The sequence below is a fragment of the Novosphingobium sp. ST904 genome (assembly GCF_001298105.1).
GTDB lineage: Bacteria > Pseudomonadota > Alphaproteobacteria > Sphingomonadales > Sphingomonadaceae > Novosphingobium.
In genome coordinates this window covers 57,672-114,708 of sequence record NZ_LGJH01000165.1, presented here as the reverse complement: position 1 = coordinate 114,708, position 57,037 = coordinate 57,672, and the positions used below count along the sequence as shown (strand labels likewise).

The window sequence follows — 57,037 nt, the reverse complement described above, 5'->3', positions numbered from 1 at the left end:
AGCGCGTGCGCGGCCTTGAGGAACGGCTGGGCGCGGTCCTGATCGTTCGCGGCCAGCCTTGCGAGCCGACCGAGCTGGGCGCGACCCTGCGGGCCCACTTCGACCGGGTGCAACTGCTAGAAGCCGACCTGCAACCTCATCTCAACCCGCCGGAAGACAGCCGCGCAGCCCCGCTGACCGTGAAGCTGGCCGTCAATTCGGACAGTCTCGCGACATGGTTCCCCGAAGCCGCCGCCGCCTTCGTCCGCGCGACGGGGATGCTGCTGGACCTGACGCTGGACGACGAGGCGCACACCGCGGACCGGCTGCGCTCCGGCGAAGTCCACGCCGTGGTGACGTCGGACCCCGAGCCGGTGCAGGGGTGCCGGACGATCGAACTGGGATCGCTGCGCTACCGCGCCTGCGCCTCGCCCGAATTCATCGCGCGCCACTTCGGGAACGGCATCGATCCCGGTGCACTGGCCAAGGCCCCGCTGCTCCGCTTCGAGCGCCGCGACACGCTGCAGGCGCGCTGGGCCTTCGAGACTCATGGCGTCAAGCTGGCCGCGCCGACGCACTGGGTGCCCTCCACGCAAGGGTTCGTCGATTTCGCGCTCCGGGGGCTGGGCTGGGGAATGCATCCCGCTCCCCTCACCCAAGCGCATATCGCCGCCGGCACCTTGCAGGAACTGCCGCCCGGCCGCCCTTTCGACGTCAAGCTCTACTGGACCGTCACGCGCATTCAGGCCCGCTCGCTCCGCGTGCTGACAGACGCCGTGCGCGACGTGGCGGCCGCCAGCCTGATCACGGATTGAACTGCCACATTGCCTGTCCGCCAAGGTCATGTTTTAGTGGCGCAATTGCGGGGGGATATCGGCGGATGGGTTGCAGGCGCATTGCGAAACTGGTTCTGGGCCTGTTGGCGGCCGGAACGCTGCCGCTTGGCGGTTCGGCCCTGGCAGCGCCGCCCCCAGGGCCGAACACGGGGCCGAACCCGCAGCTCGCCGCATACCAGCGCGGGATAGACGACGGCTCCGGCAGGCACGATGCGCAGGGCCTGAAAATCTCGCGGCTCCATGTCGACGTGCAGGTGCAGGGACGCCTTGCTGACATCGTGATCGAGGCCGATCTCACCGATGCGTCCGGCACGGCGGACGAGGCGCGTTTCCTGCTGGAACTGCCCACCGACGCGGTCGTCACCGGCTATGCGCTGGACGTTGACGGGGCCATGATCGATGGCGAACTGCTGGACCAGCCCAGAGCCCGGAACGTCTACGAGGACGAAGTGCGAAAGGGCATCGATCCCGGTCTGGCGGAGATCACCGCGGCGAACCTTTTCCAGGCCCGCATCTTCCCGATTTCCCGCAACCAGCCCCGGCGCATCCGCATCAGTCTTTCCGCGCCCTTCGACCCGGCGCGGGGGCTCGTCCTCCCGCTCGATCTGCAGGACGCACCGCCCTCCACGTCAGCACGCGGATCTCCGGTTTCCGGGCGGCGCCCGAGGTCAGGATCGGCGGCAAGCCGCTGTCGCTCCTGCACAAGGCGGCCGGCAGCTGGTCCACCGATCTCGAGGAAACCAAGCGGCCGGTCGCGGGCGGCATCGTCATCCTCGGCGGCGATCCCGTTGCCGGGATGCTGGTGTCGCACCACGGCAAGGGCGGCGACTTCTTCCAGATCGGCGATGCGCGCCGGCCCGACGTCCGGGCGCGAAGGATGGCGGCCGCCTGAGGATCTACTGGGATCGTTCGCTGTCACGCCGGGACGACCTGCTCGACCGCGAGAGGGCGCTCCTGCGCGCCTACGTGGAACAGGCCGCGCCCGAGGCGATCGACCTCGTGACCTTTGCGAGCGACGCGCCACGCCTTCAGACCGTTCACAGCGCCGACGAACTGGACAGGGCCGTAGCCGCCGTGACCTACCGGGGCGGCACCAGCTTCGCCGGGCTGGAAAAGCCGGAATTGCCCGCGGCGGATACCTGCCTGCTGTTCTCCGACGGCGTGGCGACGCTGGACAATCAGGCCGCGTTCGAACCGGACTGCCCGCTCTCGATCATCGCCTCGGCGCCGGATGCCAACGGTGCCCGCCTGACCCGCATGGCGCAAGCTGCGGGCGGCCGCTTCCTGCGCCTCACGCAGGAAAACGGGCAGGACGTCGTCCAGACCCTCGGCAAGCCCGGAATCGCCATTCTGGCTGCGCGTGACGATAACGGGCGAAAGCTTCCGTTTCGCACCCTGCCGGCTGCCGACGGCCGCTGGTTCGCGGTCGGCAAGATGCCCGAGACCGGAAAAGTGCATCTGTCTATCGCGGGACTCCGCAAGGGCACGGCCGAACGCGTCTACGAAGCCCCTTCCGGGCCGATCGCCCCGCTCAACGCCGCCGGCGCGCTCTGGGCAAGCCAGGAGGTGGACCGGCTGGGCGACGATCCGCTCGCGCATGATCGCATGGTCCGGCTGGCCCGTTCCTTCAATGTGGCGGGGCCATCGATGGCCTTCCTCGTGCTCGAAAGTCCCGACCAGTACCTGAATGCCGATATTGCTCCATCCGGCGGCTTTTCCCGGCAATGGATGGCCGATTACCGCAGCGCCCGGAAAACCCGCGATCAGGAAACCGCCCACCAGCGGCAGGAACGGCTGGCATTCGTGGTGGAGCAATGGACCGCGCACAAGACGTGGTGGAACAGTCGCTTCAAGCCGCGCCCCCGTGTGAAGGGCCGTTCGGCTGAGGTCCTCGGGGCGGCGCCTCCTCCTCCGCCTCCTCCGGCCCCGCCTGCCATGAACATAGCTCCGCCTCCGCCGGTCTCCGTTATCCTGCCTGCCACGCAGGCCGCTTCGGCGGGCGGCGATGACGCGGCGAACATCGTCGTGTCGGGACAGCGGCGGTCAAGCCCGGTCCAGGGCGCGCCGCTGGCCGTGGATGTCCAATCCCGCGAAACGCTCGCCGGCCGGACCATCGGCCTCGACCTTGAAAGCGCCCTTGCCGAGCGCCCCTACCTCGCCGCGCTTGACGCTGCGAAGCCGGAGAACCGGCTGGCGGTGCTGGCGGCACAGGAAGAGACCTTCGGCACGCTGCCGGCTTTCTATCTGGAAACCTCCGAATGGTTCCGGCGCAAGGGCGATGCCGGGGCCGCCCGCGACCTCCTGTTTTCGGCGCTGGAACTCGCGGTGGTGGATGACGAAACCCGGCAGATCGTCGCGTTCCGGCTGGAACGGGAGGCGATCTCGACCGCGCCGTCGCCCTGTTCGAGACGCTTGCGGCAGGAAGCGATTTCCGGCCCCAGCCCCGCCGCGCGCTGGCGCTGGCGCTTGCCGAACGCGGGCGGGCGCACGGCCCCTCGGGCAAGGACGATCTGGAGCGGGCCTTCGCACTGCTGGCGAAAGTCGTGCTCGATCCCGCGATCCGCGACTTCGACGGGATCGAGACGGTGGCCCTGATGGAAGCCAACGGCCTCATTCCCGCGATCGAGGCGGCAGGCGGAAACTGGAAGCTCGATCCGCGCCTCGTGGCGCTGCTCGATACCGATATCCGGATCGTCATCGAATGGACGAACGACGATGCCGACATCGACCTCTGGGTCATCGAGCCCAACGGCGAGAAGGTGTTCTACAGCTACCAGACCAGTTCCTCCGGCGGCCATATCACCAATGACATGACCGACGGCTACGGTCCCGAGGAATACGCCATCCGCAAGGCCCCCGCCGGGGAGTACACCGTCCGCATCAACGGGTTCGACGCGGACCGCATCAATCCGAACGGCAACGGAAGGGTGATGCTGCGGATGATCCGCGATTTCGGGCGCCCCTCGATGAAGGAAACGCTCGTCGATGCCGATATCGCCTTCGAGAAAGGATCGGATCGGGATGCCGAAGGCGGGCGCCTGATCGGGCGGCTGACCGTGGCGCCGGGCGGGAAATGAACCCCGCCCGGCGTGCCGTTTATGAATTTACGACCTAGGGTCAGGACCCATTAATCACGCCTGCGAGGTTTGAATAAAAATGGCTCAGAGCGAGGAAGGAAGGCGTAGTAATATGTCTATATTTCAAGCCTTTCTGACGCTGCACTAGGCCATTTTGATCAAATCCCTCCGGGACACCGGAATGGCTTCCATCTCGAACCAAAGCGATTTGGACGGGCAACCAGCCCGCCCGGCAGCCGCTTTGGCCCGATATGTTCGCCATTCCGGTGCCTCGCAGGCGTGATTAATGGGTCAGGACCCTAGAAGCCCTTGCCTCCGATCTTCCACGTCATCTCAAGGTAGATGCTGCGGCCCACGCTGTCGAACCAGCTGATGTCGTAATAGGGATAAGCCGCGTAGCTGCGGTCCTTCACGGGGTTGCGATCCAGTACGTTGTTCACCGTCAGCGACCCGCGCAGATGGTCGGTGAAATCGTACTGGATGCTGGTGTTGAACAGGTAGCTCGCCTTGATGTAGGCGTCTTCGTCGTAATTGGGCAGCTTGCCCAGCCGCGTTCCCGAAACGGTCCAGGTAAGCTGTTCGAGGTTCCAGCTTACGCTGGCGGTCGATTTGTCGCGCGGGATGTCATAGCCGCTGTCGTAAGCCAGCTTGTCGATCGAAGCGTCGCCCGGATATTGCCGGAAGCTGTGCTTGAACACGTGGGTGTGCGATCCGGTCAGCGAAAACAGCCCGAAACCGGTGGGCAGGTTCGCGTGGAGTGCCACGTCGATGCCGCTGGTCTTCTCGTGCGCGATGTTGATCGGGTTGATCGAGACGGAATCCAGCTCGCCCTCGTTCACGCCGCTGGCATAGCGCTGCACGCGGGCGATGGCGTCCTGGCAGGTCGGCGAATTGATATCGACCGGGCTGCCCGAATTGGTCTCGCCGATGCGGCAATCGGCCTCGTCGCGCAGGAGCTGGTCGATCGAGAGATCCTGCACCTGGTTCGACAGCGATACGCGGAAATAGTCCACCGAGACGTCGAAACGCGGGCTCGGCTGCCAGACGAAACCGGCGTTGAGCGACTTGCTGGTTTCCGGCTTCAGGCTGCGGTTGCCGTTGCGCTTGGCGACGATGCCTTCGTCCGAGTAGGAGCAATCGCCGATTTCCTCGTCGGGCTCCTCGGTCCGGCAGAGGTAATAGTCGGTCGCTGAAGGGTGGGTATTGCCGGGGCCGGTAAAGACATAGTGCAGGTCCGGCGCGCGGAAGCCCGTACCGTAGGCGGCGCGCAGCAGAAGCGTGCGCATCGGGCGGACTTCCAGCCCGCCGTTGTACGTGAACCGGCCGATGGTGTTGCCGGCAAAGCGATAGCCGTCATAGCGCGCCGCGCCGGAAAGCTGGAGGAAGCTCGTCACCGGCACGCGCAGTTCGCCGCCGATCGCCCAGTGGCTGCGCGAACCGTGCCCGTCGCTGTCCTTGAGGCCATAGTAGTAATCGGTCAGCGCCAGCGGGTCCGGGTTGAGATCGTAGCCCTGCTTTCCACCTTCGGCCACGGCGGCGAAGCCCACCGGCCCGGCGGGCAGTTCGAACAGGCTCGTGCTGGTGAGCGTTGCCTGGAGATTGTCGGTCCAGCTTTTCGGCCGGTAGACCGAATAGGCGGTGATGCTCTCGTACTCGGACTGGGTGAGCGGCGTGTAGAGGCGCGAGGGATCGGCGTTGAAGATCGGATAGCCGCTGTCCTCGTCCGTGCCGATCTGCTCGCCCAGGAACAGCGCATTGGCCTTGGCCGCGATGACTTCGGGAAACTCGACCCTGGCGCGGTATTCGCTGTGATTGAACGAAAGCTCGTAGGACCACTTGTCCGACAGCGCGCCCTTGATGCCCGGCGTCACGCTGAAGGTGGTCTGGCGATTGCGCGTCATGACATTGTGGAAACCGCCGGATTCCTCGGGCGTGAACTGCCGGTACCAGTCATCCAGCCGGTTGTCGTAGGCATTGTAGAAGGTCGTGTCGCTGCTGCCCGAGGAGTCCTGGAAACCCCATTCCAGCACGTCCGGCATGAGCGCCACCTTGCTGATGCCGAACTGGGCATCGACGAACAGCTCCGCCGCGTCGGACAGCTTGAAGCCCGCCGAGGCGAAGCTGTTGAAGCCTTCGCGCCGGGATATGATCGTGCCGTAGCCGATCGAGGTATTGCTGCCGCAGAAGTATCCGGGGCCGTAATCGTCAAGGTCCGGATCATAGGCGCCGTAGCGCGGGCGCGAGGCGTAATAGGTCGAGCCACCGTTGAGATAGGACAGCCCCGCGCACGTCGACGCGCCGGGATCGACATATTCGTCCGCATCGGGATCGTAGCGCAGGAACGTGCGGCGGGCGAGCGGGCTGGCGGTGGTGGGATTGTCCGCCGTGCTGTCCTGGATCCTGCGCTGCGATGCCCAGATCGGACGCTGCAGCAGATACTCCACCCCGCCCACGATGTGGAAACGGTCGTTCGACCAGCCGCTCGTCACGGAAAGGCGGTGCGACATGCCCCCGCCCTGCTCGGTGCGGCCGTGGCGATAGTCTATCGTCGTGCCGTCGGCCTTGTCCTTGAGCTTGAAGTTGATGACGCCCGCCATGGCGTCCGATCCGTAGATAGCCGAGGCGCTGCCGCTCAGGATCTCCACCTGGTCGATCATGCTCACCGGGATGTTCGAGATATCGGTGAAGTTGCTGCGTCCCTGGAACGGCAGCGGGAAATCGGCGATGCGGCGGCCGTTCACCAGAACCAGGGTATGGTTCGGCCCAAGGCCGCGAAGGTCCACCTGCTGCGCGCCGGGCGTGAAGCTGGCGCCGCTGAAGGACTGCTGGCTCTGCGTCTCGCCCCCGTTCTGGGTGACGGCGCGCAGGATGTCGGGCACGCTGGCATAGCCGTTCTCGAGAATGGTGGAGGAACTGATGACGGTGACCGGCGCCGGCCCCTCGGTGGCGACGCGCGGAATGCGCGAGCCGGTAACGACGATGGGCGCCCCCTCCGGTTGAGAGTTGCAGGGTTTCCTGCGCCTGCGCGCTCATCGGGGCGCATATCGCCGCACACATCGACACACTCAGGGCCGCGATCCCGCACCCCGATATCCAGACATGACGGCGGCGGTACGAAGCAGAATCCATGAAGCCCCCACGATAGGCGACGGACACGCCCCCTTGCGTGGCCTGACGCTTTCGACACATCAAAGAAACACAATATGAAGAAAGGCTCAATCCAGTTTGACATTTTGTTTCTTCATATTGCAGATTAGTGTGCGCAAAATGTCGCATGTCAGGTGTCACGGCTTTGCAGGGCAATCACCGCTCTGCCGGGTAAGGCGCGCGGCCGGCAAACCGGAGTTCGCATCTTGAAGTTTCGCGCAAAGCATCGCCCTGTCATGACACTCGCCTTGGTCCTGGGCGGGGCGGCACTGGCCGCGGCATCTCCCGCATCGGCGGGACCGGGCTACCGGCACTTCGCGATCGGAGACGTCAACGCGCCCGCCGCCGCGACCCATTCGGGCGGCCTGCTGCTGATGGGCGGCGGAGACCGAAACATCGATGCGATGAAGTGGTTCTTCGCACACGCCGGGCAGGGCCATATCGTGATCCTGCGCGCCTCCTACGGACCGGAGATCGGGGAAGAATTCTACCGTCAGATCGGCGGCATCAGCTCTGCCGAGACTTTCGTCTTCAAGAACCGCAAGGCCGCCTACGATCCCAAGGTCCTGGAAGCGCTGCGCAAGGCCGACGGCATCTTCATCGCCGGCGGCGACCAGTCCAACTATGTGCGGTTCTGGCGCGGCACGCCGGTGGCCGAAGCGCTCGATGCCCATGTCGCCGCCGGAAAGCCGCTGGGCGGAACCAGCGCGGGCCTCGCCATGCTGGGCGAGAAGCTTTACGCGCGATGGACGGCGGCAGCCTGACCAGCGGCGAGGGTCTGGCGGATCCCTTCGGTCCGGCAAACACGATAGAGGGCGATTTCCTGCACATCGCCGCGTTGAAAGGGATCGTCACCGACACCCATTTCAAGGAGCGCGACCGCCTCGGACGGCTCTTCGCCTTCCTTGCCAAGGCCCAGAAGGAACGCGCGCCGCAGGCCCCGCCGATGTTCGGGCTCGGGGTGGACGAAAGCGCGGCGGTGGCGGTCGAGGCGGACGGAACCGGCCGCATCTACGCCACCTCGCCGGACGGCGGCGCATGGCTGGTGAACGGCGCGGGCCTTCGCGCCGATGCTCGCAAGCAGATCGAGACCGGCATCCCGCCGCGCCCCTTCTCCGCCGATCACGTCCGGGTGACCGGCATCGGCGCGGGCTCTGTCGTGCACTTGCCGGCGGGGACGGTGGAGAACCCCACGTTCCAGCGGAACTACGCCGTGCGCGGGGGCAAGGCGGTGGAAGTGCCGCTATGGTCGCTCGCCATTCACGGCGGCGCGGGGATCATCGAACGCGGCTCGCTCTCGCCCGAAAAGGAAAAGGCCTACCGGGCCGGACTGGATGAAGCCCTGCGCGCCGGGGCCGCCGTGCTGGACAAGGGCGGCGCCTCCCTGGACGCGGTGGCTGCGGCCGTGCGCGTGCTGGAGGACAACCCGCTGTTCAACGCCGGGCGCGGCGCCGTCTTCACCTCGGAAGGGCGCAACGAACTCGATTCCGCGATCATGGACGGCAGTTCCCAGAAGGCCGGCGCCGTGGCCGGCCTCACGCGCACCCGCCATCCGGTGGACGCGGCCCGCGCAGTGATGGATCACAGCCCACACGTGATGCTGATGGGTGCCGGAGCCGACGCTTTCAGCGCGCAGCAGGGGCTGGAGCAGGTCGATCCGTCGTGGTTCCGCACGGAGGAGCGCTGGCAGCAGTTCCTCAAGTGGAAGGGCAACCACCAGGCCGTGCTGGACCGCACGCACCTGTTCGGCACAGTGGGCGCCGTGGCGCTCGACGCGGACGGAAACCTCGCCGCCGCCACCTCCACCGGCGGCATGACCGGCAAGCGCTGGGGCCGCGTCGGGGATTCGCCGATCATCGGTGCGGGCACTTACGCCAAGAACGGCGAATGCGCGGTTTCCGCGACGGGATCGGGCGAATTCTTCATCCGGGAAAGCGCCGCGCGGCAGGTCTGCGACCGGGTCGGCTACCTCGGCCAGCCGCTCGCCGCCGCAGCGCAGGACACCATCATGTCCGTGGGCGCGATCGGCGGCGACGGCGGCCTGATCGCCATGGGGCCGGACGGCGTGCCCGCGTTTGCCATCAACGACCTGGGAATGTATCGTGGCCGCATCGCGGCGGGTTCCGCTGCCGCAACGGCGATCTTCGCGGACGAACGACCGGGAGAATGACGTGCATTCCGGTGGCCGGCTCGATGAAACGGATGACGGATTGCTGGCGCTGCTGCGGCAGGACGCGCGGCAACCGATCGCCCATCTCGCCAAGGAACTGAACATCTCCCGCAGCCAGCTCTATTCCCGGCTGGCAAGGCTGGAGGAAGCCGGCGTGGTGGCCGGCTACACGGTGCGCCTTGGCGAGGCGTTCGCCGCCAGCCGCATCCGCGCGCACATGATGATAAAGACGGTGCCGCGCTGCCACCGCGACGTGGAAAGCGCGCTGGAACAGATCACTCGCGTTCAGGCCGTCCACGCGATCAGCGGCGAATTCGATATCATCGCCATGCTGGAGGCGGACGACAGCCGCCAGCTGAACGACCTGATCGACGATATCGGACTGCTCGACGGGATAGAGCGGACCAGCACCAGCGTGATCCTTGCCACCAAGCTGGAAAGATAGGCTTTTTCGAACTCGGCAGAGAGTTGTGGCGCCGCCCGTTGATACTTATTGCAAATCGTTCGCAACTAACTAAACGGCTCGATCATGTCATCCGCAAGCAGCCTTCCTGTCGCCGCCCAAGGCGGCGATCCGGCGCCGGTTCACGGGCCGGAAGTGCCGTGTCTCCCCGCATGATGAAAGCGCCCCGATGAACGCCCTCTCCTTCCTTGCCGCCGGCGTCGCGGCCGCGATCTTTCCGCCCGACGAAACCCGCACCAGCGAACCGGCAGGACAGGAAACCCCGCCCGCCATCGTCCCGGCGGGACCGGACCCGGTCTACCCGGCCGATTTCTACAAGCCGTTCCAGCCCCAGACCGCGCTCGACATGCTCGAACGGACCCCCGGGTTCCTGCTCAGCGAGGGAACCTCGGTGCGCGGTTTCGGCGGCGGCGCGGGCAATGTCCTGATCGACGGGCAGCGCCCCACGGTGAAGGGCGGCGGCATCACCGAAGTGCTGCGCCGGATCGCCGCTTCGCGGGTGGAGCGCATCGTCCTGCTGCGCGGAAGCGACGCTGCCGAAGCGCAGGGACAGACCCTTGTCGCCAATGTCGTGCTGCGTGTGGACGCCGGAGGCTCCGGGAATGTCTCGGCGACGTTCAGCCACACTTCTGATGGCTTTGTGTCGCCTTCTGTCCGCGCCAGCCACGCACGCCGGATCGCGGGCTGGCAGACCAGCATCGAACTGTCCGGCGAAGTGACGCGCTACCCCGACGAGGGCATCTATTTCGACCGGGATGCCGCAGGAAACCTCAGTTCCACCCGCAAGGAAAGCATATCCGCGAAGGCCCCGGAATATGGCCTTGCCCTGTCCACTTCGGGTGCGCTGGGAGGCGGCACGCTGACCGTGAACCTGCGGCTCAACAAGGAAGGCTACTCCTCCGATCGCGCCATCGACATCTTCGCCGCCGCCGACGAAACGCCGGAGTCCCGCCGCGATATCGCCTATGACGAGAAAGGCCGCAGCGGCGAACTCGGTCTGGACTGGACCCGCCGCATTGGCTCCGGCTGGACCACCAAACTGGTCGGTCTCGGCCGGCCGAGCGCTTCACCACCGACGAGGATTACGTGGAAGCGGACTATCGCGGGCTGTCCTCGCAGGTCCAGAAACCGATGGAACTGGTCGGACGCGGCACCGTCACGCGTGAGGGCGATCACCCGATACGCCCGGAATTCGGTGCCGAAGTGGCTTACAACCGCCTTTCCAGCCTGCTCAACTACGCAGAGGATACCGGCGGTGGGCTGGTCGCGGTGCCCCTGGCCAATGCGGCCACCCGCGTTTCCGAACTGCGCGGCGAAGCCTTCGCCAACCTCACCGTCAAGCTCTCCCGCAAGCTCAATCTTGAAGCGGGAATAGCGGCCGAAATCTCGCAGATCCGGGTTACGGGAGAAGCGGCGCAGGAACAGACCCTGTCCTATCTCAAGCCCTCTGCCGCACTCGTCTGGTCGCCTTCCGGCAAGACCCAGGTGCGGTTCGGAATGCGGCGCACCGTAGACCAGCTCGACTTCGGCGACTTCGCCGCATCGGTAGACCAGGCCGACGGGCGCCCGCTCGGCGGCAACTCGGGCCTGCGCCCCGCGCGCATCACGCGGCGCTGGCGCGGATCGACCACCGCTGGGGGCGAGGGCGGCGCCATCGCCGTGGAAGCCTATCACCAATGGCATACCGGACTGCTCGGCTATCTCGTCCTGCCAACGGGAGAGGAAGCGCTGGGAACGATCGGAAACGCCCGGCAATGGGGCATTTCCACGCAGGGCACGCTCCCGCTCGACGCCGCGCTCGAGGGCGCGCGCGTGACTCTTGACGGCACCTGGCGCGGCTCGCGGCTGCGAGATCCGGTAACCGGCAGAAACCGCGTCATGGACGACATTTCCCCGCGCAGCATCACGGCCGAATTCCGTCACGATGTTCCCGCTTTCAAGTCCTCGTGGGGCGTGAACTGGACCGCGGCGGTACACGGCGATGTCTTCTACACGGGCGAAGTCCTGCGCTGGCGCGATCACGCGCTCTGGGGAGCCTATGTCGAGACAACCGCCATCGCAGGCTTCAAGACGACACTGACGGTCAAGGCGATCAACGGGCAGGACTTTTCCCGCCTGCGCCGCTTCTATTCGCCCAGCCGCGCCGGTTCGTTCAGCGGCAGCGAGCAGCGCGCACAGCGCGAAGGCGCGATCGTCTCGCTCTCGCTCGCCCGAAGCCTCTAGGTCGTAAAAACCTCGCCTCTCAGGCATTGCCCTGACCAAATGGGACATGATCGGCAATTTGGCATCAGCCTTGAGAGTAATTGTCTGACGTGGCCGTTTGCCGCAAAAAAGCATCCATGGGGAATGTCCGTATAGCGTCAGCGCCCGATGGCGCTCTTCTGCACCCGAGCCGCGAACATCATCTGGACGCCGTGCGCGCCTTTCTGATGTTGCTCGGCATTCCTTTTCATGCGGCGCATCCCTTTCGCGATGACGGGCAGTCCTGGATCGTCCTCTCCCGCGACAGATCGCTGCCACTCACGCACCTGATGGAATTCCTGCACTTGTTCCGGATGCAGGGATTTTTCCTGATCGCGGGTTACTTCACCGCGATGCTGCTCCTCAAACGGCAACCGGCAGCCTACCTGCAAAGCCGCCTCGTCCGGCTGCTCCCGCCACTGGCGGCCGGGCTGATCGTGATCGTACCGCTCATGAACCTGGCAGCCGACCTGCAAACCTCCAGCGACGCGGAAACGGCGTTCGCTTTCTGGGCCCGACAGCTTCTGACGATGGGGCGCGAGACGACCGGACACCTCTGGTTCGTCATCGTCCTCATCTATTTTTCCTGCGCCTCCGCGGCCCTCGCCCTCGTGCCCTCGGCCAGAACCTACCGGCTGGACCGCGCAGACAGTCAGGGCGCGCGGTTCTTCACGCTCACGATGATCGCCATCGGCCTGTGCGTGGGGGTATATGAAGTGGCGCTGCTGAAGCTCGGGCCATTCATTCCCGACCTTCTGCAGAATCCTTTGTCCCTGGGCTTTTCCCTTGAATATGCGCCCTATTTCGCGCTTGGCGCGCTGCTCAACCGCGCACCCGAAATGAGCGGAAAATTCAACCGCTTCTCCTGGGCGGTGGCCTTGATCGCCCTCTGCACAGCACTCGTCGCGGTCGGCGCGCCCGAGCTTCCCAAGTATACACGCCCGGTACTGAAAGCCGTCGCGGCCATCTGTCTCACCCAGACCATCATCGCCGGCGCTCGGTCCCTGTTCCACACGGAGTCCAGAAAAGTCCGGGAACTGGTGGATGCGTCCTTTGTCGTCTACCTTCTGCACCTGCCGATCATCATCGCGACTTTCTGGCTGATCGATGCGATGCCGGTGCCTTATCCACTGCGCTATCTCGCGCTCGCGCTGGCCGCGCTCGTCGTTTCATTCGCAGGCTGGGCCGTGGTGAAACGGTCGCCATGGCTGCTGTTCTTCATGAGCGGCGTCCAGGTTAAATCCGCCAAGGCCATCGCGGAACCTGCTGCGCAGAGCCTCCGCTAGCATCCCGCAATGACTAATCCACCTTTGCGTGAGACGCAAAGATTCTTCGCGCTCATCGACGCTACCCGGCCAGTTCGAAAGCGGCCATTTATGCCTCCGACATTCCTGTCGCTCATGCGGGCACTTCGGCCCGAAGGCGGCTTGTCTGAGGACTTTCGATGAAGATGAACCCCGGGCTCCTTGCTCTTTCCGTCGGCGCCTTCGGCATCGGCGTCACCGAATTTGCGCCGATGGGACTTTTGCCGGTCATCGCCGGAGACCTCGGCGTATCGATCCCGACCGCGGGCATACTGGTCAGCGCCTATGCGCTGGGCGTCGTCGTCGGCGCCCCCTTGATGACACTGACCACCGGCCGCATGCCGCGCCGTACCCTGCTGATCGCACTGGCCGGCATCTTCACGCTCGGGAACCTGCTCGCGGCCATGTCGGGCAGCTACGCGATGCTGCTGGGCGCGCGGGTGCTCACCTCCTTCAATCACGGCGCATTCTTCGGCGTCGGCTCGATCGTGGCCGCCAGCCTCGTGCCGCCCCAGCGCCAGGCCGGCGCGGTAGCCGCCATGTTCATGGGTCTCACGATCGCCAATGTGGTGGGCGTGCCGCTGGCCACCTGGGCGGGCGAGCATCTCGGCTGGCGGGCATCCTTCTGGGGTATCGCCGTGCTTGGCGCGGCGACGATGGCCGCCCTGCGCCTGACCCTGCCCGCATTGCCCGCGCCGCGCAAAGGAAACGCGCTTGCCGAACTCAAGGTCCTCACCCGCAAGCCGGTGCTCGGCGCGCTGGCCCTGACGGTCGTGGGGTCCAGCGCGATGTTCACCGTGTTCACGTACATCACGCCGATCCTGCACGATGCGACCCATGCCTCACTGGGCTTCGTGACAGCGATGCTGGTGACTTACGGCCTCGGTCTGACCGTGGGCAACTGGCTAGGCGGCAAATTCGCGGACCGCTCGGTCGACCGGACGCTGATCGTGACGCTGGGATCGCTTGCCGCAATCCTCGCCGCGTTCGCGATGACGATGAGCCACGCCGCGCCGACTGCGGTGCTCATCTTCCTCTGGGGCATCGCCAGCTTCGCCCTCGTGCCGCCCCTGCAGGTGAGGGTGATGAAGGCTGCCGCCGACGCTCCCAACCTTGCCTCATCGGTGAACATCGGCGCGTTCAATCTCGGCAACGCGCTCGGCGCCGCGCTGGGCGGCGGCGTCATCTCCCTCGGCCTTGGCTATCCGGCCGTGGCACTGGCTGGCGCGGCGACCTCTGCCGCGGGCCTGATCGCAGTGCTGTTTGCGGCGGCCCGGCCCTCTCCCGAAACCACCGCCGCCTCGACATGCGAAGCCTTGTCCTGAACCGGGAGCCCTGAGGCTCCGACCGGCCTCAGAGCTCCAGGGCTTTACCCTGCTCTGCGAGAATGTAGCGCACGGGGGGCGAGCCGCCTTCGGCCAATTGCCGCATGATGGCTGAAACGGCGGGCTCGGCCCCGTCAATCGAAGGCTTGATGTGACCGATGACGACCGGCAGGCCCTTCAGCCTGTCGCGCCGCCAGCAGCAGCCGCAAGCCGCCCGAGTTCGGCGCGAAGCCACTTCGGCGTCAGGTGACCGTAAAGTTCGGTATCCTTTCTCGGATCGGGATAGGATGTCTCGACGATGATGGCACGCAGGCGCCCAGCCCTCACCAGCGGCGCGATCGCCTGCCACAGGGCTTCGAGCCGCGCCGAATGCTCCACGGCATCGGGTCCGGTGTCGCCCATGCAGAGCAGCGCGTCCTCGCCGGAGCGGATCAGGAAGGCGGTGGACAGGCTTCCGCCGTGCGAAAGCGGATAGGCCGTCACGCTCAGGCCCGTGTCCCCGACCGGCACCGGCTTTCCGCCTGCGACGAGATCCTCGTAGCGATAACGCCGCAGCATGGGCGGCTGGCCGCGATCGCCCATGTTGGGCCAGGAGCTCCAGTTGAAATAATGCGCTGAAAGCGCGGCGTTGACCTCCGGCAAAGCGAGGATCGGCTTGGCGCTGTCGTCCGGCGAGGCCATGACCAGTCCTGCAACGTGATCGAGATGGGGGTGGGTTATCAGGTAGGCCCCGATCCCTTCGTGAAGCACATCGCTGGCCCGGCTTCCGGCAGGAAATCCACCCTTCGCAATGGCCGCCCTGATGCCCGGCACCAGCGTTCCGGCATCGCAGGCCAGCCCCTTGCGACTTCCGCTTGCCGCAATGAACCAGGCGGTGGTGGCCCCCTCCACGACACCGCCTTCAACGCCAAGCGGAACAAGGTCGAAAGCGGCCTTCGCCGGAGCGGCCGAAACCGGCCCGGACATGGCCGCGACGGCCCCCAGCAAAGTGATGCCAAAACGACACAGGGTGATCACTGTCTTTGTAAACATGGCCATCTCCCTATGGTTTTCTGTGGGCTGGCGAAACATCAATATCGAAATTGTCACATTGCAGGGTTAGAGGCCCGCGCTCGGCAAGGCGGTCAGGTGCGTGGCCATTCCTGCCGACTACGCGCGGTTTTCCGGCGTCAACATCCATACGCACCGGCTTACCGTTAAGGGGTGCAAGATGAAGATGAAGACGTATTGGCTGGCCAGCGTGCCGGCGCTCCTCGCCGCGCGGCGCCTGCCCTGGCGCAGGACGCAGCCGCCAGGCCTGGTGCCGCCACGGCTGACACCCTGGACGCTTCCGCCGACATCGTCGTCACCGCCCAGCGCCGTCCGGAAAACATCCGCGACGTGCCGATCGCGGTCTCCGTGCTGAGCGGAGACAAGATCAGCGCAGTCTCCGAGGGCGGCGCCGACATTCTCTCGCTCGCCGGCCGCACGCCCAGCCTCTATGTCGAAAGCTCGAACGGCCGCTACGCCCCGCGTCTCTACATTCGCGGTCTCGGCAACGTCGATTTCGACTTCAACGCTTCGCAGCCGGTTTCCGTCGTGCTGGACGACGTCGTGCTGGAGAACGTTTACCTCAAGGGCTTCCCGCTCTTCGACCTTGACAGCGTGGAAGTGCTCAAGGGCCCGCAGGGCACCTTGTTCGGCCGCAACACGCCCGCCGGTGTCGTCAAGATGGACACCCGCCGCCCCGGCGACCATGCCGAGGGACAGGCCCAGTTCACTGTGGGCGAACTCGGCACCGTGCGCGGCGAAGTCGGCGTGACGATCCCTGCCACCAGCACCCTGTCGTTCCGTGTCGCCGGCCTCGTCAACCACCGCGAGAACTGGGTGAACAACGCTTACGACGCCTCGTTCACCAAGCCGGGCAAGGACCTTGGCGGGTTCGACGACGTTGCCGGCCGCCTCCACGCCCTGTGGAAGCCGGACGATCGCCTTTCCGTGCTGCTGACCCTCCAGGGCCGCCACTATGAAGGCACCGGCACGCTCAACCGGGCCAACGTGCTGACCACCGGCTCGAACAAGCTGAACGACCGATACGACCGCGACACCGTCTACTACGACGGCGGCCGTAACAACCCGCAGACGCAGGACACCACCTCGCAGGCGCTTCATGTCGATTACGACCTCGGCGGCGCAACGCTGACCGCGATCGTCTCGGCCTATCAGGGCAGCAGCTCGGGCCGCGGCGACATCGACGGCGGCGTGCTCGGCACGACGGAGGGAAGCGGCACCGTACCGTTCCGTTCGGAAACCGGCACCCTGTCGAGCGACCTCGACCAGCAGACCTACGAAATCCGCCTCGCCAGCAATGGCGATACCCGCTTCGGCTGGCAGGTCGGCGCGTTCTACTGGCATGAAAAGTTCGAGCTTATCTCGGCCAGCTGGGACGGCATCGGCGGGATCGATCCGCTGGTCATCTCCGAACTTCGCCAGAAGAGCGACAGCTGGTCGGTCTTCGGCCAGCTCCATTACGACGTAACCGACCGTCTGCGGCTGACCGGCGGTGCCCGCTGGACCCGCGACAAGCGCGACCTCGATGCGGCCCGCACGCTGGGCGCGCCCTTCGCGGATTCGCGTTCGGTCAAGGATGACCAGCCGAGCTGGGACGTCAGCGCGCTTTATCGCTTCAGCCCGCAGGTCAGCCTCTTCGGCCGTATCGCGCACGGTTATCGCGGCCCCTCCATCCAGGGCCGCATCGCCACCTCGAACATCCTGACGACGGCGGATTCCGAAACGATCACGTCCTATGAAGCAGGCATCAAGGCTGCAACGCCGGACAACCGTTTCCGCGTCGACCTGACCGGCTACATCTACGACATCAAGGACCCGCAGTTCACCGCCATCGGCGGACAGGGCAACTTCAACCAGCTCATCAACGCCAAGCGCGGCAAGGGTCGCGGCGTCGAGTTCGAGGCCACCGCCAACCCGGTTCGCGGCCTGCAGTTCAGCGGCGGCGTCTCCTACAACTTCACCAAGATCGACGATCCGGACCTGCTGGTCGCATTCTGCGGAGCCGCCTGCACCGTGCGCGATCCGATCGTGACCGTGGGCACCACACGCCGCGCCTCGATCGACGGGAATCCCTTCCCGCAGGCCCCGCGCTGGCTGTTCAACTTCAACGCCTCCTACACTTACGAGCTGGCGAGCGGCAGCAAGCTCTATGCCCAGACCGACTGGGTCGCGCAGAAGGACTTCAATCTGTTCCTTTACGATGCGACCGAATTCCACGTCGGCACCAACTTCGAAGGTGGTCTGCGTGCAGGCTGGCGTTCGCCGTCCGACGCCGTGGACCTCTTCGTCTTCGCCCGGAACATCACGAACGAATCGAACGTGATCGGCGCAATCGACTTCAACAACCTGACCGCTTTCGTGAACGATCCGCGCGTGATCGGCGGCGGTGTCGGCTTCCGCTTCTGAAGCTGACGCCCGATCGGGATAGACGAGGAAGGCGGGCGGACCACGGTTCGCCCGCCTTCCTCTTTTTTGACCGATGATATGGACGCGGCCCGTGCGCACCCGGGAAATTTCCGGGTTACGCCGGGCAGGCAGCGGGTGCAGATGGCAAGGGATGCCTCTGAACACCAAGCGCTATTTCATGGCCGAAGCGATGCCTTCTGCTGCCGCACCCGCAAAGGCGCGCCTGTGGTGGCTGGTCGTCTACGGCGCGGGTTTCTGGCTGCTTCACGCCGCCGCCGCGCCATGGGGCGGCACCGGATTCTTCTCACTCTGGTATCCTGCCGCCGGCTGGCGCTTCGCCGCGCTATGGCTGGCCGGCGCGGGAGTAGCACCGTGGACAGGCCTGACCGAGCTTGCCGTCGACCTGGCGACCGGAACGATTGACCTGCACGGCCCGCGCCCCCTGCTCGATGCATGGGGCGTGTTGCGGCCATCGATCGCCTATGCCCTCACGATCCATGTCGTTCGCCGCCTGACTGCCGGCTCGCTGAAGTCGGCACAGATGAATCTCGGGATCTCGGCCGTCATCTGCCCCGCCGCGATGGCGTCTCTCACGCTTGCCACTGCCGTGCTATGGCCGGAATTCCAGAAGACGGGCACCGGCGCGGAACTCGTGCTATCCCTCACCGGCCTGACAGTCGGTGACCTGCTCGGCGTGCTCGTGCTCGCGCCGCCGCTGCTCTGGGTTGCAAGCCTGCTTCGCGCTCCCGGCAAATCCTCCCGGCGCGCTTTACCGCTCGCATGGAGACCCTTGGCGGGTCCCCTCATGCAGGACACCGCCATACTTGCGCTCGGCCTCGGCCTGACGTGGCTGCTATGGCAGGCCGGGCTCGGTCTTCAGCCCATGCCGACCCTGCTTGCGGGCGCATGGATCGGCCTTTGCCACGGCCGCGTCGCGGCCTGGCTCGCGATCATCGCCATTCTCGTTCCGGCGCTGCCCTACTCCCTCCAGAACCTGTCGCAGATCGAACGCCTTGAACTGCATCTCGCGCTGGTGGCGATCGTGGTCGTAGCCTGGCTGGCCGGCAGCTTCGCCGATGCCCAGCGCGCCGCTCACGACACGCTGGAGAAGCGCAATCGCCTGCTGTTCCAGGCCGAACGCCTCAAAACGTTGCGTGCCATGTCAGTCGCGGTGATCCACGAGATCAGCCAGCCGCTTTCCACTCTTGCCATCGAAGCCAGCCATCTGCGCGAACGCACGGCCGGGCTCGACGAGGACATTGCCGAAAGCGCCGCCCTTGTGGACCGCAAGGCGCGCACGCTTTCCGATCTCGTGCGCCGCCTGCGCCGCTTCGGCGGAAAGAGCGCCGACGAGCCTTCGCAAGTTCCCGTGCGGCTCCTGCTGAACACCGTGGAACAGATGCTTCGCCCCGAACTGCGCGCGCGAGGATGCCGTCTGGTCTGCGGCGAGATCGACCCCGACCTGATCGTCCATATCCAGGAAATCGAACTGACACAGGCGCTCGTCAACCTCGTGCGCAACGGGATCGCCGCGACTGCGGACAGCGTCGTGCGCATAGACATCGCCGCCGATGCCGACGAACTGGCACTGCACGTCAGCAACCGGAGCCATGCAACGCCCATGCCCTCTGCTTCCGAACATGCCGGCATGGGCGTGGGCCTCATCATCGCGCGCACGATCGTCGAAGCGCACGGCGGATCGCTCCTGCGCACCGACCGCAGTGAAAACGTGTGCTTCACCCTGCGCCTCCCGCTTGCCGGAAACGACACATGACAGCTCCCGCCCGATCCCCCGCTCCGCTGGTTGCCGTGCTCGACGACGATACCGATCTCGCGCATACGGTGGCCCGTCTGCTGGCCCGCCACGGCTTCCCGGCAACGCCGTTCACAGCCCCCGCCGAACTGCTCGCGACCCTGGACAGCCAGCGGTTCGACTGCGTGGTCAGCGATATCCAGATGGGGGAAATGGACGGCTTCGCCTTTGCCGACCGCCTGCGCGCAGCCGACGGCGCCGTGGCGCTTGTCTTCATGACCGCCTGGCCCACGACGTCCCACGCCGTCGACGCGGTGCGCCGCCATGGCGGGCTCGACTATCTCGAAAAGCCGATCGACGAGGAGCGTCTCGTCGGGGCGGTCTGCGAGGGCCTGGCATGGTCCGCCCGCGAGCGCCGGATCGCAAGCGCCACAGCGGAACTCTCCCGCCGGGAACGCGACGTTTTCGACTTGCTGGTGCGCGGACACAGCAACAAGGAGGTCGGCGAGCGACTGGGCATTTCGGCAAGGACAGTGGAGGATCACCGTGCAGCGATCGTGGCCAAGACGAGAACCAATGGCCTTGCCCAACTGATCGCCCTTAACAAGGGAGAAACCATTTAATTGATTGAGTAGACGATTAAATAGGCCGTTACCCCGGGAAGTTCCCGGATCGACCGTCAACGATGGAGGTAGAAAAAGAATATCCGGTCAATCACGCAGCCGCCCTGAATGGCGGAAGGGAGCGTCCGGTGTTTCTATCGCGCATTTTCAACGTCTACGATCTGGTCCGGGCCGAAAGCACGGGAGCGTTTCCAGGCAATCCGACGTCGCTCGACAGTCTCCTGAGAAGCCGCGAAGGCGCGCGCGAGATGGGACTGGGCGGGGCGGGCATCTACGCATTCCTGTTCGAAGACGAACTCCTCCACATCGGCAGCTATGCAGGCCGCCCCGAAGCCCCTTTCGGAGGATGCGCACTGCGCGAGAAGTGGATCATGGAACTCGGCTCGATAACCATGCGTGGGCGGCAGGCCTCGATCCCGCAAAGCCTGCGCGGCGGACTGGAGGCTGCCAATCTCATCCTGCCGCTTTCGGAACTTGCCGATGCCGCAAAGCGGCCCGACCTCCCGGTCTGGCAGTCGCAAGGAATGGAAATCTCCCGCCGCAAGATGATCTGGGCCGTCGCCAACTGGCCGCGGTTGTCCGGGACGATCGAGGCAGTGCTTGCTCGATTCCAGATACTCTACGTCCAGCAAGGCCCCGGCGAGCAGCCGCTACAGGACAACAGCGGCCTGGAACGCTGGCTACAATTGATCGAAACCGACTTGCGCAGGCGTTTCCAGCCGGTGATCGACGGCCCACACCCGCAAGCCGCCGCCCGGGATGCCCCCAGTGACGGCAAAACCATGCGCGCAGCCATCGAAAGCGCGATGGCAGAAGCAGCGCCGCTACTCCATCACCTCGGCTCGCTGCGAGACAGGGACATGGCGATCAGCCGGCACGGCGGCAGGGATGCCCGCGCCCTGTTCCTGAAGGACATGCCCGAGCGCGGCTGCGAATTCGTGTTCGATCTGGAACATGTCTTTCCGGCAATGGGATACCTGATCCACTATGCCGCAGACGGCAGCGAACTCTACATTGCAGATCCCTATGCCGAACGCGGCACACGCCTGATCCTCGCCCTCGAACGCGGCAGCACGGCGAATTTAATCCAGTTGCCCGGCGTGACGGACTTCGCCCGCTCCCGTGACCCGCTCGCCGAAAGGGGGCTACGATATCTCGATGCCTCGGACAATCCGCTCTGGCTGACGCTCGGATGCTCGCCGCGGCCGCAGTCTGCGCAGATGCTGCTGCAAATCTGCGAGGCTTTGAGAAACCCAGTCCTTCAGTAACCGGGGATCGCTTCTAAAGCGTCCCGAAAAGCGGCTCGCCGGTGCGATAGTCGACGATCTCATGCGCGTTATTCTGCAAGGTCACGAGGTTCTGCGCCGTGACACGCGCCGGTGCCGGTTTGCCGAACTGGTAGCCCTGCGCGAAATCGCATCCCCATGCCCGCAATGTCGACGCTTCAGCGATGTCTTCGATGCCTTCCGCCACAACGTCGATGTTCAGCTTGTGGCAGATGTCGATCACGCCGTGAACAAGCGTGGCGCTCCGGTTTTCCAGCAGGCGCCCACCGCGGATGAAGCTCTGATCCAGCTTGAGCCTTTGAATTTCGAACTCCGAGAGGTAGCTGAGCGACGAGTAACCGGTCCCGAAATCGTCAAGCGCCAGGATGTAGCCGCGCTCACGCAGCCCCTGAAGGTTCGCATGGACCGTCGCGGACTTGTTGAGCAGGACGCCTTCGGTGATCTCGAAGCCGATGGAAACCGGCTCGACATTGAAACGCGCCCGGTTGAAATCCACCTGATCGAGCAAGGCGGTATTCTCGAGCTGAAGCGGCGAGAGGTTGATCGAGGTCTTCAGCTTGGGCCAACGGCGACTGTCCTTGAAGGCCTGCTGGATGATCCACGCCCCCAGTTGCGGCATGAGCCCGAGCTTCTCGATCACCGGCACGAAGACGGCGGGCGTGTCCGTGGCCCCGCGCTTCAATCGCAGCAGCGCCTCGACACCGGCGGGCTTCATCGTGCTCAGGCTGATAATCGGCTGATAGAACAGCTCGAACCCTTCGTCCTCGATGGCCTTCTTCATGCGCGCCTCAAGGCCCTTGCGGCTCTTGAAGGCCTCGCCAAGCGCGGGATCGTAAACGACGTGGCTGGCCGGCCCTGCGGACTTTGCAGCACCAAGGGCGATGTCTGCATGCTTCATCAGTTCGCTGGCGGTATGACCATGCTCGGGCGCGGCGGCGATCCCGGCGGAGATCGTTACGGATACCGTCCCGCCATCGCGCGTTCCCCTGCTGATGGCGATGCCGGTTGCACGGGGGCCGAGATCGTGCACGTCGGGATTGCCCACGATGAGCACGGCGAATTCATCGCCATCCAGCCTTGCGACCAGGCAGCGCGAGCCCTGGAATTCGGCAAGCAGCGCCTTGCCGAATTCGCGGATAACGTCATCCCCGGCACGGTGGCCGAGTGCCTCATTGATGGCGCTGAAATCGTCGGCATCCAGCAGCACCAGCTGGCAGGGCTGGGCTCCCGCGATCTGTTCCAGTTGCTTGATGAACGTAGCCCTGTTTGCCAGCCCGGTTCCGGGATCGAAACTCTCGAGGAAACGTGCTCGCCTGGAATTGTTTACGGCTTCTTCCCTCAGGCTATTGGCGCGCAAGGCGATCATCAGGAACAGGATGAGCACCGCCGCGCCGATCGCCAGCGTTGCGGGGATGACATATCTGCGAATAGCCTCGCCGGGTCTTGCCGGACGCCATACCATGCGCCCCAACGCCGTGCCGTCGGAAGCGGTCAGGGCAACGCTCCGCATCGCGGGGGAAGGCATGGCCCTGGGTCCGATGGCCGCGAAGCCATCGAGCATCAACGTGCTGGCCCAGCGGTTCAGGAGCGGCTCGTCCAGATATGTGACAGTAACCAGCGTCAGCGGTTCACCGGAGGCGGGCAGCCGGGATGCGGCGACAATGGCAGGGACGCCCCGAACGGACCCAAGGTCGGCCATCGCCGGCGCGTCCTTTCGGGTGCCCGCCAAGGCCGGAGGAGCAGAAGGAGAAGCGTCACGAAGAGAGGCCACCAGGCCATTGGTCGCGCTCTGGATTTCCTCCAGATCCTCGGGCTCTGCCCGGCCGGCCTTGGTGTAACCATAGATCGCGCCCGAAGGCGTCATGATCGCGACCGCTTTCGTCGCATCGGCGGCCACGGTAGGCCGCCCCAGTTCGTTGTCCAGCCAGGTCGCCGCTTCATCCGGCCCGAGGTCCGCAATCTGCCGTGCCGGCTCCAGCCGCGCACTGATCGCAGATGCCTGGGCCGACGAGCTCGAAACGATGCGGGCAAGCGCGTTCTGCACTTGCTGCTCCTGCCGCGCCGCTGCGATCCGGTCCATCGACTGCGACGTCACGAACAGTGCGGCTGAACCGCCTATCGTCAAACCGAGAATACCGACAATCGCAACCACGCCGCGGTGTCCCGACAGTTTTTGGCCAAGAAACATGTGCGATCCCTACCTGCTACCTGGGGTACCCGGGCCATTTGGAATGGATTGCATTACGGGGCCTTCCTCTACAAAACGCAACCAGGTGTTATCCTCCGCGCGATGAAATTTCGCAAAGCCGCCGATTACCTTCGTCCAGACTGCAAACGGCCAATCCGTTCCCGCGTCCCCCACTTCCCATTATAGCGACAGGACCGGGCGTCCGGTCCCGCAGATGCAACTTTGAGTTTCAACCGGATGCAAAACGCAAGGCAGCGACGCATCGCGAATTTGGACGGGTCTATCCGGCGCGATCTTTTCGCCATTCCATCAAATATAACAGCACTGTTCCATAACCTTACGTTCCGCTAGATCGAACTCCACTGCTGCGGAGTGTCGTCCTCGGCTTCCGCTGGCGGGGGATGATTGCCAATGCCCAAGGTGTTTGATTCCATAAGGCGAACAACCCGCGCGAGCGACTGGTGGGACTACAAGCTGCTCGTCATCGTCAGCCTGTTCCCGGCAACGCTGATCTGCGCTGGCCAGCCTGTTCTCCCGCATTGGCGCGACGCGATCCTGCTGATCCTGTCGCTCGTGAGCGGCGCAATTTTTGCCAGCATCGTAAACGACCTCTGCGACCGCGAGGAAGACCTGCGCGCAGGCAAAAGCACATTGGCAACGGGGCCTGTCCGCATGCTCGCTGCAGCAATGCTCGTCGCAAGCATCGCCACCGGCGCGGCGTTCCTCTTCGCATGGCGTGACAACCTTCCGCTTTGCATCGCCTATGCCTGCGCCTGGCTCGCATTCCTGGCTTATTCAGTTCCACCGTTCCGTCTGAAGAAGCGCGCAAGCGCGGGCATCATCGTGGTGGCGCTGGGCGAAGCGACCTTGCCGACGCTGGTTGCCCTGTTGCTCGCCTTTCGCAGCGCAGACCTGGCGATCGATCCTGTCTGGCTTGGGGCGGTTGCAGTATGGAGCCTTGCCCACGGGATGCGCGCCATCCTGTGGCACCAGCTGCGCGACCTTGCGGCCGATCAGGTCACCGGCGTGGAGACTTTCGTCGTAAAGCATGGAGCCATGCCCACGAGACGTCTGGCATCCTGGATCGTCATGCCCGCGGAAGTTGCCGGGCTTGCGGTCATGATGGTCAAACTCGGGGGCGTCATTCCTGCCTGTTTCCTGGCGGTTTACGGGATCGTTCTTTGGCTGAGACGTCTGCTGTGGCACAATGTGCCGGTCGTGATAGCGCCGCTGAGCAACCACATCCTGCTTCTTCAGGACTACTATCTGGGCTTTCTTCCTGCGGCCATCTTCCTGAGCGGCGTTCTGCGCCACCCTTCGGACGTGATGGCCTGGGCCGCGTTCCTGCTGCTTTTTCCGAGAGCACCCTTGCGCATCTTCGGGGACCTGATCCGGCTTCTGCGGCAATACTGTAGAGAAGTCGCACTACGGTAGGGAGAGATGGTCAGCCGGTATAAAGCGCCGCGTAGTCCCGATAGCAGGGATCTTCGACCAGCCTTGTTGAACCGGCCAGTATTTCCTGCAGCACAGGATCCGGAAGGTGCAATTCGGTGATGGCGGAAACCGGCACCATCCTGTCGACCAATCGCGCCACATGCGGCCCCAGGCGCGAGTTCGCCATTCGAACATGAAGCAGCGTGAGCGCCTTGCGCAGCTTCCGAGACGGCAGCTTGCGAATGGCATTCGCAATTCTCGGATAGGCGTTCAACTCCGCCTGCGAGAGCCTTACGTTCTCCGCTGCTGCCGAGATCGGCCCCGAAACCACGCCAAGTATCCCTTCGACGACGGCGAGAAAGGCAGCGGGATCGGCGCGCAGGAGTTCATAGGGCAGAACCGTCACGCGCTCGCCGAACAATTCCCGATACCAGGACACCAGCCTGTCATAGTCCATGACAACCGGAATGACCGACTGCGCGGCCGGCGAAGCCAGGAAAGTCTCGAGCTGTTCGTGCCAGCCCATGGCTACGAGCTGCGAATGTGCCGAGCGAATAACCTCTCGCCACCCCCGCGTAATTATCAGGATATGCGCACTCGGGAAAAGAGCGTGCAGGTGATCGCAGACCGCGCGCTGGGCCTGGGCCATTCGAGGCCAGTCTTCAGGCCTGATGGCCGGTACCGAAAGGTCTTCGCAACTCGTGACACGAGCCTTGCCGGCCTCGCCGCAGACCGCCTGCCACGCGAACCCGAGGGGGCCGGCACTGCCGCCAAGATGATAGGGTTCGAACAGGATGTCGGGATGCCGGGAAAACCAGGACTGCAGGTAAGTGGAACCCGTCTTGGGATATCCGACATGCACAAGGTGAACGCTCACCCTTCTCTGCCCGCCAGGGCGCGATCGAGGGCGCTTACGCTCAACGCCGTCGTCATGGCCTCGCTGCCAACGCGCCAGACCTTTTCCGGTGCAGGCGCAAAGTCGAGATACCCCCTCCTCTCGCGAGAGGCTACATAAAGGGGTGCGATAGGCCATTCGCCGGCTGGCTGCTGGGCGAGCAACAGCCGGTCGATCCAGTCTTCATCGATGGGAGCCCCCCAAATCGAGCGAACCAGGATTGCCAGCGCAACATGGATTGCCGGCGCCTCCGGCGAAACCGAGGTCCTGGACAGGATAAGGGAGCGGGCCTCCTCACTCCGGCCGACGAGCGCGCGGGAAAACATGTAAAGTATAAGGAAGGGATCGTTGTAATATCTGTCGCAGCTTGGCTCCCTGCCCCCGCGCAGGATTTCAACCAGCTTGTCGATGACACGGTCGTCGCCTTCGAAGCTCCCGAGCCAGACAAGGACGTTCGCGTTTATTCCCGCATCTACATCGTCCCGCTCGATTCTGCCTGATGCGAAGAGTTGCCTGCTTCGCAGCGGGGCAAACGCCTGCCGCCAGTCGCGACCGATCAGTCGCCAGTGTCGGCGCCCCCTCGACGGCACGATCCAGGTATAGAACATGCCGTGAGGATCGCGGTTCTCAAGCAGGACGGCTCGATTGTCGGACTGACGCCCCAGCTTCCCGAGCGCGGCGGCCCCCAGCGCCGTATCGTCGACGTCCAACGGTACGTATTGCCCGTGATGCCCTTTTTTCCAGTACCGGAAGAACCCTCCCGCTTCGCGCTCCCTCGTCAGGAAGGAGCACGCGCGCTCAAATATGAGGGCTGCCTGCGGGCACTCGGCCAGTACATTGGCGATAAATGCTGTCACGAACACGCAGGGATCGGATACCCTGCGCTCGATCATGTCGCAGGAATGCGCGCTGAACGAAGGGAGTTCGCCGCTCTCAAGCTGGACAGATTCCAGATAGGCAAGGCCCGACCGTATAGCGGACCGCATGGCGGCGGTATCAGACATGAAAATCCTTCTCTTCAGCAGCAGTGCGGCGACTAAGGAAGCACGGCTTCGCCGCTGGCGACGGGTTGCCTCACGGACCCGTTTGCGTCCGGGTCCATCCAGCATGCGTCCATATGGACCAATTGGCCCAACTGCTTCTCGCCATTGGAAAACAGGTCCGCCTCGCCTACGACATCGAAGCGCGATCCACCTCCATCAGGTCCGCCGAGAGGAAGGACTTGCAACGCCACGCTATCGGCCAGGATCGGTCGCAGCAGGAACGTGCCGGCGACCAACGGAAGCGATGCGATTTCGCAGCGCAACGTCGAGCGCCCGGGGGAAAGAATGCGCGCTTCGCGATCGAAGGAGGAACTGATGCAGGTCCAGCCATCCTGCGAGTGGATCGAAAAGCCGCAGAATGCGCTCAGATCCTCGTCGGCTTCCAGTTCCATGACCACTTCTGCCGGCTCCCCGCAGCGCGCGGCTCCGCCCCGGGCATGGTTCAAAGACAAGCGGAGAACACGGAACGGCGCCGCCGCTATCTGGTCCGCCGCACGAATGTCCAGCGGGCGCCGTTCCAGATACTGGCGGACCACGTCACCGACATGTCCCGACGCCACCACCTTCCCCTGGTCCAGCAGGACGGCACGACTGCAGGCCTTCTGCACATGATGGGGCACATGGGAGACCAGCAACAGGGTTCCGCCGCCTGCCATGAACTGTTCGAGATGGCTGATGCACTTGCGCTGGAACGCAAGATCGCCAACGGCCAGGACCTCGTCGATCAGCAGGATTTCCGGCCGCAGCATAACCGCGATGGCATAGGAGAGCCGCGCCTTCATTCCCGCGCTGTAGACCTGCACGATCGTATCGGCGGCCTCCTGCAACTGTGAGAAATCGAGGACCGACGGGATCAGGTTCCTGGCCGCCTTGCGTCCGAGGCCGTGCAACATCGCGACCACGACGATGTTCTCCGCGCCCGTCAACAGCGGGTCGATCCCCGCTCCAAGGTCAAGCAGGCCCACTACCTTGCCCGAAGTCCGCGCCGAACCGTGGTCGGGCTCCAGCAAGCCATAGATGATCTTGAGCAGCGTACTCTTGCCTGCGCCGTTGTGCCCGATGATCGCAAGGCCTTCGCCGCGTCGAACCTGCAGCGACACATCGTCGAGCGTCCAGAATTCGCCCTTCCGAAGCGACGGGTATGGTCGCAGCCACGGAAGCAGACGGGCCAGGGTATCCCGCACGGCATATGCCAGCGATCGCCGCAGGTTCGGGCAGTATTTCTTGCTCAGGTGCCGGACATCGATGGCGTAGATTTCGCTCATCCCATACGCTCGATCAGTTCGGGCTGCGCGATCCGGTAAAACGGAAAAGCCACGGCAAGCGCCAGCACACCGACGACGAGCGGCAACCACAAAGGGTCGGCGACAGATGCACCGACGATCGATGCGCGGGCGGCGTTAATCAGCGGCAGCACGGGGTTGAAGGCTTCCCACCCCGTTGCCGCCAAGGGATAGGCAACCGGCATGACAAAGAACAGCAGCGTGGTCGCCATGGGAAGCGCACGCCCGATATCGTCATAAAGCAGGCCGAGCGGGGTCAACAGCAACCCCAGCCCCAGTCCCAACAGGGCCAATGCCAAAACCGCCAACGGGAGCCAGACGATACTGCCCCCGACATGCACGCCGACCACGGCGCAGAGGATGAGTACCCCGCAGATCCGAACTGCAGCGCTAAGCAGGACGTTCCACAGGCCCGCCAACGTCAATGCCTCATGTGGGAACCGGATGCGGGACACAATCGACCGGTTCTGCGAATGCTGGGCCAGCGGAGCCCCCAGCGCATCGACGAATACCTGCCAGAAGCTCATGCCGGCAAACACGAAGAAGACGTAGGGCATGCCCGGCACGTCGAAATTCAGGTTGCCCCGATTGCGCAGGAATCCTGTAACGAGGCAAGCCACGAGCGCCGGAATGAAAAGCCAGAGATGGCCCAGCAGCGAACGCCGCGCTCTTGCGCGAAGAGACGCCCGGAACAGAGCCGCGCTGAGCCGCAGCACATGCAGCAACCGGTTGAATGAGGCCTTCATTACGAGACTTGCCCAAGGCTCAACGCACGCATTTCCCGAGCCGACTTTCCCAGCACCGGATGCCCTGCCCCGTTACGCAAGCGCGAGCGATGAAGTCTTCGCCTCCGCCTCTTCGAAGAAATTGTCCGCGAGGCGCGCAAAGCCCGTTTCGATGTCTACTTCCGCCTGCCAGCCAAGAAGCTCCTTCGCACGCGACGGATCTCCATAGAACCGGGCGACATCGTAAGTGCGCGAGGGTGCGTTACGCGCGCTGACCGGCTTGCGTGCCACGCGTCCCGCCAGATCGGCAAGCATCTGCAAGGTTGTGCCCCGCCCGGTCAGCAAGTGGATCGGTGGCAGGATTTTCCCTGTCTGCGTCGCTTCGATCAGGGCAACCAGCCCGCGCGCGACGTCATCGACATGCGTGAAGTCGAACATGTTTTCCGGACCGTCAAGGCGAAGCTCTCCGCCCAGTGCCGCGGTATGGGCGAAAGCCGTGACAACGCGGTCTGCATGGTCGCGCGTGCATCCGTAGACATTGGAAAGCCGGACGATATTGGAAACCACGCCGGCCTCCCGCGCCGCAGCGACCATCTGTTCTCCCGCGACCTTGGAACGGGCATAGATGTTCATCGGGCTGAGTTCGGCGTCTTCGTGCACGGGAAGGCTGCCTTGTTCGCCGTAGACCTCGCGGCTGCTGGCAAAGATCATCCACGGACGGGTCTTCTGCCGGATCACGGTATCGACCAGCTTCTGCGTGGCGGCCACGTTGACCTCCTGCGCAAGCTTGGGATCACGCTGCGCCCAAACGACCCGCGAAACGGCTGCGAGATGAAGAACGCCGTCCACGCCCTCCACCGCGGCCTCGAGCGAACGCTCATTACGGGTGTCCTGCCCGGGATCGCGTGCGATATCGAATTGACGGCAGGAAATCCCGCGGTCTGCAAGTGCGCGAATGGTCGCGCGCCCAACGAGGCCTTCCGACCCGGTAATCAAAATCATGAGTTCGCCCCCGAACAGCTGAAATTTCCCCTTAGCAGAAAATCCCGAGACCTGAAGAAAATAGTATTGCCTTTTCAACACTTCCGGAAAAATTCACGAATAGGTCGGCGTTCGCTATTTTCCCGGCGCAGAATGCCGTCATGCATCTGGCATCCGCTTTCCCATGCCCCTATGCGATGGCACATGATGAACTCTTCCGCCTCGTCACACATCCCGAAGCCACGAAACATTTGCTTCATCAGCTCGAACCAGGTCTGGGGCGGCAGCGAGGAACTCTGGTACAGGACCGCGCTGACGTTCGCGAAAGGCGGACATCGGGTGTCCGTGTACAAGCCATTCATCGCCGATAGCCGCGAAGCGACAGTCCTGCGCGGTTCCGGCTGCCGCATTCACGATCTCGCCGGCCCCCGCCATGCACCGACCCGGCTGCGCAAGCTCGTAAGCCAGGTCTGGAAAGCTTCGCGATATCTGCAGGATCGCCTGCTGGCCCGGGGCCTGCGCGCATTGCAGCCCGACCTTGTCGTCGTATCGCAAGGGCTCAACTACGACGGCTGGTATGCCGGTGAAGTATGCAGGAAGCTTGGCATTCCCTTCGTCCTGGTCAGCCAGAAAGCCTCCGACCTCTACTGGCCGCACGACCGCATGCATGCCGAACTGCGCGGTGTATTCGGCGCGGCGCAGCGGGCATTCTTCGTCAGCGAACACAACCTCCGGCTCACCGAAGAACAACTGGGAATGGCACTGCCTAACGGCATCCTCGTACGTAATCCCTACAATGCCGACTGGTCCAATCCCCTGCCCTGGCCGAGCGCCGGAGCGGAGGAAAGCGTCCGGCTGGCATGTCTGGCGCGGCTGGATGCCCGCGAAAAGGGCCAGGATCTCCTGCTGCGCGTCCTTGCGATGCCCAAATGGCGCACCCGCGACATTTCCGTGCAGTTCTATGGCTCCGGCCACAACGCAAACGGGCTCAAGGGGATGGCCGCGTACCTCGGGCTCGAAAATGTACAGTTCCCGGGCTACTCGGCGACCCCTGCGAAAATCTGGGAAACGGCGCACGGCCTGATCCTGCCGTCCCGATGCGAGGGACTGCCGCTGTCGCTTGTCGAGGCGATGCTGAGCGGCCGCGTCGCCATCGTTACGGACGTTGCCGGCAACCGGGAGGCCTTGCAGGACGGCGTGTCGGGATTCCTTGCAGAGTCCGCCACCGAAGCCGCGCTCGATGCCGCACTTGAGCGAGCATGGCAGCAGCGTGGATCATGGCCATCCATCGGGCGGCAGGCTGCGGAGGCCGCCAGGAGCCTCGTCAGCCCCGACCCGGTCGGAGAATTCAAGGCAATGCTCGAGGATCTGATTCGCAGCGATCGCCGAGAAAAGGCAGCCAAGGGATGACGGAAACCAGATGCGATCCCGCTGCCGGCTTCGGCGGCGGCAACCCGCTGGTATCGGTGATCGTCCCGGCGTTCAATGCCGAGGCGACCCTTGCCGAAACCCTGGCGGCGGTAACAGGCCAAACGTATACCGGCATCGAAGTCATCGTCGTGGATGACGGTTCTTCGGATGGCACGAACGCCATTGCATCAGGTTTTGCGAACAGGGACGCACGCGTGCGCGTCATTTCCAGCCCGAACAAGGGCGTTGCGGCCGCACGCAACCTCGGCATTTCGAGTGCTTCCGGCAGTTTAATCGCACCGATCGACGCAGATGACCTGTGGCACCCCTCCTATCTCCACAAGCTCGTAGCCGTCCTGACGAGGGCCGATGAACCGGCCGAATGTGCCTTTTCCGGCTTCCGCCTCATCGACGATCGATCGAATATCATCGGCTCGAGCCCGCTTCACCGCATGTGCCACATCGGCCCTTACCGCATGCTCTACCGAAACCTCGTGGGCAACGGCAGCGGCATGGTGTTCAGAAAGGACGCCTGGGTCCGGGCAGGTGGCTACGATTCCGGCCTCAGGGATGCGGGATACGAAGGCTGCGAGGATCATTTGCTGCAGTTGATGTTCTGCGCTCACGCCCCGCTGGGATCGGTGGCAGAGCATCTTGTCGGATATCGTCGGGGACCGGGCACCATGTCGCGCAACCGCGAAAGGATGCTCGGCTCGGACGCGATGATGCGCGACCTGTTCCTCGAGGCCCATCCTGCCGTCAATCCGCCCCGCTGGCTCGATCGCTGGATTTCGGCCCAGCGAGACCTGCTGTTGGCGGAGGCCCGGCTTTCCAGGCGCCGCTTCGCATCTTTCGGCACCTTCATGCTGCGCGCGATGACAAAGGATCCGGTCGCCCTGGCCGTTGCGATTGCGGGAAAATCGCGTTCCACGGTGCGGCGCATTTTCGTGAAGTACGCACCGCCCTCGCAACATTTCCTCTCGATCGATCCGGCCGATGGCGGGGCCGGGATAGGAATACCCGGCCGGACAGGGCTATTCTCCCGACTTCAGGCAGCGCGTTTGAAACGGATCGCCTCGCTGGACGAGGAGTTCCACCACGCCGCCTAGGCGGCCTGGACGCCGCTTGGCACCCCTTCTTCAGAACGAAGCCTGCAAGAGCAGGGCAGGACCGTGCAGCTTGTACCGAACCCGTCCTTCCCACGCGTCCTTTTCGATCCCGACCCTGTAATCGACATAGCGATAGGCGGCGCCGAGATCGATGTTTTCCAGCACCTTGAAATTGACGCCGGCCTGCGCATTGATGAGGCGGCCGTCATAGTCGCCAATCTTCAGCGACAGGTAATCGACCCGGCCATTGAGCGTCCACCTGTCCGCAATCCTGTACGTCCCATAGGCACCGATGGTGGGTATGGGAGCCAGGACGTTCTTCTCGCGCCGACGGGCCTGCACGGATGAACCGCCGACCGTCGCCTCCCCTTCGAGCGCGACGTCGAAACGGGTTGCATGCAGACCGATCGCAGCCCCGATTTCGAGGTTGCTGCGACTGACGAACGAATATCCGACCGTCACCCGGTAGATATCGCTGTCGAAGCTGCTGCCGAGTTGGGCGGACGCGGGATATGTCACGTCATCGAACTCGATGTCGCGAGCCAGTTGGACCGAGCCCTGCCGCTTCAGCTTGAAGAAATCGAAGCCGACGACGATGCGCCCGAAGCGCGCGCTGCCGATACCGCTGGCAGGATTTCGTTCTTGTCCATGTCGAGATCGCGTTCGAAATCGATGTCGGATCCGACCGTCTGACTGGTGTTCGCCGTCACGCTGACGTTGGTGTCGATCCGCGGATAATAGGCCTGCACCGCGATCCAATAGTCCTTGTCCAGCGTCTGCGCGGCCGCAGGCGCCGACAGGCACGTGGCAACTACCGCCGCCCCGACCAGCATTGGTCTGCAAAGGGGCGACGAAGACCTCATGAGGGCCAACGAGTTGTCGACTTCTAGGTTCATAGATGCGTCCTGCGGATACGCCCTGCGGCGATTGGGATTGCGAGCAAACCTGGAGGCGGGATGCCGCCCTGAGGGCGCTCCCACGCTTCCCGACCATTGCCCTGCTTGCCGGATGCGGCCCGGCAAGTCCCCGATCATATCCCGCGGCTGCGCCCGATCTAATCAGGGTTTGCCCCCGGTTGGCCATGGGGAAAGTCCCGAGAGGCGCCGGGACTTCTCTCCGACAGATCGATCCGATGAAGCGGCGGTGACGGGGAAACGCCTATAGCGTCAAGCCGGCGCAGCAGTTCGAGCAACAGCCGCTCCTGCCGAACGAAGCCTTCGGCATATGTCGGGCCTTGCAGGTAGCTGTGGATCTGGAAGGTATAGAGCCCTTCCTTGAAACCCAGACAGCGAACCGGGCAAGCCGTTGGAATATAGTCGGGGTCTTCTTCCAGTACCGATCTCAAGGCGGTGAGCACCGCCTCGACACCGGCTACCTGAACATCAAACCCGACGCCGAATATCTGATCCACGAAGAAGCGATCCCGCAGCGTCAGGTTCTCGATCTCTGCATCGGCGAACTGGCTCTTGGGAATGGTAAGAAGCCTACGCTCCCGCGTGCGTATCCGCGTCGAGCGCATTCCCACGTCGACCACGTCGCCGATGCGCCCGTTGACCTTGCAGCGATCGCCGATCCTGACCGGCTTGTCGGCCAGCACCATGATGCTGCCCACCAGATCCTCCACCGCCTTTCTCGCGCCAAGGGCGAGGGCAAGGCCGCCGATGCCCAGTGCAGCAAGACCCGCCGTCACGTCGATGCCGAACGTCGACAGGAACACCGCAACGCCGAGGGCAAGCCGCGCAAGGCGGCCTGTACGCGTGACGAAGTTGACGATGCCGATACGCTGAAGCTCGCCCCGGCTCTGCAGACGCCAGACCACGCCACGTCTTCGCGGCGCTCAGCGAGGGGCTTGAAAAACGGCAATCTCCCTACGCCGCCATTTTCGCGGCGCTCGTCGAACTGGGCGGGCAGCGGATGGACAAGGATGCGCTGGCGGAACTCCAGCGCAGCGAACCGGACGACGATTCCGCCCGCCTCGACGATCAGTGGGAAGAAGCCCCGGTCACGTTCGCGGTGCCCACGAGATGGGCGACCCTACCGGGGTCACCGCCAAGATCAGGGCCTCCAACCGCCCCGTCGGCAAGGAGCAAGCGTGATGCATGACTTCATCAACCACCTCGCCTTTGGATGGTATCCCTATTTCGCCGTGACCGTCCTTGTCGTGGGCAGAATCCTGCGCTTCGACGCGGACCAGTTCAGCTGGCGATCGCAATCGAGCCAGTTCCTGAGACGCAGGCAGGTGGTGCTGGGTTCGAACCTGTTCCACATGGGCGTCCTCATCCTTCTGGTCGGCCATTTCGTGGGGCTGCTCACGCCGGTCACGGTGATAGACAAGCTGGGCATAAGCCACAGTTTCAAGCAGATCGCCGCCATGCTCGTCGGCGGCGTGGCCGGTGTGGCGGGCTTCGTCGGCTGCTCGCTGCTGCTTCACCGGCGCCTGTTCGATCCCCGCATCCGCAGAAGCTCATCATGGGGCGACATCCTCATGCTGGTCCTGATCTGGTGCCAGTTCATGCTCGGCATCTCGACGACGTTCTGGACCGCGCAGCATCTCGAAGGCGAGGAAATGCTCAAGTTCATGGGCTGGGCGCAGGGGCTCCAGACCTTCAACCCGTCAGCCGCGCACTTGTTGATCGATGTGCCGATGGTCTACAAACTGCACATCATTCTTGGCCTCACGCTTTTCGTCATCACCCCCTTCACCCGCCTCGTCCACGTCTTCAGCGCGCCGATCTGGTACATCTTCCGTCCCGGTTTCCAGATCGTGCGGACCCGCGGCAAACGTCCGCGAAAGACTACTCGCAGACGCGCGGACACGCGGGAGGCGCTCCCAGCTATGGAGGGCCTACGGTGCTTCGCCAGATGGCCGAAAGCGGACAGGAGGGGTCATGACAAGAACAGCCGACATGATCGACGTGACGAACGTGTCACCGTCGTTCGGCGACATGCCGGGTGCCTGCCAGAGCGGCGGTTGCGGCTGCTCCGGTCCCGCCATACCGCCGCCACCGGCCTTCGGGGACGTCCTTGTGACCGGCGTCGAGATCACGCCCGAGGCCATCGCACAGGAAATCCAGCATCACCCCGCCCCCGACCCGCAAACCGCATGGGTCGAGGCCGCCCGCGCACTGGCCGTACGGGAGCTATTGGTCCAGGAGGCCAGGCGCCTCGGTCTCCACCCGGCAAGCCATCCCGATGAAACCGGACGCGCTGAAACCGACGACGAGGCGCTGGTCCGCCTCGTGCTGGAGCAGGAGGTCGCCCCTGAAATCGCCACCGAAGGCGAGCAGCGGCGCTATTATGAAAGCAATCCCCAGCGGTTTCGAACGCCGGACCTGTTCGATGCCGCCCATATCCTGATCGAACCCGAGCGGCAGGACGACGCGGCATGGGATGCCGCCGAAGCCTTCGCACGCTCCATCGCCGCCGCGGTAGGGGACGACCAGACCGCGTTCGCAGAGGCCACACGGACGCACTCGGCCTGCGCGCCGGCCCAGCAGGACGGCTCGCTCGGGCAGATCCGTCGGGGGGAACTGGTCCCGGCGGTCCAGCAGGCGATAGAGGCGCTGAAGAACGGTGAAACCGCTGCCGAGCCGGTTCGCTCGCGCTTCGGCTGGCACGTCGTGCGCCTCAACCGGCACCTGCCCGGACGCACGCTTCCGTTCGATGCGGTGCGCGACAGGATCGGCGACATGCTGGAAGCGCGAAGCTGGTCCATGCTGGCAACACGCTATGTCGCCGCGCTGGCGGCACGCGGCACGGTCGAGGGGATCGTGGTCGGCGCGGTGGAGGACTGACCATGATGCTGGGCGACCTTCTCGGCATGGCGCGGCGATCCGCGGCGAGCATGGAGCGCTACCTTGCCGAAACCGATCCCGATACCTGCACCGATGTCCGCCGCGCCGCCGCCGCGTCCGCCATTTCGGCTACCGAATTCGTGCGCATGGCCGTGGCCGATTTTTCGCGGGCAGCGTCCGAGGAAGACTGGGCCACGATCATGTCCGCCATGCGCGATGGGCCAGATCCCGGGCGGACCTGCCTCCACGCCATCCTGCAATGGCGAATTGCCGCCCCGACCTGCGAAGTTCATACTGGCGGGCAAGCGGGAAACCACGGAGCATGACGATGACCGAACAAGCGAAGGTCGGACAGCCCCTCAACCCTGCCCTGAAGCAGACCGAGGAGCGCGTCCATGCGACCGACGAATGGACGCCTGCGCCCATCGACAGCGTTTCGACAAAGGAACGCAAAGGCGACGGCTGGCCACTGATCTGGCTGGTGGTAGCCGTGGCCTGCCTGGCGATTACCGCCTACCTCATCATCTGAGCGCGAACTCAAAACCCGAATTCGCGCTCAGGTCCGTGTGATCGGGTCGTGCGCGCTGTGCGATCCCGCTCAGAAGGCGGGAACGACCGCCCCCGAATACTTCTTCTCGATGAAGGCCTTGACCTCCGGCGTGCGCAGCGCGGCAACCAGTTTCGCGACACGCGGATCGCTGCGCGCCTTTTCCGTGCCGACCACGAAGTTGACGTAGGGCGTGTCCTTGCCTTCGATCAGCAAGGCATCGCGCATGGGATTGAGCCCGGCGTCCAGCGCATAATTGGTGTTGATCGTCGCCAGGTCGACCTCTCCGAGCACGCGCGGCAGGGTGGCCGCCTCGATCTCGCGGAACTTCAGGTTCCGGGGATTGGAGACGATATCCCGTGGCGTTGCCGACATGCTCCTGGGATCGCGCAGGGTGATAAGCCCGCCATGCGCCAGAAGCTGAAGCGCGCGCCCGCTGTTGCTCGGTTCGTTGGGTATGGCCACCGTCGCGCCTGCGGGCAGGTCGGCAACCTTCTTCCACTTGCGCGAATAGGCGCCGAACGGCTCGATGTGAATTCCCGCGATCGGTACGAGATGCGTGCCCTTCGCCTTGTTGAACTCATCGAGATAGGGCCCGGTCTGGAAGTAGTTGACGTCTATCCGCCCTTCCGAAACCTGGACATTGGGCTGGACGTAGTCGTTGAACACGCGAACGTCGAGTTGCAGCCCTTGCTTGGCCAGCACCGGCTTCACGAATTCGAGGATTTCGGCATGCGGCACGGCAGTGGCCGCGACCGTCAGCAGGTTGGGATCATCGACCTTCTTGGAAGCGCCGCAACCGGGAAGCAGCAAGGCCGCAAAGGCAGCGATAAGCAGGCGTCGTTGCATGGGAAATCCTATTTGCGGGTAAAGCGGCGGACGAGACGGTCTCCCGCGGCCTGGAGAAACTGGACGAGGACGAGCAGCAGGACGACGGTGACGAACATCACGTCGGTCTGGAAACGCTGGTAACCGAAGCGGATCGCCAGATCGCCCAGCCCTCCCGCGCCCACGGCACCGGCCATCGCGGTGAACGAAATCAGCGTGATGGCGTGACGGTGACAGCCGCCAGTATCCCCGGCAGGGCTTCAGGCAGGAGCGCGCGGAACACGAGGTCGCGCGTCGTCGCCCCCATCGCCTGCACCGCCTCCACCGTATTGCGATCGACTTCCCGCAGCGCCGTTTCCACGAGGCGCGCGAAGAACGGAGCGGCCCCCACCACCAGCGGCGGGATCGCGCCCGCCACGCCGAGCGAGGTGCCCACCAGCAGGATCGTCAGCGGGATCATCACGATCAGCAGGATGATGAAAGGCACCGATCGCAGCAGGTTGACGGCAAGCGCCAGCGCCCCGTTGCCCCAGCGACTGGCCCAGGGCTGCCCCGGTCCGGTCAGGAACAGCAGCACGCCCAGCGGCAGGCCGAGCAGTACGGTCAGCACCAGCGAGCCGCCCAGCATGGCCAGCGTATCGAGACAGGCCTGGCCGATTTCGCCCCAGTCCACATTGGCGAACAGGTCGTTCATTCGACGTCCCCATGGTTGCGCAGCGCGGCGATGGCAGCGGCGGTGTCGCCGCCGAGAAGGCCCAGTGTGAGCCTGCCGAAACTGCCATGTTTGAGCCGGCCGATGCGGCCATCGAGAATGATGAAGTCCGTGCCCGTCTCACGCGCGATCCTTGTGAGAACGGGGTCGAGGACGGACTGTCCGTGCAGCGTCAGGCGCACGATCGGACCGTCGAACCCAATGGGTGCCTCGTGTTCGCCGTCCTCGTCGATCAGCGCGCGGGTCTCCGCCGCCTGCGGATGAAGGAAAACGTCCGCCACGCTGCCCGTTTCGACCACGCGGCCCGAATGGAGCACCAGCACCCGGTCGCACACCTGGCGGACCACTTCCATCTCATGCGTAATGAGCACGATCGTCAGGCCAAGCTCGCGGTTGAGGTCGGCGATGAGGGCAAGGATGCTGCGTGTCGTCTCGGGATCGAGGGCGCTGGTCGCCTCGTCGCACAGCAGGATATCGGGATCGGTGGTCAGCGCCCGCGCGATTCCGACGCGCTGCTTCTGGCCGCCGGAAAGCTGGGCCGGATACTTGTCGCCATGCTCCGCAAGCCCCACCCGCTCCAGCAAGGCCGGCACTTTCGCGGCGATCTCCGAGGCGGAGGCGCCTGCGATACGCAGCGGCAGGGCGACGTTGTCAGCCACCGTGCGCGACGAGAGCAGCCCAAAGTTCTGGAAAATCATCCCCACGCGCCTGCGCAACGACCGCAATTGCGGCGGCCCCAGAACCGCAACGTCGATGCCGTCCACCAGCACGCGTCCGGCGCTTGGCCGTTCGAGGCCGTTCAGCAGCCTCACCAGCGTGGACTTGCCCGCGCCGGACCGGCCGATGATGCCGAACACCTCGCCCCGGCCGATCTCCAGATCGACATCGGCAAGCGCGGCATGGGTGCCGCCGTATGCCTTGTGAACGCCTTCAAGCCGGATCATGCGGCACGCACCTTTCCGCCGGATCGCCGCATCGCTTCGCGATACCGCAGGGCCCGCGCGGGTGGTGATGGAACTGGAATATATCGATCATGGCTCCGAACCGGAAAAACTCGTGAATTGCTGAGCGCTGGGGGAAGCGGCGGTTAGCGGAACCGGGCCGGACTATCCAGACCTGCCTGCCCGCACACCCGCATCGGGGAAATCAACCGGCCTCCAGAGAGGCCAGCGAACTGCCGGGAAACAGGGCATCGATAAAGCCGAACTTCGTCATGTCGCGTATGCGCCGGGGATAGAGCACGCCGTTCAGATGATCGAATTCGTGCTGGAACACGCGGGCGTGGAAGCCCCGCGCTTCCCGTTCCAGCACGGTGCCGTCTCCAGCGTTCCGCCATAGCGGATATGCGTGGCGCGCGGCACCAGCCCGCGCATGCCGGGAACCGAAAGGCACCCCTCCCAGCCGTCTTCCGTCTCTTCCGTCAGCACTTCAAGGCTGGGATTGATAAGCGTGGTGGCCGGGACCGGGGCTTCGCCGGGATAACGCGCGCTTGCCTCGAAGCCGAAGATCATGACGCGAAGGTCCACACCCACTTGCGGCGCCGCCAGCCCGACCCCGCCAGCCGCGTGCATGGTCTCGTACATGTCGGCCACGAGCGCGCCCACCTCCGGCGCGGCGATGTCCTCCACCGCACGCGCGGGCTTTAGCAGGCGCGGATCGCCCATCTTCAGTATTCCGAGGATCATCCGTCACATCCTTGCGCAAACGGCGGGTGTGCGCCGCTCGCCGATCTGCCTAGTTAATCTCAACCAAATCACTAGACAATAAGAGTCGTACTCCCGGAAGCAAAACTTTGCGGCCTGCCGCTCCGGGTGCTTCCCTTATGCGCCCGTACACACAAGGATCATACCAGCAATCCCTCGGCGATGGCGCCTCTTGCCGCATTGACGATAGCATCGATCGACGCGCGCAGGCGCGGCAGCATGACGGGCGCCGTGATCCATAGCGCATGAACAGGCAGATGTCCGGCCACATGCGTTTCCAGCACGGAGACGAGTTCGCCCCGCGCGATCTCCTCCCGGACTAGCCAGCAGGGCACCAGTCCGAGCCCCTGCCCGGCCCGGATGGCAGCGAGCGTCAGCAGGCTGCGTCAAGCAACAGCCCCGCCTGTGGCTCGAACGCCAAACGGTCGCCGTCACCCGACCGCAATTGCCATGCACGCGCGGCCGTTGCGCCCGGCGGCGATCAAGGCATGCTGCGAGAGATCGCCGATATGGACCGGCTTGCCACGCTTCGCGATATAGTCGGCAGCGCCGCACAGCACGACCCGCTGCACACCCAGCCTCCGTGCCGTCACGCCCGGCAGGTCGGGGAGCTCGCCGATGCGGACGGCAAGGTCGGTCCTCTCCCCGGGGAGGTCTGCCAAGGCCGTGGAAGTCGAGATGTCGAAGCGGAGGCCCGGCCATGTTTCGCGCAGGGCGAACAGCGCCGGAGCAACGATCTGCGTGCCGAACAGGGGCGGCAGGCTGATCCGTACCAGGCCCGCCGGTTCCGATGCCAGCGCCGCCAGTTCCGCTTCCACCCGGTCTATCCGGCCGCGCGCCGCCTCGCACGCCTCCCGGTAGACTGCAGCCTCCGCCGTCAGGGCAAGGCTGCGCGTCGTGCGATGGAACAGCCTGACCTGCAGGCGGGCTTCCAGTCTGGCCACCGCTTTGGCAACGGCAGATGCGGAGAGCCCCAGCCTGGGGGCAGCCGCCGCGAAGCTACCCGCCGCGCATACCGCCAGGAACACGCTGATATCGTCGCCGGACTGACGGGGGCCGCTCGGCATTTCAGGATTTCAATTCGTGAATGAGGCGAAATTTCTTCATTTCCCGAGATGTACATGCCTGAATATCGTCCTGTCCATGAACAATGAACGGACTTACGCCATAGTTGGCGGTACATCGGGGATCGGCTTTGCCGTTGCGGAAATGCTGGTCGGACGCGGCGACCGGGTGCTGATCGGCGGCCGATCGGCGGAACGACTGTCGGCGGCTCTATCGCGGCTGGGCGATCGTGCATCCGGCCGCCTTGTCGATACCACCGACCGCGCATCGATCAACGCCTTCTTCGCCGGATCCCCGGTGCTGGCCGGGCTGTTCACGCCCGCGGCCACGTACAGCACCGGCCCGTTCCAGGATGGCATGCACGATACGAGCGAGGCACTTTTCGCAGGAAAGTTCTGGGGCCAGTACTGGACGGTGTTCGAAGCCCTACCCCGGCTGCGCACCGATGCCGCGGTGGTCCTGATGTCCGGTGCGGCCTCGGCCCGGCCGATCGGGGCTCCGGCCTATGCGGCCTGCAATTCCGCGCTGGAAGGGCTCGCGCGCGGGCTGGCCATCGAACTGTCGCCGATCCGGGTCAATTGCCTCTCCCCCGGCACCACCGACAGCGAACTCTGGCGCGAACGGCCCGCCGCCCAGCGCGAAACCGCTTATGCGCAGTGGCGGCAGCTCTGCCTCGTACGGCGCCCGGCCCATGTCGACGAGCAGGCCCAGGCCGCCCTGTTCCTGCTGGACAACGCGAACATGACCGGCAGCACGCTTTACTGCGATGGCGGCTATACGCTGCGCTGACCAAGCGGCGAAGCGCTCAGGACGCCCCCGGCGCAAGCCTGCCGCCGAGCGCGACACGAATGCGGCATAGGGGCAAAGCTCCGTTCCGCAGGCCGGAAGCACGAGAGGCGTCAACGATACATCGCCGCGCAGCGCCCGCAGGGCGGCCGGGGGCTGCGTTCGGTAGGACACGCGCACGAACCGTTCGCCCGTCCGCCGGTCATGAAGCCGCTCGATCAGGATGGCCCCGCCGGGCGGCACGTCGTTCGTGGCATAGCCACTGGCCGACAGGTCCACATCCAGCGCAGCCGCCAGCGCGGTCACGTTGGTGTCGTGGCCCATCAGGACCTCGAAATCGGGGCCACGCTCCAGATTGTCCAGTATCCGCCGGCCCAGCGCGCTCGCCTGGTGGGAGGCCATGTAAGGCGGCCGGGTGAAGACGGTGAACAAGTCTGCATGGAGGCGGCCGAGCCGTTCCAGCCCCTTTTCGTCGATCCGCCCCCAGCCTACCTGATCGGCGGGCATTCCTTCGAGATACTGGAGCAGCAGCACTTGCGCGATGCCCGATGCACTGCGGATCTGGCCTGACAGCGCAATATCGTGGCCATCGCCGCCCGGTGCGACTGCCGGGGCGCCGGGAGGCAGGCAGTCGCCCCCGCAGCCCAGCACCGTGTCGAGCAAGGCGAGTTCCGCCCGGTCCCGCTTGACGAGCGCCGCCATCCCGCCCGTGGCACGCTCGATATCGGCCACCGCCGCCGAAGCGTCGAACGCGGTGGCACGCGCGCGAAGCGGCTCGAAGATCGGGTCCACCTCTCCCGCCGCGCGGTGCGCCACTTCAAGCCCGCACCCTTGCGCGAACCCGTGCGCATAGGCCTCGCCGCTGGCGATCGCGCGGGGCGAGGTGTTGGCCGTGATCGCGACCTTGCCGGGCTTCGGGCAACCCGCCCTATCTAGCAGGCCGCGCCTTGCCAGAAGCTGCCGGTCTGCCCGCGCCACGATTTCCAGCGCCCGTTCGCCATGAGGCGTAACCACGCTTTCCGCCACGCTCCATGCCGGCCACGGCGCCGCCGTGCGGGTGCCCGCAGGCACCTCGCCGTCCAGAGGCGCACGGATACCGTGCCGCATCACCATGACCGCCTTGTCCGGCACCAGTTCGCGCGCAGCCACCGACTGGCCCGGAAACACGGCGATGAGCGGAACCGTGCCGACCGCCAGCACGGTCAGCGCCAGCAGGTTGCGCCAGGTCGCCATGTCAGGGCTTCACGGTGCAGGAAGCGGCCACGCGAACCGGATTGCAGCGCGCCATGACGCCGCCGGGCAGAGTGACCGAGAAACCGAGGCCGAGCGGATCGGGGGCACCGGGGTAATAGTCCGTGCTGACGGCCTGCGCCCCGCTTTCCCCGGCGGCGTGGGCCTTGGCCAGATCATGCGCCCTCGCCTCCACGGTGTTCGCGTCGCTGCGGGTGCGCACGATAACGCCCGATTTCACCCATTCGCGGATTCTTGCGCCGTCGGCCACCGGGTCCTGCACGATCTGGATCGCGCTTTCCGCCTCGCCATCGGGATACCAGCCGAACATGGCCCGGCCCCGCAGCGAGGGATGCCCGCGGCGATAGACCTCGGAAACGGCCGGACGCACATCGAGCAGGATGTAGATCCGCCCGCGCGCAGCCTCCAGGGTCGGCCAGCCCTTCGACTTCACGGCTTCGGCCAGACTGCCGGCCTTGCCGCGAACCTCGTCCGGCGCGATGAGCCGCTGGCCGGGAAGCGCCTTGCGGATTTCCCGGTCCAGATCATCGAGCAGCTTCGCATCGTCGAGCGGCAACGGAGCCGTCACGTCATGCGAATTCGGCGTGTCGGCGGCATTGATGGTGATCATGATCGGCAGATGGCCGGGATGGGCGCGCGACCATGCATCGACCTCGCCAAGGCAGCGGATCAGGGTGACGCATGTGGCACGGTAGTCCACATCGGGAATGTGCAGGACCTTGAAGCCCGGCTTAAGCATGGCTGCCCGGTCGAACCCGCTGGCGCCGCCTGCCGCCAGCAGCTTCTCTCCCTTGGGATCGGCATATCGCCCGCCTTCGGGGTCGGCGAAGATGTCGATCTCCAATTGACGCACGCCGGCGTCGAGCTGCTCCGCAAGCGGCAGGTGGTAGTAATCCAGCGCTCCGGCGAGACGCGCGTCCCGCTGGCGGATGCCTTCCATCACTTCCGCCGGAATGCGCGCCTTGAAGCTGTTGTGCGAACCCACGACCTGAATGTCGTTCATTCGCAGGTCGGCGGCTGCAGGCGCTTGGGAGGCGGGAGCCGCGCCGGAACCGGCGGCCGGTGGGGAAGCCATGGCTCCCCCGCCCAGACCCAGCCCGATGGCGGCCAGAACAATCGCGCCGCGCATCAGAATTCAGCCCGCGCGCCGAACAGGATCGTCGTGCCGTAATCGTTGATCTCGCCGAAGCGCAGCGGGCTGTCGTTGTAGGTGTACTGACGCGCGCCGGCGATGTTGATCGCCTCCAGGCTCAGCGTCACGTTGTCGGTCAGGCGATAGGCCACCGAACCGTCAAGCGATCCGAAGGCGGCGGTGTAGGTCGGGGCCTGCGTGGTGCTGCCCGTCCCGGAGAGATAACGGTCGCGCCAGACGTAGGAAAGCCGGGTCGAGATCGGCCCCTTTTCGTAGAAGCCCACCACGTTGAAGCTGTTCTTCGAAAGGCCGATCATCTCGTCCTTGATGGTGCGAGAGCCCGCCGTGTAGTCCGCCTGAACGGAAGTGCGGGTGTAGGAAGCCTGCAGGCCGAGCCCGTCGAAAGGCTGCGGCAGGAAGGTGAAGACCTGATGATAGGCCGCCTCGAAACCGTAGACCTTGGCATCGCCGCCGTTGACCTGCGTGCTGAGCTGCACGGTGCCGCGCCCCGGGATCTCGATGGGCACGTTCTGCTGGGTGATGTAGTCGTCCATCGACTTGTAGAACACCGCGCCGGTCAGCGAGCCCGACTTGTTGAAGTACCACTCCAGCGAGCCGTCGAACTGCGTGGCCAGGAACGGCACGAGATCGGGGTTGCCGCCGCTTGCCGTGGGAGCATCGGTAGAGACGGTGATGCGCGGCGCGCTGTCGGTCACGTTGGGACGGGTCAGGACACGGCTTGCGCTCAGGCGGCCGACGAGATTGCCGGACAGTTCGGCGCGCAAGTTGAAGCTGGGCAGGACGTTGTTGAAGGTCTTGGGGTAGCTGACCGGCGTGGTCACGCTGCCGGACCGCAAGTTGCCGCTCGCCACCTGATCGGTGTGCACGTAACGCGCGCCGATGTTGCCGGTGATCGGGATCGAACCCAGCGTGAAGGCGTAATCCGCACGGGCGTAAGCGCTCCAGATCTTTTCGGTGGTGCGGAACGATGCGGCGAGATCCGAAGCGGTAAGCGCCGAATTCTCGACATCCGAAGTGAAGAACGCGTCGAGATAGGCCTGCGTTACCGGCACCAGGAAGCTGCGCGGGATATTGCCGCCGAGACCTTCGAGATAGTTGTCGAAGGGCAGTTGCTCATAAGCGCCGGAACCGAGGCTGGAGAGCGGGGTGCCCGCTGCCGGATTCACCAGGAAGTCGCGGCGGGAATAGTCGCGCTTGCGGAACTGATATTCGCCGCCAACGGCCAGCTTCGAGATGAAGCCTTCGAAATCGTGCGCCACGTCGGCGCGCGTGTAGAAGTTCCAGTCCTTGCTGTTCTTGGGCGCGATGTTGAACTGGTAGAGCTGGTAGTTCGCCGGGTTGGTGGCATCGACCGTGGTGTTGAAGGTGGGCACGTTCTTGTAGCCGCCGGTCGCGTCATAAGTCAGCGGCGCGAAGAACATCGCACGGCTACGCACGGTGCCGACATCGTAGCTCGGGTGATAGCTGTGCGCGAAGGACCAGTTCACATTGCCCGAAACGTGCCAGGCATCGTGGTTCCAGGTCTGGCGCAGGCCGACATTGATGAGATCGTGACGGTTGAGGCTGTACTCGCGCGAGGCCATGAAGCGCACGTCGTTGATCGTCGCCTTCACCACGGTATCGCCGTCCAGCACCACGCTGTCGGGGTCGATGGTCGCCGGTGCCCGGCCACGCTGGTATCGTCCGGGAAGATGTCGAGGCCGAACTCGTCATAGGCCACGTCCAGACGGGTGGCGAGGACGTTGAGCGTCGTTTCCAGCTCCGGATTGGGGCGCCACTGCATGGAAAGCATGCCGGAGATGCGCTCGCGCTTTTCCGTCTCCACGGTGGGGCGGGTGCGGGTCGGCAGGTAATAGCCTTCGCCCAGTGCGGAAGCGAAGCGGTCCTTGTACCAGCCGAAGTTCATGAAGCGGTCGTTGCGGACGTCCTTGGCCCAGTACTGGCCGCCGACGAGCACGCCGAAGGTATCGTCCTTGTTGACCCAGCTCGTGATAAGGGTGGCGTTCGGCTTAACCTTGTCGGTCTGGGTGGTGTAGGTGCCGCGCAGGTTGAGCGTGGTCTTGGTGCCGACGTCGAACGGCTCGAAGGTCTTGACGTTGATGTTGCCGCCCAGCGCGCCCTCGGTCATGTCGGGGGTCGGCGTCTTGACGACGTCGATGCTGGAGGTGAACTCGGCCGGGAGCATCTCGAAGCGGAACTGGCGACCGGCCGCGCCGCCGTTCTCGATCACTTCGTTTACCGCCACCGGGCTGCCGTTCAGCAGCGTGTTCTGGAACTGCGGGCCAAGGCCGCGAACGCTGACATACATGCCCTCGCCGCGCGGGCGGGTGATGGCCACGCCCGTCACCAGCTGAAGCGCTTCGGCCACGTTCTGGGTGGGGAACTTGCCGATATCGGTCGAATTGATCGAGTCGACGCCGTAAGCGGCATTGCGCTTCGCTTCGGTCGCCGCGCTCAGGCTGCGCGCATAGCTGCCGGTAACGACGATATCCTCACCGTTCACGCCGTCCGGTCCCGTCTCGGCAGAAGCGTCGGAAGGCGCCGGAGCCGGCGTTGGCGCGGCCTGGGGCGCGGATTGGGCCATTGCAGAAACGCTCGCGCAGGCGAGCAGAAGGGTCGACGCTGACGATGCCAGCGCACGCTTGTTGAAACGCATTGAGGTGCTCCCCGGATACAAACGATTGTGTTCGGGGCGCCCTAGGAAGCGCAGATGACGATTCCGGGTCGTGGCGATGACGGTTCGGTGAATATTGAAAATATTGCGAAATATTTCCCCGGAATTGCAGGAAGGCGGATCCTGCGCATGACCCTTGCCGGAAACCCCCGCCGGGAATCAGGCAGCGCAAAAATGCTTGGCAATGTCTGCGTGATTTATATATACGACGTGTACATTTAGAGCGCGATCCGGGCGAGGGCTCTGCCCCGGAAGAACGGCGCCGCAGTGGAGAAGGATAGGAAATCATGCGCACTCAGCTGTTTATCGCACTGCTTGCCGCCACCGCCGCGTCTGGCGCGAATGCACAGGCCCCGGCTGCGGCCACCATCGCCACGGCAAAGGCCGCAACTCCGCGATACACGGCACAAGACACCGATATCGGAACCCTTCTCGACGATCCCGAAGCCAGGACCGTTCTTGAGAAGTACCTTCCCGAAATCGTCAAGAGCGACCAGATCGCCATGGCGCGCGGCATGACATTGCGCGCCATCCAGCAGTATTCGGCAGACCAGATCACCGACGCCAAACTGGCGGCGATCGACGCCGATCTCGCGAAGCTACCTCCGAAAAAGTGATGGGCTGAAGGCTTCCGGCCACTTTGTCCACGCCGCCAAGGTCGGCGTGCCGCGCTTGCGCGCCTGCTCCCGCGCGCGCCGCTTTCCCAAACCGTGCATCCCGCAAGAAAGGTCAGGACCAACGACCATGGACGCTCCGCTCTATCCGCCCGCACAGCAGTTCACGCCGCCGCGCCGGCTCCCGCGTTTGCTCGGCACGAAAGACACCGCCATCGCCGATCTGAAGGCGATCCCGGAAGCCTGGGCCATCATCCTGGCGGAAATCCCCAATGTCGAGGCGCGCATCGGCAACGACATGATAAAGCCGCACCTCGGCAACTTCTCGTTCCGGTCGCTCGTGCAGTTCGGGGTGGTCAAACCCGACATGCTCGACCGTGTAGATGTTAAGCTCAAGACATTGGGAGAGCGGTGATGGAACGCGGCTTCCTTACCACCGGCAGGCGCAACGTGCTGGCCATAGCCGCCGCAACCGCCGTAAGCGGCGCGGCCTTCGCAGCCCCTGCGGCAAGTGCGCGCAGCGTGGCAACGGCAAACCATCGCGCGCCGCCAACCTTTCGACGACGACTGGCGCTTCCGGCTGGGTGAGATGGACGGCGCCCAAAGCAAGGCGTTCGACGATACCGACTGGCGCCGGGTGGACCTGCCCCACGACTGGAGCGTGGAGGACCTGCCGGGGCAGCTTCCCGGCACCGTGATCGGCCCGTTCGACAAACGCTCGATCGGCAAGACCGCAACCGGCTTCACCAACGGCGGCGAAGGCTGGTACCGCAAGCACTTCCGCGCCGATGCCTACCCGGCCGCGCAAGCGTCGAGATTGTCTTCGACGGCGCCTATCTGGAAACGGACGTCTGGCTGAACGGCAGGCAAGTTGGCGGCAGCGTGGCGGGATATGCCCCGTTCGCGCTTGACCTCACGCCCTTCCTGGACCGCACCGGCGATAACGTGGTGGCCGTGCGGGTACGGAACCTCGGCCGGAACAGCCGCTGGTACTCAGGTTCGGGCCTTTACCGCTCGGTGGAGCTCGACATTGTCCCGTCCGCCTCGCGGCTCGTCCGCTGGGGTGTGGCGGCCTGGACGAGCAAGCTCGAAAACGGCCGTGCGGTGGTGGATGTGTCGAGCGAAGTCGTAGCTCCGGAAAGCGGCGATATCCTCCGCACCCGGCTCGTCGAACCGGATGGCCGCGTCGTCGCCGAAGCAAGCGCTCCTGCTGCGGCAGCGATGCGGCAGACCCTGGAGGTTCGCGGCCCTCGCCTCTGGTCGGCGGCCAGCCCCGAACTCTATTCGCTGGAAACCGAACTCGTCCGGAACGGTTCCGTGCTGGACCGCATCGTCCAGCCTTACGGCATCCGCATCATAGCCTTCGACGCGCGGACCGGCATGACCGTCAACGGCCAACAGGTGAAGCTCAAGGGCGGCTGCCTCCACCATGACAACGGCCTGCTCGGCGCCTGTGCCTTTCCCGATGCCGACGAACGCCGGCTGCGGCTGCTCAAGGCGCGCGGCTTCAACGCCATCCGGTCCTCGCACAACCCCGCGTCCCGCAGCCTGAGGGAGGCGTGCGACCGGCTCGGCATGTACCTGATCGAGGAAGCGTTCGATGCCTGGCACGTCGCCAAGGAGCCGCAGGACTTCGCGCAGCAGTTCCCGGCACACTGGTCGGAAGTCATCGATGCGATGGTCCGTACGGCCCGGAACAACCCGTCCGTCATCATGTGGAGCATCGGCAACGAGATCCCGTTCCGGTCAACGGAAGAAGGGGTGGAGTGGCAATGGAAACTGGCCAATGCCGTCAGGCGGCTCGATCCGACAAGACCGATCACGGCCGGACTGAACGGGGTTCTTGGCGCTGAACTGATCGCCGCCCCCGAAACCGCGCGCGCGGGCAGAGGCGGCAAGACCGACAATGCATCGACCGTGTTTCTCGACGTGCCCGGCTACAACTACCGCCTCGAAGATATCGAGGCCGAGGAGGGCGTGCACCCGGAACGCGTGGTCTATGCTTCCGAGACCTTCGCTCGCGATGTCTACGACTATCAGGCCTTGCAGGAGAAGGCGCCCTACTTCCTTGGCGAATTCCTGTGGACCGCGATGGATTATCTCGGAGAAGCCGGGATCGGCGCCAACGCGAGGCTGAAGAACGGCAACTATCCGATCTACCTCCCCTCCTTCCCCTGGGTGAACGCCTGGTGCGGCGACATCGACCTGATCGGCCAGCAGAAGGCGTCCTCCCTGGCGCGCGATGTGGTGTGGGGCATCAGCGATCTCGAAATGGCGGTGCAGCGCCCAGGCCCTGAGGGGACATTCGAATATGTCTCCGGCTGGGGCTGGTCCGACGAACTGGCGAGCTGGACCTGGCCCGGCGCCGAGGGGCGCCCGCTCGGTGTGCGGGTTCACGCCGCCGGAGACAGGGTCGAATTGCGACTGGACGGAAAGCTGGTCGCCTCCCGGAATCTCGGTCCGGGCGACCGGCGGCGGGCCGAGTTCGAGGTGCCCTATGCGCCCGGAAAGCTGGAAGCGATCGCATATCGCAACAGCAAGCCGATTGCGCGCAAGGTGCTGGAAACGGTGGGCCCTGCCGCGCGCGTTCGCGTTGTGCCGGAACGCCGCGAAGCCGGAGCCGCCCGAAATGCCCTCAGCTACTTGCGGGTGGACATCACCGACGCGCAGGGCCGTGTCCTGCCCGACGACCGCCGACGCATCGATCTCCTGATCGAGGGACCGGCGACCCTGGCCGCTTTCGGCAGTGCCAATCCGCATGCAACCGGCTCTTTCCAGTCGTCAAGCGCGGAGTGCTACCGCGGGCAGGCGCTGCTCATCCTGCGAGGGAGCGGCAAGCCGGGCCGGGTGCGCATAAAGGCGAAATGCGAAGGACTGGCGGAGGGTGGAATTGCCTTCGACTTATCCTGAAATCCAAGCCGAAACACGTTGACCTTTGCCAGTTCGCGATGCGCGAACTGGCAAAATGCCGGTTTTCCGGGAGATTTATTGGGTAACTCCCTCCGTAACGTAATCCTGCTTGCCGGCCAGTCGCGAACTGACATCCGGACATGGCCATGTCCGCCTCGGACCCGAAGATGGAGAAACCCATGAACACCCGGATGCCCAGCCGCTCCGCTTACGCCCTTCCCTTTGCTCTGGCGGCGCATATCGTCGCCTTTGCCCTCGTTCTTTCCTGAGGCACCGATGTTCAAGTCCTTCATCAGCGGCGAACAGGCCCTGAATCTCTGGCTGGCGGCTTTCGTGGTGACCGGCATAGTCGCCGGTATCGCGTCAGGCTTCTTCAAGGCACGCAAGATCCAGCCCAGAGGCTTCAAGTGGAAGATCTTCCGCAACGAGGCGCTGATTGCCGTCGTCACCCTGGCCATATCCGGCAAGATCATCGGCATGGCGACCGGCTGGGCCAAGACCCACGGATGGATCACGTTCGATCCGACACCGGCGGCATGGTGGACCATCGCGCTGGAATACGTGCTCTACTTCTTCCTGTTCGACACCTATTTCTACTGGCTCCATCGCTGGATGCACAAGGAACCGGTCTATAGCTGGGTCCACAAGCTCCATCACAAATCGACTTCGCCGAACCTGCTGACAACGCTTTCGGTCAACCCGCTGGAATCGATCATCAATGGCGGGTTCGTCCCGCTGTTTCTGGCCGCCTTCACTGTCCATGACGCGACAATGGCGCTGATCCTGCCGACGAACATCATCATGGGGCTCTACGTCCACTCCGGCTACGAGTTCCTCCCCCGCTGGTGGAACCGGACCTGGGCCACTAAGTGGTTCATCTCGGCAACATTCCACGATCAGCATCACCGCTATTTCACGGGCAATTTCGGTGGCTACACAACGATATGGGACCGTCTGTGCGGCACCATGCGCAAGAAGTACGAGAGCGATTTCGAAGCCATCAAGGACCGCACCGCCGCCGCGCGCGCGGCCCGAGGCGAAAGCGCCGGACGGGCGGGTCCCGTGACGGCGGAACTGGCGGACTGATCACCAAGCGGCAGGCGCAGGGGACGCCGTTTTCGATGTCTCGAGCGACGGCGTTTCCCATGCCTCGCTGCCGGCACATTCGAGGTCATGACGCCGGGGCTGAGAGAAGGATCCCAGCGCGATTGCCGGGCACATCGCCCTCTGCGCCAGTTCAGGCTGGAGGGCGAATCGTAAATCATCGGCCACCTCCGGATCGACTTAAGAAAAATTCAATATAATTTCTTCGCCCTCATTATTAAAAAATCTCGCCATAACATGGATATAGGCCGAAACAGCGGCCCCTAATCGGTTCAGTACCTCCGGGAATTTTCTTTTCTGTCATAAGAATTTCTCAATTCCATGCCGGGTTGACCGCGTCCACATTCTCTACCAATTGGTTGAGTTGATCTTCCTTGGGGGCGAGGCAGGTTATCGAGGAGCCCGGGCACAGCCGCGGGCGAAATCTTCAGCGCTGAGGATGTGAAGGCGATGAACCTGCCCACCCCCCAATTGGCGATTCCCCCCGTTGCACACGATCCGGCATTCCCCGGCGCCGAGCGGCAGGTCGAATTCGTCGGCCCGCCCGGCGTGGGAAAGTCCGCGATCTACCATGCCGCACGCGCGCGTCTTGGGCGGCAGGCCATCTATCGCACAGTGCAGGAAGGCAGGCTGCTGGCCGCCACGGCAAGCCTGGATCAGGTCAGCCCGATCCGGCGCATCTCCTACCTTTCCGCGTTCCAGTTGCCACGCGTGGGGGATGTTTTTGCAAGGCGGCTGGCAGCGATCTCTTCGGAGGACTCGTTCCGCCAGATGCTGCATATCCACGGGGCCTTCCTGGAGTGTTGCATCGAGATGGCGCGAACCGGCTTCGGCGATGCCTTTGCCCGGTTCGCCAGACTGCCGATCATGCTGGAGCAGCTGCGCGACCTCCATCTCTGGAACCGCCTGCCCGCCGACGTGCAGATCCTCCAACAGGATGCGCTCGTCCAGAAAGGCTGGGCCAGCCCGCCGTCATTGCGGGAGGCCTACTTTTCCTCCGTACCGAAGCCCGGTGCGGTCGTGCTCGTGGCGGCGCGCCCCGGCGTCATAGTCGAACGTCTGCGCAACAGGGGGCGCAGGATCAGCGCCCATGCTGGTCTCGACGACAACGAGCTTCATACCGCCACGGTTGACGCCGCCGAAGCCTTCGCTCTCGCCGCCGAGCATTTGCGGCGGCGCGGCGTTCCCGTCCTCGAGGTGAACGGCGAGGATCAGTTATCCGACGCCGCCGAACAGGTCGCACAATTCTTGCGGATCAGAATTCCTCAGCAGGAGATCGGTTGATGGATTTTCAGACACTGAGCAGCGCATATACCGGTGCCACCGCCACAGGATACGATGCCCGCCGGGCACCCACAGCCAAATGGGTAAGCGAGGATAGCGCCGTCCGCGAGCTTTTGCGCGCCGTCCGGAGCGGAGCCACTGTTACCGACATGCCGGTGGGGACCGGGCGCTTTCTCAAGCTCTATCACGAACGCGGCTTCAAGGTGGTCGGGCGCGACATTTCGCCGGACATGCTGAGAGCGGCACGCGTCAAGCTGGACGATGCGGACGGACTGGACTGCACGCTCGAGCTTGCCGACATTCGCGCCATCCCGGATGCGGACGGCACTTACGACTGCGCCCTGAGCATCCGTTTCCTCAACTGGATGGACGCGCGCGGGCTTGAGGAAGTTCTGCGGGAACTCCGGCGGGTTTCGAAACGCCACCTGATCGTGGGCATTCGCCATCAGGTTCCCGTCGGTGAGTTGCTGTTGCACGGCCCGAACGGTTTTCGCCGGCTGATCGTGGGCAGACTGCTCGGCCTGCGGCGGTTTGCACGGCGCCTGCTCCGGCACCCGCGCGCGAATGATCCGCATACGATCCAGCACAGGAAGGATGTCGTCCTGGGAACGTTCGATGCGTTGAAGCTCGGCATCGATGCGATGATACTCGTCGAGCATGGCCGCGACGGGACGGACTACTGCTTCTATCGCCTGACCAAGGATACCTCATGAGCCGTTTCGGGCACCATCGACCGGCCCGCCTTTTCGCTGTTCGCTTGCGCAGCCAGTCGCTTTTGCGTCAAAGACGAGGCGATGGCCGATACCGACAAACCGAATCGTAAGAAAAGCGACGCTGTATCGCATAAAATCGAGCCACTGGCGTCATCGAGGTCTAAGCATGCCCGCGCCTTGCGATCCGCGCGCGCCTTGCAGGAGGCCATGCTCGCGCTCCTGCAGCGAAAGCCGTTCGATCAAATCACCGTCCGTGACATTTGCGCCGAAGCGCAAGTTCACTACGCCACATTCTTCCGCCACCATCAGACCAAGGAAGGCCTGCTCGACGCCATCGCCAAGGACGAGATCGCGCACCTCAACCAGTTGACCTTGTCCATCCGCGACGCGGAAGACTACGAGGCGGGTTTCCGGGCGCTTTGCTCCTATGTCGATGAGCACCGTTCGCTCTGGTCGATCCTCCTCAACGGCGGTGCGGGCAGCGCCATGCGCGAGGAATGGCTGCGCGTATCAAGGATCGTCGCGCAGAACGAAACGCCTCTCAATGCGTGGCTGCCGCCGGATCTGGGCACCATATGCGCAGCCTCCCTGATTGCCGAAACGCTGGCATGGTGGGTCGGCCAGCCGGAGGGGACCTATAGTGTGCCGGAAGTGGCCAGGATCCTGTTCCGGCTGCTTTCCACCTCGATCATGGCTCCCGACTGACGCCGTTTCGAAGCGGCATCGCCAAACCTCCCGGAAGTCCCGCAGGCCGATTGATCCTGCGGGACTTCCGGGAGCAGATATCCTCAGCGGGAACCGAACGCCACGCGGAACGTCACGCCGAATTCGCGCGGCGCGGTAACGGTCACGCCCGTGTAGCGGCTGTTGTAGACGGTGGATCCGATGCCCGTAACGCTGAAGGTCGGCGGCGCCAGATAGACGTCAGTCACAGCCGTGAACTGGGCCAGGTCATCCTGGGTCAGCAGCTTGTTCGTATCGAACAGGTTCTTGGCATAGACGGTGACTTCCCAGCCTCCATCGGCCGCGCGCAAACCGCCATAGAGGTTGAACAGGCCATATGCCCCGACATCGTCGAAGCGGTTGTTGGGATCGGTCTTCGACTTGCCTCGCCAGCTCAGCAGCCCGCGCACATAGGCGTCCATGTCATGTCCGACCGGCTGGTTGTACTCCGCGCGCAGAACGCCGGTCCACTGCGGCTGGAATGTCGCGCTTTGTCCGCCGCCCGGACACACCGCCACGCGCTCGGCGCCGTAAGCCTGCTGCATCTGCGCGAGCGTCGGGGTCACGCTGTCGGGAAGTCCGTCCGAACCGACGGCACCCGTCTGGTTGTTCAGCGCGTCGGTACAGGCCAGCAGCGCATTGCCTATCGTGCTCCGGGCATAATTGACGGTAGCGCCGACACTGAACTGCGAGGTTGGAGTGAAAGCGAGCTCCGCCTCCACCCCGTTCACCTTCACCGGCACCGCGCTCACGAAGTTGAAGTTGCCGATAGTGGGCGCACCGGCCGAATTGATGTTGATATAAGCAATGCCTGCCCCGCCCGAACGGTAGGGGTAGTTCTTGTATTTCTGGTGATAGGCCGTGAGGTTGAATGTCAGCTTGTGATCGAACCAGTCCGATTTCACGCCGATCTCATAGGACTTCGAGCTTTCCGGCGGCAGCGCGACATGGGCGACTTCGTTCGGCGTGTAATCGGCATGCGTGAAATTGCCGATCGCGACGACAGGCGGACGCCAGGAACTGCCGGTTGCCGCATAGACCATGAGCCCCGGCGTGAAGCGGTGCTTTATGCTCGCGCTGTAGATCGTGGTGTTCTCCTTCACGTCCGACTGCGTGCCATTCTGGCGCGTACACGATCCGGCCTCGTACAACTGCGGGGTGCAGCCGATAAACAGGCCATCGCGGAAGTCCGTGAAGTGGATTCGGCGCAGGCCTCCGGACAGTTCGGTCGCATCGCCCAGATGAAGCGTCACGTTCCCGAAGAACGATTCCTCCTTCGGCATGCCTTTGGGAAGATAGATCGGCGTGTCCGTCACGCTGGGCGGCGCAATCGGAATGCCGGGGCCTGCCAGCCGCAACTGCGTGATGCTGCTCTCGTTCAGGATCGTGCGGGACGGAACCGCATATTGGAAATAGCCCACGACATAGTCGAACAGGCCCACGATCCGGTCGACGTTCTGCAGGCGAACCTCGTGGCTGGACGTCGTGCCGCGCGTGTCGGCCTCCTGCCCGATCGCAAGGTCGGGGAAGAAATTGGCGAGGTCGCGCACCCCGAAGCTGCGGTAATGCTGCGCCGTGCGCGATCCTACGTAGACCAGGCGCTGGCCGAGAATGTCGGCCTCGGCGTTCCAGTTGTAGAACCGGAATTTCTGCGAAACAGTGCTGGGCCGGGATTGAACCGAAAGATAATCGCCTATCCCGATGTCGCCGTAGTCCGGTGCGCCGGCCGAAGGGGTGTAATCGGGATTGAACGCCGCTACCGAACGCACCTGGTCGAAACGCAAGGCATCGTTCTCCATTCCCTCATAGAGAAAGCCGAAGCGTAGCCATTGGGTCGGCTCGAAGCGGACGGTCGCGCGGATCGCATTGGTTTCGCTGCGCGGCTTCACATCGCTGTTGATGCTGCTGACGCGGTTCAGCCGGTCGAACTTGTGCAGTCCGGCCACGCGAACGCCCAGCACGTCGCCTATCACCGGAATGTTCAGGGCACCGTTGATGTTGGCCGCCGATCCCGATCCGAATGTACCGGAAACATAACCGCCCGGCTCGACGAGATCCGGCAGCCTGGTGGTTGCCGTGATGGAACCCGAAGGCGTAGACCGGCCGCGCAGAGTACCTTGCGGCCCCCGCAGGACCTCGATCTGGCCGACATCGTACATCGTCTGGAAAACGAAACTCGACGGGACCGGGGCATCGTTGCGATAGTACTGGATGGTGCCGTTTTCGGCACTGACATTCACGTCGTGATTGACGCCTCGGATCGATGACGACGTGCCGATGCCATTGGCATTGGGCGTCAGTTGAAGGCCAGGGACGACTGAACCGATATCCGTGAAACTGCGAATGTTCAGCTTGTCTATCGTGTCGGCCGTCACGGCGTTCACGACAAGCGGCACGTCCTGCAGGCTCTCGTCGCGACGGCGGGCCTGAACGATGATCTCATTGGTC

Annotated in this window: 52 protein-coding genes and 4 pseudogenes (2 of these 56 only partly in view); 32 read left to right on the top strand and 24 right to left on the bottom strand. The window is 64.5% G+C overall.

Annotated features, from left to right (window positions below; all coding sequences use genetic code 11):
- Both ADT71_RS26945 and ADT71_RS36065 read left to right on the top strand, forming a co-directional pair.
- A protein-coding gene (locus ADT71_RS26945; protein ID WP_279388368.1) for a LysR family transcriptional regulator ArgP crosses the window boundary here: on the top strand, positions 1–794 show its 3' portion. 127 nt of this gene lie to the left of the window's left edge; only the last 794 of its 921 coding nucleotides appear in the window; its start codon lies beyond the left edge, outside the window; its stop codon occupies positions 792–794.
- A gap of 65 nt (positions 795–859) precedes the next feature.
- A pseudogene (locus ADT71_RS36065) lies at positions 860–1,312 on the top strand (VIT domain-containing protein); the annotation flags it as partial.
- Here ADT71_RS36065 and ADT71_RS34585 read toward each other — a convergent pair.
- Positions 1,252–1,734, bottom strand: coding sequence for a hypothetical protein (locus ADT71_RS34585; RefSeq protein ID WP_054441848.1), 483 nt, complete (start codon positions 1,732–1,734; stop codon positions 1,252–1,254). The pseudogene ADT71_RS36065 and the gene ADT71_RS34585 sit on opposite strands and share 61 nt — an antisense overlap.
- Before the next feature lie 47 nt (positions 1,735–1,781).
- On the opposite strand from ADT71_RS34585, the gene ADT71_RS32465 reads away from it, so the two are divergent.
- Positions 1,782–3,410, top strand: a complete 1,629-nt coding sequence (locus ADT71_RS32465) for a hypothetical protein (RefSeq protein WP_054441847.1) — start codon at positions 1,782–1,784, stop codon at positions 3,408–3,410.
- On the top strand, positions 3,359–3,892 hold the full coding sequence (locus ADT71_RS26930) for a YfaP family protein (RefSeq protein ID WP_054441846.1): 534 nt from the start codon (positions 3,359–3,361) through the stop codon (positions 3,890–3,892). The genes ADT71_RS32465 and ADT71_RS26930 overlap by 52 nt, the downstream gene beginning before the upstream one ends.
- A 299-nt stretch (positions 3,893–4,191) precedes the next feature.
- Here the strand turns inward: ADT71_RS26930 and ADT71_RS26925 are convergent, their stop codons facing one another.
- The gene (locus tag ADT71_RS26925; protein WP_369818353.1) at positions 4,192–6,852 is read right to left on the bottom strand and encodes a TonB-dependent receptor domain-containing protein; all 2,661 of its coding nucleotides are present in this window, start codon (positions 6,850–6,852) and stop codon (positions 4,192–4,194) included.
- A 423-nt stretch (positions 6,853–7,275) separates the two neighbouring features.
- On the opposite strand from ADT71_RS26925, the gene ADT71_RS32460 reads away from it, so the two are divergent.
- The 7 genes and pseudogenes from ADT71_RS32460 to ADT71_RS26900 all read left to right on the top strand — a co-directional run bounded on the left by ADT71_RS32460 (position 7,276) and on the right by ADT71_RS26900 (position 14,542).
- Positions 7,276–7,803, top strand: coding sequence for a cyanophycinase (locus tag ADT71_RS32460; RefSeq protein WP_197283142.1), 528 nt, complete (start codon positions 7,276–7,278; stop codon positions 7,801–7,803).
- Positions 7,785–9,209 (top strand): isoaspartyl peptidase/L-asparaginase, encoded by a 1,425-nt coding sequence (locus tag ADT71_RS32455; protein ID WP_231636228.1) that lies wholly within the window; start codon positions 7,785–7,787, stop codon positions 9,207–9,209. Before ADT71_RS32460 ends, ADT71_RS32455 begins: the two co-directional genes overlap by 19 nt.
- 1 nt (position 9,210) lies before the next feature.
- Positions 9,211–9,654, top strand: coding sequence for an Lrp/AsnC family transcriptional regulator (locus ADT71_RS26915; RefSeq protein WP_054441845.1), 444 nt, complete (start codon positions 9,211–9,213; stop codon positions 9,652–9,654).
- 187 nt (positions 9,655–9,841) lie between these two features.
- Positions 9,842–10,159, top strand: a pseudogene (locus tag ADT71_RS36060) (TonB-dependent receptor); the annotation flags it as partial.
- A gap of 599 nt (positions 10,160–10,758) precedes the next feature.
- Positions 10,759–11,895: a hypothetical protein gene (locus tag ADT71_RS32445; RefSeq protein WP_369818346.1), complete on the top strand. Its 1,137-nt coding sequence runs from the start codon at positions 10,759–10,761 to the stop codon at positions 11,893–11,895.
- A gap of 89 nt (positions 11,896–11,984) precedes the next feature.
- Positions 11,985–13,199 carry an acyltransferase family protein gene (locus ADT71_RS26905; protein ID WP_231636271.1) on the top strand — a complete coding sequence of 405 codons (1,215 nt, stop codon included), beginning with the start codon at positions 11,985–11,987 and terminating at the stop codon, positions 13,197–13,199.
- 158 nt (positions 13,200–13,357) lie between these two features.
- Positions 13,358–14,542, top strand: coding sequence for an MFS transporter (locus ADT71_RS26900; RefSeq protein ID WP_054441843.1), 1,185 nt, complete (start codon positions 13,358–13,360; stop codon positions 14,540–14,542).
- A gap of 177 nt (positions 14,543–14,719) precedes the next feature.
- On the opposite strand, the gene ADT71_RS26895 is transcribed toward ADT71_RS26900, so the two are convergent.
- A complete protein-coding gene (locus tag ADT71_RS26895) occupies positions 14,720–15,574 on the bottom strand; it encodes an MBL fold metallo-hydrolase (RefSeq protein WP_197283139.1) in 855 nt (284 codons plus the stop codon).
- Between the two features lie 195 nt (positions 15,575–15,769).
- On the opposite strand from ADT71_RS26895, the gene ADT71_RS26890 reads away from it, so the two are divergent.
- From ADT71_RS26890 to ADT71_RS26875, 4 genes are all read left to right on the top strand, one after another.
- Positions 15,770–17,998 (top strand): TonB-dependent receptor, encoded by a 2,229-nt coding sequence (locus ADT71_RS26890; protein ID WP_054441971.1) that lies wholly within the window; start codon positions 15,770–15,772, stop codon positions 17,996–17,998.
- Between the two features lie 151 nt (positions 17,999–18,149).
- Complete coding sequence (locus ADT71_RS26885; protein WP_054441841.1) at positions 18,150–19,772, top strand: ATP-binding protein; 1,623 nt, start codon at positions 18,150–18,152, stop codon at positions 19,770–19,772.
- Positions 19,769–20,374, top strand: a complete 606-nt coding sequence (locus tag ADT71_RS26880; RefSeq protein ID WP_054441840.1) for a response regulator transcription factor — start codon at positions 19,769–19,771, stop codon at positions 20,372–20,374. Before ADT71_RS26885 ends, ADT71_RS26880 begins: the two co-directional genes overlap by 4 nt.
- A 128-nt stretch (positions 20,375–20,502) precedes the next feature.
- Positions 20,503–21,642, top strand: coding sequence for a hypothetical protein (locus ADT71_RS26875; RefSeq protein ID WP_132468875.1), 1,140 nt, complete (start codon positions 20,503–20,505; stop codon positions 21,640–21,642).
- 13 nt (positions 21,643–21,655) lie between these two features.
- Here ADT71_RS26875 and ADT71_RS26870 read toward each other — a convergent pair whose 3' ends face one another.
- Positions 21,656–23,848 carry a bifunctional diguanylate cyclase/phosphodiesterase gene (locus ADT71_RS26870; RefSeq protein ID WP_054441838.1) on the bottom strand — a complete coding sequence of 731 codons (2,193 nt, stop codon included), beginning with the start codon at positions 23,846–23,848 and terminating at the stop codon, positions 21,656–21,658.
- A gap of 411 nt (positions 23,849–24,259) precedes the next feature.
- On the opposite strand from ADT71_RS26870, the gene ADT71_RS26865 reads away from it, so the two are divergent.
- A complete protein-coding gene (locus tag ADT71_RS26865) occupies positions 24,260–25,282 on the top strand; it encodes a UbiA family prenyltransferase (RefSeq protein WP_054441837.1) in 1,023 nt (340 codons plus the stop codon).
- A gap of 10 nt (positions 25,283–25,292) precedes the next feature.
- Here ADT71_RS26865 and ADT71_RS26860 read toward each other — a convergent pair whose 3' ends face one another.
- From ADT71_RS26860 to ADT71_RS26840, 5 genes are all read right to left on the bottom strand, one after another.
- Positions 25,293–26,159, bottom strand: coding sequence for a sulfotransferase (locus ADT71_RS26860; protein WP_132468876.1), 867 nt, complete (start codon positions 26,157–26,159; stop codon positions 25,293–25,295).
- On the bottom strand, positions 26,156–27,070 hold the full coding sequence (locus ADT71_RS26855) for a hypothetical protein (RefSeq protein WP_132468877.1): 915 nt from the start codon (positions 27,068–27,070) through the stop codon (positions 26,156–26,158). The genes ADT71_RS26860 and ADT71_RS26855 overlap by 4 nt, the downstream gene beginning before the upstream one ends.
- Before the next feature lie 143 nt (positions 27,071–27,213).
- On the bottom strand, positions 27,214–28,575 hold the full coding sequence (locus ADT71_RS26850; protein WP_156336854.1) for a polysaccharide ABC transporter ATP-binding protein: 1,362 nt from the start codon (positions 28,573–28,575) through the stop codon (positions 27,214–27,216).
- Positions 28,482–29,249: an ABC transporter permease gene (locus tag ADT71_RS26845; RefSeq protein WP_054441833.1), complete on the bottom strand. Its 768-nt coding sequence runs from the start codon at positions 29,247–29,249 to the stop codon at positions 28,482–28,484. Before ADT71_RS26845 ends, ADT71_RS26850 begins: the two co-directional genes overlap by 94 nt.
- Before the next feature lie 72 nt (positions 29,250–29,321).
- On the bottom strand, positions 29,322–30,230 hold the full coding sequence (locus ADT71_RS26840; protein ID WP_054441832.1) for an NAD(P)-dependent oxidoreductase: 909 nt from the start codon (positions 30,228–30,230) through the stop codon (positions 29,322–29,324).
- A gap of 132 nt (positions 30,231–30,362) precedes the next feature.
- Between ADT71_RS26840 and ADT71_RS26835 the strand changes: the two genes are divergently transcribed.
- Both ADT71_RS26835 and ADT71_RS26830 read left to right on the top strand, forming a co-directional pair.
- Positions 30,363–31,619 (top strand): glycosyltransferase family 4 protein, encoded by a 1,257-nt coding sequence (locus tag ADT71_RS26835; RefSeq protein ID WP_082370592.1) that lies wholly within the window; start codon positions 30,363–30,365, stop codon positions 31,617–31,619.
- Entirely contained in the window at positions 31,616–32,728 is a 1,113-nt protein-coding gene (locus ADT71_RS26830; protein WP_054441830.1) for a glycosyltransferase family 2 protein, read from the top strand. Before ADT71_RS26835 ends, ADT71_RS26830 begins: the two co-directional genes overlap by 4 nt.
- Before the next feature lie 30 nt (positions 32,729–32,758).
- Here the strand turns inward: ADT71_RS26830 and ADT71_RS26825 are convergent, their stop codons facing one another.
- From ADT71_RS26825 to ADT71_RS26815, 3 genes are all read right to left on the bottom strand, one after another.
- Positions 32,759–33,247, bottom strand: coding sequence for an autotransporter domain-containing protein (locus tag ADT71_RS26825; protein ID WP_054441829.1), 489 nt, complete (start codon positions 33,245–33,247; stop codon positions 32,759–32,761).
- A gap of 47 nt (positions 33,248–33,294) precedes the next feature.
- Positions 33,295–33,561 (bottom strand): hypothetical protein, encoded by a 267-nt coding sequence (locus ADT71_RS26820; protein WP_054441828.1) that lies wholly within the window; start codon positions 33,559–33,561, stop codon positions 33,295–33,297.
- 221 nt (positions 33,562–33,782) lie between these two features.
- Complete coding sequence (locus tag ADT71_RS26815) at positions 33,783–34,547, bottom strand: mechanosensitive ion channel family protein (RefSeq protein WP_054441827.1); 765 nt, start codon at positions 34,545–34,547, stop codon at positions 33,783–33,785.
- Positions 34,548–34,823: 276 nt separating this feature from the next.
- On the opposite strand from ADT71_RS26815, the gene narI reads away from it, so the two are divergent.
- The 4 genes from narI to ADT71_RS26795 are packed head-to-tail and all read left to right on the top strand — an operon-like array spanning position 34,824 to position 37,051.
- Complete coding sequence (gene narI / locus ADT71_RS30820; RefSeq protein WP_082370590.1) at positions 34,824–35,924, top strand: respiratory nitrate reductase subunit gamma; 1,101 nt, start codon at positions 34,824–34,826, stop codon at positions 35,922–35,924.
- The gene (locus ADT71_RS26805; RefSeq protein WP_054441826.1) at positions 35,872–36,522 is read left to right on the top strand and encodes a peptidyl-prolyl cis-trans isomerase; all 651 of its coding nucleotides are present in this window, start codon (positions 35,872–35,874) and stop codon (positions 36,520–36,522) included. The genes narI and ADT71_RS26805 overlap by 53 nt, the downstream gene beginning before the upstream one ends.
- 2 nt (positions 36,523–36,524) lie before the next feature.
- Complete coding sequence (locus ADT71_RS26800; RefSeq protein WP_054441825.1) at positions 36,525–36,848, top strand: hypothetical protein; 324 nt, start codon at positions 36,525–36,527, stop codon at positions 36,846–36,848.
- Between the two features lie 2 nt (positions 36,849–36,850).
- Positions 36,851–37,051, top strand: coding sequence for a hypothetical protein (locus ADT71_RS26795; RefSeq protein ID WP_132468881.1), 201 nt, complete (start codon positions 36,851–36,853; stop codon positions 37,049–37,051).
- 69 nt (positions 37,052–37,120) lie between these two features.
- On the opposite strand, the gene ADT71_RS26790 is transcribed toward ADT71_RS26795, so the two are convergent.
- The 7 genes and pseudogenes from ADT71_RS26790 to ADT71_RS26770 form a co-directional block, all read right to left on the bottom strand.
- Positions 37,121–37,918 carry a MetQ/NlpA family ABC transporter substrate-binding protein gene (locus tag ADT71_RS26790; RefSeq protein ID WP_054441823.1) on the bottom strand — a complete coding sequence of 266 codons (798 nt, stop codon included), beginning with the start codon at positions 37,916–37,918 and terminating at the stop codon, positions 37,121–37,123.
- An 8-nt stretch (positions 37,919–37,926) separates the two neighbouring features.
- A complete protein-coding gene (locus ADT71_RS34580; RefSeq protein ID WP_231636227.1) occupies positions 37,927–38,094 on the bottom strand; it encodes a hypothetical protein in 168 nt (55 codons plus the stop codon).
- A 14-nt stretch (positions 38,095–38,108) separates the two neighbouring features.
- On the bottom strand, positions 38,109–38,591 hold the full coding sequence (locus ADT71_RS26785) for a methionine ABC transporter permease (RefSeq protein ID WP_231636226.1): 483 nt from the start codon (positions 38,589–38,591) through the stop codon (positions 38,109–38,111).
- Positions 38,588–39,553: a methionine ABC transporter ATP-binding protein gene (locus ADT71_RS26780; RefSeq protein ID WP_054441822.1), complete on the bottom strand. Its 966-nt coding sequence runs from the start codon at positions 39,551–39,553 to the stop codon at positions 38,588–38,590. Before ADT71_RS26780 ends, ADT71_RS26785 begins: the two co-directional genes overlap by 4 nt.
- 202 nt (positions 39,554–39,755) lie before the next feature.
- The gene (locus ADT71_RS35215; RefSeq protein WP_197283135.1) at positions 39,756–39,884 is read right to left on the bottom strand and encodes a hypothetical protein; all 129 of its coding nucleotides are present in this window, start codon (positions 39,882–39,884) and stop codon (positions 39,756–39,758) included.
- Entirely contained in the window at positions 39,857–40,294 is a 438-nt protein-coding gene (locus tag ADT71_RS26775) for a peptide deformylase (protein WP_197283134.1), read from the bottom strand. Before ADT71_RS26775 ends, ADT71_RS35215 begins: the two co-directional genes overlap by 28 nt.
- Positions 40,295–40,452: 158 nt before the next feature.
- A pseudogene (locus ADT71_RS26770) lies at positions 40,453–41,379 on the bottom strand (LysR family transcriptional regulator).
- Between the two features lie 76 nt (positions 41,380–41,455).
- Between ADT71_RS26770 and ADT71_RS36055 the strand changes: the two are divergent.
- On the top strand, positions 41,456–42,166 hold the full coding sequence (locus tag ADT71_RS36055) for an SDR family oxidoreductase (protein ID WP_082370588.1): 711 nt from the start codon (positions 41,456–41,458) through the stop codon (positions 42,164–42,166).
- A 174-nt stretch (positions 42,167–42,340) separates the two neighbouring features.
- On the opposite strand, the pseudogene ADT71_RS36050 reads toward ADT71_RS36055, so the two are convergent.
- From ADT71_RS36050 to ADT71_RS34565, 4 genes and pseudogenes are all read right to left on the bottom strand, one after another.
- A pseudogene (locus ADT71_RS36050) lies at positions 42,341–43,276 on the bottom strand (histidine-type phosphatase); the annotation flags it as partial.
- A 121-nt stretch (positions 43,277–43,397) separates the two neighbouring features.
- A complete protein-coding gene (locus ADT71_RS26755; protein WP_231636224.1) occupies positions 43,398–44,543 on the bottom strand; it encodes a Ca2+-dependent phosphoinositide-specific phospholipase C in 1,146 nt (381 codons plus the stop codon).
- A complete protein-coding gene (locus tag ADT71_RS34570) occupies positions 44,543–46,204 on the bottom strand; it encodes a TonB-dependent receptor (RefSeq protein ID WP_231636223.1) in 1,662 nt (553 codons plus the stop codon). Before ADT71_RS34570 ends, ADT71_RS26755 begins: the two co-directional genes overlap by 1 nt.
- Complete coding sequence (locus ADT71_RS34565; protein WP_231636222.1) at positions 46,177–47,223, bottom strand: TonB-dependent receptor plug domain-containing protein; 1,047 nt, start codon at positions 47,221–47,223, stop codon at positions 46,177–46,179. The genes ADT71_RS34570 and ADT71_RS34565 overlap by 28 nt, the downstream gene beginning before the upstream one ends.
- Positions 47,224–47,277: 54 nt before the next feature.
- On the opposite strand from ADT71_RS34565, the gene ADT71_RS31745 reads away from it, so the two are divergent.
- From ADT71_RS31745 to ADT71_RS26710, 9 genes are all read left to right on the top strand, one after another.
- Entirely contained in the window at positions 47,278–47,463 is a 186-nt protein-coding gene (locus tag ADT71_RS31745) for a hypothetical protein (protein ID WP_132468885.1), read from the top strand.
- Positions 47,464–47,528: 65 nt separating this feature from the next.
- Positions 47,529–47,858: a hypothetical protein gene (locus ADT71_RS26745; RefSeq protein ID WP_054441820.1), complete on the top strand. Its 330-nt coding sequence runs from the start codon at positions 47,529–47,531 to the stop codon at positions 47,856–47,858.
- A 127-nt stretch (positions 47,859–47,985) separates the two neighbouring features.
- Positions 47,986–48,270, top strand: a complete 285-nt coding sequence (locus ADT71_RS26740) for a hypothetical protein (protein ID WP_054441819.1) — start codon at positions 47,986–47,988, stop codon at positions 48,268–48,270.
- 174 nt (positions 48,271–48,444) lie between these two features.
- A complete protein-coding gene (locus tag ADT71_RS26735) occupies positions 48,445–48,714 on the top strand; it encodes a hypothetical protein (RefSeq protein ID WP_156336845.1) in 270 nt (89 codons plus the stop codon).
- On the top strand, positions 48,618–50,765 hold the full coding sequence (locus tag ADT71_RS26730; RefSeq protein WP_369818352.1) for a glycoside hydrolase family 2 TIM barrel-domain containing protein: 2,148 nt from the start codon (positions 48,618–48,620) through the stop codon (positions 50,763–50,765). Before ADT71_RS26735 ends, ADT71_RS26730 begins: the two co-directional genes overlap by 97 nt.
- A gap of 276 nt (positions 50,766–51,041) precedes the next feature.
- Positions 51,042–51,851, top strand: a complete 810-nt coding sequence (locus ADT71_RS26725) for a sterol desaturase family protein (RefSeq protein WP_054441816.1) — start codon at positions 51,042–51,044, stop codon at positions 51,849–51,851.
- Positions 51,852–52,319: 468 nt separating this feature from the next.
- Complete coding sequence (locus tag ADT71_RS26720) at positions 52,320–53,153, top strand: hypothetical protein (protein ID WP_132468887.1); 834 nt, start codon at positions 52,320–52,322, stop codon at positions 53,151–53,153.
- A complete protein-coding gene (locus ADT71_RS26715) occupies positions 53,153–53,866 on the top strand; it encodes a class I SAM-dependent methyltransferase (RefSeq protein WP_054441814.1) in 714 nt (237 codons plus the stop codon). Before ADT71_RS26720 ends, ADT71_RS26715 begins: the two co-directional genes overlap by 1 nt.
- A 207-nt stretch (positions 53,867–54,073) precedes the next feature.
- Positions 54,074–54,571 (top strand): TetR/AcrR family transcriptional regulator, encoded by a 498-nt coding sequence (locus tag ADT71_RS26710; protein WP_054441813.1) that lies wholly within the window; start codon positions 54,074–54,076, stop codon positions 54,569–54,571.
- An 83-nt stretch (positions 54,572–54,654) separates the two neighbouring features.
- On the opposite strand, the gene ADT71_RS26705 is transcribed toward ADT71_RS26710, so the two are convergent.
- Positions 54,655–57,037, bottom strand: partial view of a TonB-dependent receptor gene (locus ADT71_RS26705; protein WP_054441808.1) — the 3' portion only. It continues 122 nt past the right edge of the window; the window shows 2,383 of its 2,505 coding nt (coding positions 123–2,505); its start codon lies off the right edge, out of view — the gene reads right to left on this strand; its stop codon occupies positions 54,655–54,657.

Excerpts from the sequence above, each read along its gene's own strand:
- ADT71_RS32460 (WP_197283142.1), top strand. The coding sequence starts at position 7,276 with ATGACACTCGCCTTGGTCCTGGGCGGGGCGGCACTGGCCGCGGCATCT.
- ADT71_RS32455 (WP_231636228.1), top strand. The coding sequence starts at position 7,785 with ATGGACGGCGGCAGCCTGACCAGCGGCGAGGGTCTGGCGGATCCCTTC.
- ADT71_RS26900 (WP_054441843.1), top strand. The coding sequence starts at position 13,358 with ATGAAGATGAACCCCGGGCTCCTTGCTCTTTCCGTCGGCGCCTTCGGC.
- ADT71_RS26895 (WP_197283139.1), bottom strand. The coding sequence starts at position 15,574 with ATGTTTACAAAGACAGTGATCACCCTGTGTCGTTTTGGCATCACTTTG.
- ADT71_RS26885 (WP_054441841.1), top strand. The coding sequence starts at position 18,150 with ATGCCTCTGAACACCAAGCGCTATTTCATGGCCGAAGCGATGCCTTCT.
- ADT71_RS26880 (WP_054441840.1), top strand. The coding sequence starts at position 19,769 with ATGACAGCTCCCGCCCGATCCCCCGCTCCGCTGGTTGCCGTGCTCGAC.
- ADT71_RS26870 (WP_054441838.1), bottom strand. The coding sequence starts at position 23,848 with ATGTTTCTTGGCCAAAAACTGTCGGGACACCGCGGCGTGGTTGCGATT.
- ADT71_RS26865 (WP_054441837.1), top strand. The coding sequence starts at position 24,260 with ATGCCCAAGGTGTTTGATTCCATAAGGCGAACAACCCGCGCGAGCGAC.
- ADT71_RS26855 (WP_132468877.1), bottom strand. The coding sequence starts at position 27,070 with ATGATCGAGCGCAGGGTATCCGATCCCTGCGTGTTCGTGACAGCATTT.
- ADT71_RS26845 (WP_054441833.1), bottom strand. The coding sequence starts at position 29,249 with ATGAAGGCCTCATTCAACCGGTTGCTGCATGTGCTGCGGCTCAGCGCG.
- ADT71_RS26840 (WP_054441832.1), bottom strand. The coding sequence starts at position 30,230 with ATGATTTTGATTACCGGGTCGGAAGGCCTCGTTGGGCGCGCGACCATT.
- ADT71_RS26835 (WP_082370592.1), top strand. The coding sequence starts at position 30,363 with ATGCCGTCATGCATCTGGCATCCGCTTTCCCATGCCCCTATGCGATGG.
- ADT71_RS26830 (WP_054441830.1), top strand. The coding sequence starts at position 31,616 with ATGACGGAAACCAGATGCGATCCCGCTGCCGGCTTCGGCGGCGGCAAC.
- ADT71_RS26820 (WP_054441828.1), bottom strand. The coding sequence starts at position 33,561 with ATGCTGGTCGGGGCGGCGGTAGTTGCCACGTGCCTGTCGGCGCCTGCG.
- narI (WP_082370590.1), top strand. The coding sequence starts at position 34,824 with ATGCATGACTTCATCAACCACCTCGCCTTTGGATGGTATCCCTATTTC.
- ADT71_RS26800 (WP_054441825.1), top strand. The coding sequence starts at position 36,525 with ATGATGCTGGGCGACCTTCTCGGCATGGCGCGGCGATCCGCGGCGAGC.
- ADT71_RS26795 (WP_132468881.1), top strand. The coding sequence starts at position 36,851 with ATGACCGAACAAGCGAAGGTCGGACAGCCCCTCAACCCTGCCCTGAAG.
- ADT71_RS26790 (WP_054441823.1), bottom strand. The coding sequence starts at position 37,918 with ATGCAACGACGCCTGCTTATCGCTGCCTTTGCGGCCTTGCTGCTTCCC.
- ADT71_RS34580 (WP_231636227.1), bottom strand. The coding sequence starts at position 38,094 with ATGGCCGGTGCCGTGGGCGCGGGAGGGCTGGGCGATCTGGCGATCCGC.
- ADT71_RS26785 (WP_231636226.1), bottom strand. The coding sequence starts at position 38,591 with ATGAACGACCTGTTCGCCAATGTGGACTGGGGCGAAATCGGCCAGGCC.
- ADT71_RS26780 (WP_054441822.1), bottom strand. The coding sequence starts at position 39,553 with ATGATCCGGCTTGAAGGCGTTCACAAGGCATACGGCGGCACCCATGCC.
- ADT71_RS26775 (WP_197283134.1), bottom strand. The coding sequence starts at position 40,294 with ATGATCCTCGGAATACTGAAGATGGGCGATCCGCGCCTGCTAAAGCCC.
- ADT71_RS36055 (WP_082370588.1), top strand. The coding sequence starts at position 41,456 with ATGAACAATGAACGGACTTACGCCATAGTTGGCGGTACATCGGGGATC.
- ADT71_RS26755 (WP_231636224.1), bottom strand. The coding sequence starts at position 44,543 with ATGCGCGGCGCGATTGTTCTGGCCGCCATCGGGCTGGGTCTGGGCGGG.
- ADT71_RS34565 (WP_231636222.1), bottom strand. The coding sequence starts at position 47,223 with ATGCGTTTCAACAAGCGTGCGCTGGCATCGTCAGCGTCGACCCTTCTG.
- ADT71_RS31745 (WP_132468885.1), top strand. The coding sequence starts at position 47,278 with ATGACGATTCCGGGTCGTGGCGATGACGGTTCGGTGAATATTGAAAAT.
- ADT71_RS26745 (WP_054441820.1), top strand. The coding sequence starts at position 47,529 with ATGCGCACTCAGCTGTTTATCGCACTGCTTGCCGCCACCGCCGCGTCT.
- ADT71_RS26740 (WP_054441819.1), top strand. The coding sequence starts at position 47,986 with ATGGACGCTCCGCTCTATCCGCCCGCACAGCAGTTCACGCCGCCGCGC.
- ADT71_RS26735 (WP_156336845.1), top strand. The coding sequence starts at position 48,445 with ATGGACGGCGCCCAAAGCAAGGCGTTCGACGATACCGACTGGCGCCGG.
- ADT71_RS26725 (WP_054441816.1), top strand. The coding sequence starts at position 51,042 with ATGTTCAAGTCCTTCATCAGCGGCGAACAGGCCCTGAATCTCTGGCTG.
- ADT71_RS26720 (WP_132468887.1), top strand. The coding sequence starts at position 52,320 with ATGAACCTGCCCACCCCCCAATTGGCGATTCCCCCCGTTGCACACGAT.
- ADT71_RS26715 (WP_054441814.1), top strand. The coding sequence starts at position 53,153 with ATGGATTTTCAGACACTGAGCAGCGCATATACCGGTGCCACCGCCACA.
- ADT71_RS26710 (WP_054441813.1), top strand. The coding sequence starts at position 54,074 with ATGCTCGCGCTCCTGCAGCGAAAGCCGTTCGATCAAATCACCGTCCGT.